This is a genomic window from Bacillus sp. FSL W8-0223 (assembly GCF_038006805.1).
Classification (GTDB): domain Bacteria; phylum Bacillota; class Bacilli; order Bacillales; family DSM-4216; genus Bacillus_O; species Bacillus_O smithii.
In genome coordinates, this window is the sequence record NZ_JBBOVX010000001.1 from 543400 (window position 1) to 601070 (window position 57671).

Annotated in this window: 62 protein-coding genes, 1 other RNA gene and 1 pseudogene (2 of these 64 only partly in view); 60 read left to right on the forward strand and 4 right to left on the reverse strand. The window is 39.9% G+C overall.

The features are described 5' to 3' along the window. The 33 genes and pseudogenes from NST81_RS02870 to NST81_RS17595 all read left to right on the forward strand — a co-directional run. Positions 1–999: the 3' portion of a phage terminase large subunit family protein gene (locus NST81_RS02870; RefSeq protein ID WP_341028241.1), read on the forward strand. The gene continues 828 nt to the left of window position 1, outside the view; only the last 999 of its 1827 coding nucleotides appear in the window; its start codon lies off the left edge, out of view; its stop codon occupies positions 997–999. Beyond that, positions 996–1220, forward strand: a complete 225-nt coding sequence (locus NST81_RS02875; RefSeq protein ID WP_341028244.1) for a DUF6148 family protein — start codon at positions 996–998, stop codon at positions 1218–1220. The genes NST81_RS02870 and NST81_RS02875 overlap by 4 nt, the downstream gene beginning before the upstream one ends. Positions 1221–1231: 11 nt before the next feature. Beyond that, complete coding sequence (locus tag NST81_RS02880; protein WP_341028248.1) at positions 1232–2827, forward strand: phage portal protein; 1596 nt, start codon at positions 1232–1234, stop codon at positions 2825–2827. Beyond that, positions 2814–3407: pseudogene (locus tag NST81_RS17590) on the forward strand (head maturation protease, ClpP-related); the annotation flags it as partial. The gene NST81_RS02880 and the pseudogene NST81_RS17590, both read left to right, overlap by 14 nt. A 473-nt stretch (positions 3408–3880) precedes the next feature. Further along, on the forward strand, positions 3881–4252 hold the full coding sequence (locus NST81_RS02890; RefSeq protein ID WP_341028253.1) for a head decoration protein: 372 nt from the start codon (positions 3881–3883) through the stop codon (positions 4250–4252). 16 nt (positions 4253–4268) lie between these two features. Then, the gene (locus NST81_RS02895) at positions 4269–5303 is read left to right on the forward strand and encodes a major capsid protein (protein WP_341028256.1); all 1035 of its coding nucleotides are present in this window, start codon (positions 4269–4271) and stop codon (positions 5301–5303) included. Between the two features lie 19 nt (positions 5304–5322). Next, entirely contained in the window at positions 5323–5667 is a 345-nt protein-coding gene (locus NST81_RS02900) for a DUF7210 family protein (protein ID WP_341028259.1), read from the forward strand. Between the two features lies 1 nt (position 5668). Beyond that, entirely contained in the window at positions 5669–5989 is a 321-nt protein-coding gene (locus tag NST81_RS02905) for a hypothetical protein (RefSeq protein ID WP_341028262.1), read from the forward strand. After that, entirely contained in the window at positions 5986–6564 is a 579-nt protein-coding gene (locus tag NST81_RS02910; protein ID WP_341028264.1) for a phage tail protein, read from the forward strand. The genes NST81_RS02905 and NST81_RS02910 overlap by 4 nt, the downstream gene beginning before the upstream one ends. Then, entirely contained in the window at positions 6561–7037 is a 477-nt protein-coding gene (locus tag NST81_RS02915; RefSeq protein ID WP_341028266.1) for a hypothetical protein, read from the forward strand. The genes NST81_RS02910 and NST81_RS02915 overlap by 4 nt, the downstream gene beginning before the upstream one ends. Next, the gene (locus tag NST81_RS02920) at positions 7034–7375 is read left to right on the forward strand and encodes a hypothetical protein (RefSeq protein ID WP_341028269.1); all 342 of its coding nucleotides are present in this window, start codon (positions 7034–7036) and stop codon (positions 7373–7375) included. Before NST81_RS02915 ends, NST81_RS02920 begins: the two co-directional genes overlap by 4 nt. Further along, positions 7375–8826: a phage tail sheath family protein gene (locus NST81_RS02925; protein ID WP_341028270.1), complete on the forward strand. Its 1452-nt coding sequence runs from the start codon at positions 7375–7377 to the stop codon at positions 8824–8826. Before NST81_RS02920 ends, NST81_RS02925 begins: the two co-directional genes overlap by 1 nt. Before the next feature lie 4 nt (positions 8827–8830). After that, positions 8831–9343: a phage major tail tube protein gene (locus NST81_RS02930; RefSeq protein ID WP_341028272.1), complete on the forward strand. Its 513-nt coding sequence runs from the start codon at positions 8831–8833 to the stop codon at positions 9341–9343. 14 nt (positions 9344–9357) lie between these two features. Further along, positions 9358–9741: a hypothetical protein gene (locus NST81_RS02935; protein ID WP_341028274.1), complete on the forward strand. Its 384-nt coding sequence runs from the start codon at positions 9358–9360 to the stop codon at positions 9739–9741. A gap of 162 nt (positions 9742–9903) precedes the next feature. Further along, the gene (locus NST81_RS02940; RefSeq protein WP_341028275.1) at positions 9904–13149 is read left to right on the forward strand and encodes a transglycosylase SLT domain-containing protein; all 3246 of its coding nucleotides are present in this window, start codon (positions 9904–9906) and stop codon (positions 13147–13149) included. A gap of 11 nt (positions 13150–13160) precedes the next feature. Beyond that, a complete protein-coding gene (locus tag NST81_RS02945) occupies positions 13161–13427 on the forward strand; it encodes a phage tail protein (RefSeq protein ID WP_341028277.1) in 267 nt (88 codons plus the stop codon). Next, entirely contained in the window at positions 13424–14452 is a 1029-nt protein-coding gene (locus tag NST81_RS02950) for a phage late control D family protein (RefSeq protein ID WP_341028279.1), read from the forward strand. Before NST81_RS02945 ends, NST81_RS02950 begins: the two co-directional genes overlap by 4 nt. After that, on the forward strand, positions 14452–14910 hold the full coding sequence (locus NST81_RS02955) for a phage baseplate assembly protein V (protein ID WP_341028280.1): 459 nt from the start codon (positions 14452–14454) through the stop codon (positions 14908–14910). Before NST81_RS02950 ends, NST81_RS02955 begins: the two co-directional genes overlap by 1 nt. Positions 14911–14921: 11 nt before the next feature. Then, positions 14922–15581, forward strand: a complete 660-nt coding sequence (locus NST81_RS02960) for a phage tail protein (RefSeq protein WP_341028283.1) — start codon at positions 14922–14924, stop codon at positions 15579–15581. A gap of 18 nt (positions 15582–15599) precedes the next feature. After that, on the forward strand, positions 15600–15905 hold the full coding sequence (locus tag NST81_RS02965; RefSeq protein ID WP_341028285.1) for a hypothetical protein: 306 nt from the start codon (positions 15600–15602) through the stop codon (positions 15903–15905). Then, positions 15898–17007, forward strand: a complete 1110-nt coding sequence (locus tag NST81_RS02970) for a baseplate assembly protein (protein ID WP_341028287.1) — start codon at positions 15898–15900, stop codon at positions 17005–17007. The genes NST81_RS02965 and NST81_RS02970 overlap by 8 nt, the downstream gene beginning before the upstream one ends. Next, entirely contained in the window at positions 17000–17554 is a 555-nt protein-coding gene (locus tag NST81_RS02975; RefSeq protein WP_341028289.1) for a phage tail protein I, read from the forward strand. Before NST81_RS02970 ends, NST81_RS02975 begins: the two co-directional genes overlap by 8 nt. Continuing rightward, positions 17555–18448 (forward strand): phage tail-collar fiber domain-containing protein, encoded by an 894-nt coding sequence (locus NST81_RS02980; RefSeq protein ID WP_341028291.1) that lies wholly within the window; start codon positions 17555–17557, stop codon positions 18446–18448. It abuts the gene before it with no gap. Next, positions 18448–19689: a hypothetical protein gene (locus NST81_RS02985; RefSeq protein WP_341028292.1), complete on the forward strand. Its 1242-nt coding sequence runs from the start codon at positions 18448–18450 to the stop codon at positions 19687–19689. The genes NST81_RS02980 and NST81_RS02985 overlap by 1 nt, the downstream gene beginning before the upstream one ends. Before the next feature lie 12 nt (positions 19690–19701). Continuing rightward, on the forward strand, positions 19702–19998 hold the full coding sequence (locus NST81_RS02990; RefSeq protein ID WP_341028293.1) for a hypothetical protein: 297 nt from the start codon (positions 19702–19704) through the stop codon (positions 19996–19998). 1 nt (position 19999) lies between these two features. Beyond that, a complete protein-coding gene (locus NST81_RS02995) occupies positions 20000–20137 on the forward strand; it encodes an XkdX family protein (protein WP_341028295.1) in 138 nt (45 codons plus the stop codon). Positions 20138–20386: 249 nt separating this feature from the next. Continuing rightward, positions 20387–21094, forward strand: coding sequence for a hypothetical protein (locus NST81_RS03000; RefSeq protein WP_341028296.1), 708 nt, complete (start codon positions 20387–20389; stop codon positions 21092–21094). A gap of 128 nt (positions 21095–21222) precedes the next feature. Then, entirely contained in the window at positions 21223–21441 is a 219-nt protein-coding gene (locus NST81_RS03005) for a BhlA/UviB family holin-like peptide (protein ID WP_341028298.1), read from the forward strand. Positions 21442–21484: 43 nt separating this feature from the next. Beyond that, on the forward strand, positions 21485–21718 hold the full coding sequence (locus NST81_RS03010) for a phage holin (RefSeq protein WP_445662367.1): 234 nt from the start codon (positions 21485–21487) through the stop codon (positions 21716–21718). Positions 21719–21770: 52 nt separating this feature from the next. Next, the gene (locus NST81_RS03015) at positions 21771–22619 is read left to right on the forward strand and encodes a GH25 family lysozyme (RefSeq protein WP_341028301.1); all 849 of its coding nucleotides are present in this window, start codon (positions 21771–21773) and stop codon (positions 22617–22619) included. Positions 22620–22837: 218 nt separating this feature from the next. After that, positions 22838–23362, forward strand: a complete 525-nt coding sequence (locus tag NST81_RS03020) for a Panacea domain-containing protein (RefSeq protein WP_341028305.1) — start codon at positions 22838–22840, stop codon at positions 23360–23362. Next, positions 23347–24279 (forward strand): hypothetical protein, encoded by a 933-nt coding sequence (locus NST81_RS03025; protein WP_341028308.1) that lies wholly within the window; start codon positions 23347–23349, stop codon positions 24277–24279. Before NST81_RS03020 ends, NST81_RS03025 begins: the two co-directional genes overlap by 16 nt. Positions 24280–24488: 209 nt before the next feature. Continuing rightward, the gene (locus NST81_RS17595) at positions 24489–24827 is read left to right on the forward strand and encodes a YolD-like family protein (protein ID WP_445662368.1); all 339 of its coding nucleotides are present in this window, start codon (positions 24489–24491) and stop codon (positions 24825–24827) included. Between the two features lie 555 nt (positions 24828–25382). Here NST81_RS17595 and NST81_RS03035 read toward each other — a convergent pair. Next, a complete protein-coding gene (locus NST81_RS03035) occupies positions 25383–25592 on the reverse strand; it encodes a helix-turn-helix transcriptional regulator (protein WP_341028313.1) in 210 nt (69 codons plus the stop codon). Between the two features lie 159 nt (positions 25593–25751). Between NST81_RS03035 and NST81_RS03040 the strand changes: the two genes are divergently transcribed. The 4 genes from NST81_RS03040 (at position 25752) to NST81_RS03055 (ending at position 29424) form a co-directional block, all read left to right on the forward strand. Then, a complete protein-coding gene (locus NST81_RS03040) occupies positions 25752–25931 on the forward strand; it encodes a hypothetical protein (RefSeq protein WP_341028314.1) in 180 nt (59 codons plus the stop codon). 127 nt (positions 25932–26058) lie between these two features. Next, positions 26059–27186 carry an FtsK/SpoIIIE domain-containing protein gene (locus tag NST81_RS03045; protein WP_341028316.1) on the forward strand — a complete coding sequence of 376 codons (1128 nt, stop codon included), beginning with the start codon at positions 26059–26061 and terminating at the stop codon, positions 27184–27186. Further along, positions 27131–27751 (forward strand): replication-relaxation family protein, encoded by a 621-nt coding sequence (locus NST81_RS03050; RefSeq protein ID WP_341028319.1) that lies wholly within the window; start codon positions 27131–27133, stop codon positions 27749–27751. The genes NST81_RS03045 and NST81_RS03050 overlap by 56 nt, the downstream gene beginning before the upstream one ends. A gap of 605 nt (positions 27752–28356) precedes the next feature. After that, on the forward strand, positions 28357–29424 hold the full coding sequence (locus NST81_RS03055; RefSeq protein ID WP_341028322.1) for a hypothetical protein: 1068 nt from the start codon (positions 28357–28359) through the stop codon (positions 29422–29424). Positions 29425–30422: 998 nt separating this feature from the next. Here the strand turns inward: NST81_RS03055 and NST81_RS03060 are convergent. Beyond that, on the reverse strand, positions 30423–31586 hold the full coding sequence (locus tag NST81_RS03060) for an IS256 family transposase (RefSeq protein ID WP_048623008.1): 1164 nt from the start codon (positions 31584–31586) through the stop codon (positions 30423–30425). 346 nt (positions 31587–31932) lie between these two features. Here NST81_RS03060 and NST81_RS03065 point away from each other — a divergent pair, with 346 nt between their 5' ends. Further along, entirely contained in the window at positions 31933–32313 is a 381-nt protein-coding gene (locus NST81_RS03065) for a PBECR3 domain-containing polyvalent protein (protein ID WP_003353526.1), read from the forward strand. A gap of 465 nt (positions 32314–32778) precedes the next feature. Here NST81_RS03065 and NST81_RS03070 read toward each other — a convergent pair whose 3' ends face one another. After that, positions 32779–33444, reverse strand: coding sequence for an MOSC domain-containing protein (locus NST81_RS03070; protein WP_327797440.1), 666 nt, complete (start codon positions 33442–33444; stop codon positions 32779–32781). A 419-nt stretch (positions 33445–33863) separates the two neighbouring features. On the opposite strand from NST81_RS03070, the gene NST81_RS03075 reads away from it, so the two are divergent. The 15 genes from NST81_RS03075 to ssrA all read left to right on the forward strand — a co-directional run bounded on the left by NST81_RS03075 (position 33864) and on the right by ssrA (position 49843). Then, entirely contained in the window at positions 33864–35360 is a 1497-nt protein-coding gene (locus NST81_RS03075) for an S-layer homology domain-containing protein (RefSeq protein ID WP_341028326.1), read from the forward strand. 36 nt (positions 35361–35396) lie between these two features. Continuing rightward, positions 35397–35588, forward strand: coding sequence for a hypothetical protein (locus tag NST81_RS03080; protein ID WP_048622610.1), 192 nt, complete (start codon positions 35397–35399; stop codon positions 35586–35588). Positions 35589–35743: 155 nt separating this feature from the next. Beyond that, entirely contained in the window at positions 35744–37078 is a 1335-nt protein-coding gene (rpoN, locus tag NST81_RS03085) for an RNA polymerase factor sigma-54 (RefSeq protein WP_082142229.1), read from the forward strand. Positions 37079–37158: 80 nt separating this feature from the next. Then, entirely contained in the window at positions 37159–37566 is a 408-nt protein-coding gene (locus tag NST81_RS03090) for a glutaredoxin family protein (RefSeq protein WP_307190432.1), read from the forward strand. A 187-nt stretch (positions 37567–37753) separates the two neighbouring features. Further along, positions 37754–38779 (forward strand): sugar-binding transcriptional regulator, encoded by a 1026-nt coding sequence (locus NST81_RS03095; protein ID WP_003353520.1) that lies wholly within the window; start codon positions 37754–37756, stop codon positions 38777–38779. 58 nt (positions 38780–38837) lie between these two features. Beyond that, entirely contained in the window at positions 38838–39845 is a 1008-nt protein-coding gene (gene gap, locus NST81_RS03100; protein WP_003353519.1) for a type I glyceraldehyde-3-phosphate dehydrogenase, read from the forward strand. Between the two features lie 146 nt (positions 39846–39991). Beyond that, positions 39992–41176, forward strand: a complete 1185-nt coding sequence (locus NST81_RS03105) for a phosphoglycerate kinase (RefSeq protein ID WP_048622611.1) — start codon at positions 39992–39994, stop codon at positions 41174–41176. Positions 41177–41209: 33 nt separating this feature from the next. Next, positions 41210–41971, forward strand: a complete 762-nt coding sequence (gene tpiA, locus NST81_RS03110; protein WP_048622612.1) for a triose-phosphate isomerase — start codon at positions 41210–41212, stop codon at positions 41969–41971. Next, positions 41964–43499, forward strand: a complete 1536-nt coding sequence (gpmI, locus tag NST81_RS03115) for a 2,3-bisphosphoglycerate-independent phosphoglycerate mutase (RefSeq protein ID WP_003353514.1) — start codon at positions 41964–41966, stop codon at positions 43497–43499. The genes tpiA and gpmI overlap by 8 nt, the downstream gene beginning before the upstream one ends. A 33-nt stretch (positions 43500–43532) precedes the next feature. Further along, on the forward strand, positions 43533–44825 hold the full coding sequence (gene eno / locus NST81_RS03120; RefSeq protein WP_048622613.1) for a phosphopyruvate hydratase: 1293 nt from the start codon (positions 43533–43535) through the stop codon (positions 44823–44825). 143 nt (positions 44826–44968) lie between these two features. Next, positions 44969–45202 carry a preprotein translocase subunit SecG gene (gene secG, locus NST81_RS03125; protein WP_003353512.1) on the forward strand — a complete coding sequence of 78 codons (234 nt, stop codon included), beginning with the start codon at positions 44969–44971 and terminating at the stop codon, positions 45200–45202. Positions 45203–45504: 302 nt separating this feature from the next. Next, positions 45505–46251, forward strand: coding sequence for an alpha/beta hydrolase (locus NST81_RS03130; RefSeq protein ID WP_048622614.1), 747 nt, complete (start codon positions 45505–45507; stop codon positions 46249–46251). 37 nt (positions 46252–46288) lie between these two features. After that, positions 46289–48613, forward strand: a complete 2325-nt coding sequence (rnr, locus tag NST81_RS03135; protein ID WP_341028345.1) for a ribonuclease R — start codon at positions 46289–46291, stop codon at positions 48611–48613. A gap of 118 nt (positions 48614–48731) precedes the next feature. Beyond that, positions 48732–49199, forward strand: coding sequence for an SsrA-binding protein SmpB (gene smpB / locus NST81_RS03140; protein WP_048622616.1), 468 nt, complete (start codon positions 48732–48734; stop codon positions 49197–49199). A gap of 288 nt (positions 49200–49487) precedes the next feature. Beyond that, positions 49488–49843: a transfer-messenger RNA gene (gene ssrA / locus NST81_RS03145) on the forward strand. A 371-nt stretch (positions 49844–50214) separates the two neighbouring features. On the opposite strand, the gene NST81_RS03150 is transcribed toward ssrA, so the two are convergent. Beyond that, positions 50215–50805, reverse strand: coding sequence for a TetR/AcrR family transcriptional regulator (locus tag NST81_RS03150; RefSeq protein WP_003353505.1), 591 nt, complete (start codon positions 50803–50805; stop codon positions 50215–50217). Positions 50806–51212: 407 nt separating this feature from the next. On the opposite strand from NST81_RS03150, the gene yhfZ reads away from it, so the two are divergent. The 7 genes from yhfZ to NST81_RS03185 all read left to right on the forward strand — a co-directional run. Further along, positions 51213–52139 carry a GntR family transcriptional regulator YhfZ gene (gene yhfZ / locus NST81_RS03155; protein WP_327825120.1) on the forward strand — a complete coding sequence of 309 codons (927 nt, stop codon included), beginning with the start codon at positions 51213–51215 and terminating at the stop codon, positions 52137–52139. 135 nt (positions 52140–52274) lie between these two features. Further along, on the forward strand, positions 52275–52640 hold the full coding sequence (locus NST81_RS03160) for a PRD domain-containing protein (RefSeq protein WP_341028347.1): 366 nt from the start codon (positions 52275–52277) through the stop codon (positions 52638–52640). Between the two features lie 12 nt (positions 52641–52652). Continuing rightward, on the forward strand, positions 52653–53012 hold the full coding sequence (locus tag NST81_RS03165) for a DUF2620 domain-containing protein (RefSeq protein WP_063388786.1): 360 nt from the start codon (positions 52653–52655) through the stop codon (positions 53010–53012). Positions 53013–53822: 810 nt separating this feature from the next. Continuing rightward, entirely contained in the window at positions 53823–55124 is a 1302-nt protein-coding gene (locus tag NST81_RS03170) for a YhfT family protein (protein ID WP_327825118.1), read from the forward strand. An 83-nt stretch (positions 55125–55207) separates the two neighbouring features. After that, positions 55208–56083: a phosphotriesterase family protein gene (locus NST81_RS03175; protein WP_327825117.1), complete on the forward strand. Its 876-nt coding sequence runs from the start codon at positions 55208–55210 to the stop codon at positions 56081–56083. A gap of 5 nt (positions 56084–56088) precedes the next feature. After that, positions 56089–57210 carry an aminotransferase class V-fold PLP-dependent enzyme gene (locus tag NST81_RS03180; protein WP_341028351.1) on the forward strand — a complete coding sequence of 374 codons (1122 nt, stop codon included), beginning with the start codon at positions 56089–56091 and terminating at the stop codon, positions 57208–57210. A gap of 15 nt (positions 57211–57225) precedes the next feature. Then, positions 57226–57671, forward strand: the 5' portion of a protein-coding gene (locus NST81_RS03185) for a phosphopentomutase (RefSeq protein ID WP_327825115.1). 790 nt of this gene lie beyond the right edge of the window; only the first 446 of its 1236 coding nucleotides appear in the window; it begins with the start codon at positions 57226–57228; the stop codon falls past the right edge of the window.

The following is a 57671-nucleotide window of genomic DNA, read 5'->3' on the forward strand; positions in this document are numbered from 1 at the left end:
GGAGCCTTGCACAATGAGTACGAGTGGAAAAGCGGGAAGGGGAAATGGATTGCTTCCAACCCAGGTGCTGCTACTCGTGGATTCCATCTAAATGAGCTCCTAAGCCCATGGAGAAAGTGGAAGGAAATCATTAATGATTTTTTAGAAGCTAAAAGAAAAGGTCCTCAAGCTATGAAAGTGTGGGTGAATACGGCACTCGGGGAAACATGGGAAGAAGAAGGCGAACAACTTGATGAAAGTGAACTGTATAAACGATGCGAGGGATATCCTGCTGATCTTCCAGATGAAGTGAAAATCCTGACTGCAGCCGTTGACGTTCAGGACGATCGTTTTGAAATAGAAGTGGTTGGATGGGGTGAAGGAAAAGAGTCCTGGGGAATTGAATACCATGTGATTCACGGCGATCTAAAACAGCCACAAATATGGAATGAGTTAGACGAATACTTATCTCGAACCTGGGAAAAAGCAGATGGAAAGAAATTCGGAATTGCTTGTACGTGTATGGACTCCGGCGGTCACTACACTCAAGAGGTTTATCGATTTACAAGAGACCGTGAAGCAAGAAGGATTTACGCAATTAAGGGTAAAGGGAAACAGAACGGTGAATATGTGCCTCTTATTGCAGGTTACACACGTACGAAACCGGATAAAGCCCTTTTGGTGCACCTGGGTGTAAATGATGGAAAAGCACGAGTAATGTCTAATTTAAAAATATCAAAACCAGGTCCGAGTTATTGCCATTTTCCGATTGGAAGAGGGTATAACGAAAAATACTTTGAGGGCCTTACGGCGGAAAAACTCGAGACTAGATACAAGCAAGGTATCCCCTATCAGGTATGGAAGAAAGTGAGAGAACGAAACGAGCCACTTGATCTTAGAGTTTACAATACGGCTGCACTTGAAATCCTCAATCCAAACTTGGAAAAAGAATATACCTCGCCTGTTCAAAAAAGAAGGAGAAGACGCCGCAAAATTGTGTCAAAGGGGGTTAGCTTATGAGTGGAATTACCTTAGAAGTAGCACAATCACATTTAGAAGCGTGGCTTCAAGCGGAATTGGCCGTTTCTACCGGGCAAAGCTATAGTATTGGTTCCAGGCAATTGACGAGGGCTAATTTGACGGAAATCAGAAGGCAAATTAACTTCTGGAGAAATGAAATTGCCGCATTAAGCGGAAGAGGAAGAATAAAAGCTCAACGATTTGTTCCACGCGATTTGTGAGGATGATGAAGATGAATGTTTTTGACAAAACAATCGAAGTTTTTGCTCCGAATTGGGCATTAAAACGAGCGGCTGCCAGGAAAAAATTGAACGTATTGAACCAAGGCTATGGGAATCACGGAGCCAGTACGAAGAAAAAAAGCCTTCTTGGGTGGATTAGCAGCCCCGGTTCAGCGCTTGAGGATATTGAATTTAACATTGAAAAGCTTCGGGAACGGTCGCGGGATCTTTATATGGGTGCCCCTCTAGCAACTGGTGCCTTAAAAACGCTACGAACGAATGTAATCGGAGCAGGTCTTAAGCTAAATGCTCAAATCGACTATGAATATTTAGGGATGACATTAGATGAGGCGGATCAATGGGAATCCATGGTAGAACGGGAATTCGCATTATGGGCAGAATCCATTAATTGCGATGCGCAGCGCATGAATAACTTTTACGAGCTGCAGCAATTAGCTTTTTTATCCTGGATAATGAGCGGAGATTGTTTTGTTTTATTGCCGATCATTCCGAGACCAGGGATGCCATATGATCTTCGCGTTCAGATTATCGAAGCGGACCGTGTCTGCAATCCGGATCGATACGTGAATGATTTAGATTACAAGATTGTAAATGGGGTCGAAATCAACGATATTGGAGAGATTGTTGCTTATCATATTGCTAAAAATCACCCCAATTCCGTTTATATGACTCAAAATTCATGGACACGAGTAGAAAAATTCGGGGCGAAAACGGGACGTCCAAATGTTCTGCATTTAATGGAATCAGAACGGCCTGAACAACGTCGCGGGGTTCCAATTCTTGCTCCGGTAATTGAAAGTTTAAAACAATTATCGCGGTATACAGAAGCTGAGCTCATGGCAGCAGTCATCTCAGGTATGTATACCGTTTTTATTACGACAGAAACCAAACAAGGAGAGCAATTTAATACAGGTATTGCAGAAGAAGATCTCGTTGACGAAGAAGATGACGGATCAATCGAGCTGGGAAATGGAACGATTGTGTATTTGGGAGAAAATGAAAAAGTCCAAGAGTCGAATCCTGGTCGGCCTAACACGGCGTTTGATGGATTCGTCTCTGCAATCTGCCGGCAAATTGGAGCGGCTTTGGAAATTCCGTATGAATTATTAATGAAAAACTTTACTGCCAGTTATTCCGCAAGCCGTGGTGCTCTGTTGGAAGCTTGGAAAATGTTCAGGATGCGGAGAGAATGGATGGCTAATGACTTTTGCCAGCCTATTTACGAAGAATTTTTAGCGGAAGCCATTGCGAAAGGCCGCATTTACGCCCCGGGATTTTTCACGGATCCACTCGCTAGAAAGGCTTATTCCATGGCGGAATGGCATGGACCATCCCAAGGACAATTGGATCCGTTGAAGGAGGTGACAGCGGCCGAGAAGCGCGTAGAAAACGGATTTAGCACGAGAACACGTGAAACGGTTGAATTAACAGGGGGCAACTTCTTTAAAAACAATAATTTGCGTGTACTGGAAGAGAAGGTGCGTAGGGATGGAGGTCTAATACCAACTCAAAATGGTTCAACTTCGAACGTTGATCCAAGCCAAAATCCTGATGATGAGGGGGTGAATACTGATGAGAACAATTAACATAAAGGGTCCAATCATACCTAACAGCGATCAATGGATCTATGATTGGTTTGGTGTTGAAGCTGTATCTCCTAAAAAAATATCAGATCAACTAAAAGAAGCCAATAATGAAGATTTAGTCGTTGAGATTAATAGCGGCGGGGGATCTGTGTTTGATGCTTCGGAAATTTATACAACCCTAAAAGATTATCAGGGAAAGGTTACTGTTAAAATAGTCGGCATTGCCGCAAGTGCGGCAAGTGTCGTTGCAATGGCAGGAGATAAAGTGATGATGTCGCCTACGGCCCAAATGATGATTCATAATGCCTCCGTTCGGGCCGAAGGCGATTACAGGGATATGGATCATGCATCGGCATTTCTAAAGAATGTAAATCAGACCATTGCAAATGCCTACAGCCTGAAAAGTGGTAAACCATATGAAGAGCTATTGTCCATGATGGATGCTGAAACATGGTTAACTCCACAGCAGGCATTAGAACACAATTTGGTTGATGAAATTATGTTTAACCAAACTGTCCAAGCAGTTGCAAGTGCTGATTCTGGCATGATACCAAAACAAGTCATTGAAAAGATAAGAAATGAGTTGAGTGCTAATAAGACTGAACCTACCAATTCTTTACCGAAAGCAAATGTGATGAATGCCAGCCATGAAAAGGAGGAAGAGGACAATATGGATATTGAAAAATTGAAAAATGAGTATCCTGAACTCTATGAACAAATTAAAAATGAAGGTTATGAGGAGGGAGTGAAAGCTGAAAATCAACGCATTAAAGCTATTGAAGAACTGGAACTACCAGGCAATGAAGAGCTGGTGAATAAGGCTAAATTCGAAACTAAAATCAGCGCACAAGAACTGGCGGTTGAAATCATAAAAGCCGAAAAACAAAGAGGCAAAAACTATTTAGAAAATCGTTTAGAAGATGCGCAAAAATTAAACGAAGTTCCAGGTGATGTTGCTCCGCAAGCCAGCGGAAAGGACGAAAAAGTAGAAGCAGCCGAAAAAGGGAAAATCATTGCAGGCGTGATCAATAGAATGAGAGGAGCGGTGAAATAATGGAACAATTAGCGAATACCATTGGGTCATTTGAGTATGACAATTTATTTGCTGGTGGCGCGAATGTTGTCACGGATACCGTCACTGTTAAAAGTGGACAATCGTATGTAAGAGGAACTGTGATCGCTTTGGATTCTGAGAAAAAGGCGGTTATCGTGGATTCGGCATCTGCAGATGAAAGTGCAAAGGTACCATATGGCATTTTGGCCGATAATGTGGATGCTACGACGGAAGATGTTCCTGCAGTCGTATATTTAACGGGTGAATTTAACCAAAATGCATTGATTTTTGGTGGCCAGGACACATACGAAACGCACAAAGAAGCACTTCGTAAGATTGGCATTTTTCTTAAAGAAAATGTGAAGGCTTAAAGGGGGATAAAACATAATGGCAATCAGCATTTACGACACTAGAACATTATTAGCGGCGATGGAATCTTTAATGCCGGTCAATACTTTCTTGAAACAAACCTTTTTTCCTAATGTAGATACTTTCCAAACTGAACATGTAGACGTTGATTATTACAAGGGGCGTAGAAAAATGGCGCCGTTTGTTTCTCCGCGATTGCCGGGACAGGTAATGGACCGTCAAGGGTTCACAACAAAATCGTTTAAACCAGCAACAATTAAACCTCTTCGAGTTTTAACAGGAGATGATATCAGTAAACGATCGATGGGCGAAACCATCTACACAACCAAAACTCCTGAGGAACGTGCGATTGAAATGATTGCACGAGACTTAGCGGAAATGGATGAAGCTATTACTCGTCGAGAAGAATGGATGGCCGCCCAAATTTTATTTACAGGAAAAGTGGATATTATCGGTGAAGGGATTGATCAACAGTTAGATTTTGACTTCACGAATAAAATGACGTTAAGCGGTTCTGATTTATGGACCGATCCAAACAGTAATCCAATCGCTGATTTGAAGAATTGGCGGCTAACGCTTATCCAAAAATCAGGGATTACACCGGACATTGTTGTAATGGCTTCGGACGTTGTGGATGCTTTTGTCAATCATACTGCTGTGCAAAAAGTAATGGACAATACAAGGATTATTCTTGGGAAAATCGAGCCGCAGACTTTACCGAATGGAGTAACATATATTGGTTCTCTTTCTTCTCTCGGGCTTGATATATACAGCTATGATGAATGGTACTTTGACGAGGAGTCGCAAACGGAAAAATCTATGGTTCCAGCCGGAACAATCTTGGTAGGTTCTACAAGATCAAGGTCTTCTATGCTGTATGGAGCCGTGACATTGATGGATGCTGCCACTAATAGTTTCCGAACTTACGAGGGTGCCCGCATTCCAGACACGTGGGTTCAAAAGAATCCGGCAGCACGCTTTTTGCAAATCAATAGTCGTCCGTTGCCTGTACCACACGAAGTAGACAGCTGGTACGTAGCGAAAGTAATTTAATGGAGGAGGGTGAGATCTCTTGGGTGTAAAGGTGATTAATACCGTTCGACATGACGGGAAAATTTATGAAGCCGGTCAAATCATTACAAAAATTTCAGATGATCAGGCCAAGCGACTCACTGATATGGGAGTCGCATTTTTTGTGGATCAAAAAGAAGATCCGGAAGCTTCAAGCGTTCAACTTACGGATGAGCAGCAGCAAATTTATGCTGATCTGGATAATGCATACGGTTATGATGAATTGAAACAAGTGGCTGCAAGTGTAGGAATGACGTTTAAAGGCAACATTTCCAAGAAAGATTTGATACTTCAAATCATTTCTGAGAACAAAGTTGGCGAATTCTTGGAAGAAGAAGAGGAATGATATGCCGAACTTTAAGGATTTTTTAGCCGAAGACGTGAATAATGTGTTTTTTAATGCAAACGAATTTGCGAGTGAAATGCAGATTGACGGCGAAACTGTATTAGTAGTTATAGATGACTTTTTATTGGGAAAATACAACCTTAAAGCGGATGCGGAGGGGCTTGCCAGAGGCGAGCTCCTTTTTCATGTGCCGATTTCTTCATTGAAAGAAGAGCCATTTGTTGGTAAACGGATAAAAATCGATAAAACTTCGTATGAAGTAATCCATTTTACTGAAAATTTAGGGGTCTATACCATCACGTTAGCGGGGTATCGATCATGAAGAAAGGCGTAAACGTAGAAGTAGAAATTGACAAGGTCATGCTAAAAATGGTGCAAAAACGGCTTAGAGATGTGCCAAACAAAGCTCCTCAAGCTATTTCATCAGCCCTGAATAGGGCTTTGACCAACGTTGCATCTAACATTAGCAGAGAAGTGAGGCAGGAATACAACATTAAAGCAGCGGATATTAGGGCGACTCTTTCCAAAACAAGGGCAAGTAGAGCCAATTTAACCGCAATTGTCAAAAGCCGCGGAAACCTCATACCGTTAGATCGTTTTAAAATATCGCCAAAAACCGTGAATCCAAAGCGGAAATCTCCTATTAGAGCGGGAGTTAAGAAGGATGGAATGAAGTCGTTAGGGAGCGCCTTTGTAGCGGATATCAACGGAATTAAGGTATTTCGTCGGACAACCAGTAAACGGCTTCCGATTCAGCGTTTGTTTGGCCCATCTGTTCCACAAATGCTACAAAATGAAGAAATTAGAGAAAAAATCAATGCAGAAGGCGAAAAAACCTTCTATAAACGACTGGATCATGAAATCAATCGTATTTTGGATCGAGGTGTTAGCTCGTGATTCCTACTGATTTGCAAGCTGGCTTGAAAGAAAGATTGGAAAATGCCTTTTCTGACACATTGTTTAATTCGCCAAGCGGAGATCGTGTTCATGTGAACATTTTTGAACAAAATCTGCCGCAAAAATCGGATAAAGATCAAGATTTATTCCCGTTTGTCATCGTGAAATTGCTAGAGGGTGAGCAAAAAGGCGAACAAGACGAACAAAACGAGAATATAACGACTGTAGGCTTCGTTATAGGGACGTTCGACGACGATAATCAGAACCAAGGCTATCGAGATGTAACACAAATCATCAACAAAATCGTGGAAGTTTTGAAAAAAGAACCGGTCATTAACAGGCGATTTACACTTAAATATCCGTTAAAATGGCGGATTCTCGAAGAAGAAACGGACCCTTATTACTATGGGGCGGTCGAAACAAGTTGGTCCATGCCTGCATATGATCGTCAAGATTTGGAGGGCTTGATATGACTGAAGAAAAAGCAGCTGTTACAAGTGAAAATACCACTGCAAAACCAGTGAAAAAGGTTGTTACTTCTGAAAAAACGGTAAAAGAGCAGAAAAACAGCAACGAAACAGTCGTGTATGTAGGAAGCAGTATTCCAAAAGCGGGGCTTCAACAGTTTTCGATATTCAAAAATGGTCTTCCTGCTTCATTGGAGCCTCATATAAAAAAATGCCCAGCAATTAAAGCGCTGATGGTTCCAGTCTCAAAATTGTCAGAGGCAAGACGTAACTTGGCGACACAAGGGACTGGCGAATATGTGCTGAATCAGCAAATTCAAACCTATGCAAGAGGTGAAAAATAATGGCCTATCAACACGGTGTTCAAATTATTGAACAGCAGACACCAGCAGAACCGTCTCGTTCTCTGTCGGCTGTTCAAGTTGTGTTTGGGACTGCGCCAGTTAATCTAATTGAGGATCCCAAATCAGCTGTAAACGTACCAATTTTAGTGGAAACATTAGAAGACGTGAAAGAAAAGATTGGATATGGCTATGATTTCGATGATTATACACTTAATCAGTCGGTTTATGCGAGCTTTGAATTGTTCAACGTTGCCCCAATTGTACTTGTAAATGTTTTAGATCCTGATATTCATAAGACAACGGTATCGAATAAGACAGTTACGATCTCGAAAAAGATGGCAACGATCGATGACGATGGGGTTTTACTGGATTCAGTCGAGGTTAAAGACGCTTCCGGAACGACCACTTTCCAAAAAGATACGGATTACACCCTGTCTTTTGATGAAAATGGAAAAGCTGTCATCGGTGTTTTATCAACTGGAGCTATCGGATCCGCCACGACTCTTTCTGTTACTTTCGATAAGCTTGATCCAAGTGCAGTTACAAAAGAGGACATTATCGGAGGATATGATGTGGAAACGGGAAAATATAGCGGAATTGAGTTGATCCGTAAGGTTTTCCCACAACTGAATGTGCTTCCGGCGCAGCTCCTTGCACCAGGATGGAGTCATTATCCAGAGGTTGCTGCGGTTTTAGCCGCAAAATCAACCAATATAAACGGAAATTTCAGCGTTATGAATATCCTAGATATTGATAGCTCGACCGTGAAAAAGTATGAAGATGTACAAGCTTGGAAGGAAACAAATGGATATAACAAAAAAGAAAGTATTCCACTGTGGCCAAAGGTAAAAGCAAACGGGAAAAAACTTTGGTACAGTGCTGTTTATGCTGCGAGAGTGGCCCAGACGGATGCAGAAAACGACGGCGTTCCATTTGTGTCACCTTCTAATAAATCTTTACCTATTGATGCTACCGTATTAGCAGATGGGACAGAGGTTTTCTTAGACCAACCAGATGCCAATGTTTTGAATAGCATTGGTGTTGTCACAGCCATTAATTTCAACGGATGGCGAACATGGGGGAACAATACGGCAGCGTATCCAGAATTAACAGAACCACAGGACCGTTTCATCGCTGTTCGCCGGGTCTTCCAATGGTGGGGCAATTCATTTATCCTTGCCTTTTTCGATAAAGTAGATGATCCGACCAATAAACGATTGATTGAGAGTGTGGTAGATGCAGAAAATATACGGGCCAACGGGTTTAGTGGCCGAGGACAAATCCCGGGAGCCACCATTGAGTTCCGTGAAAGTATGAATCCGACTGATGCAATTTTGAACGGTAAAATTGTATTTATTCAAAAAATCGGGGCTTATACGCCAGCTGAAAGTATCACAAACATTCTTGAGTTCGACCCAACAATTACAGCAAAAGCGGCACTAGGAGGCTGAGTTTATGATTATTCCGGAAAAAGTCGCGAACTATAACGTGTATGATGATACGGAAAAGCTACTTGGGGTTACAGGGGAGGTAAAACTTCCTAATCTTGAACCGACATCTGAAAAGATCTCAGGCGCCGGGATTCTAGGTGAATACGAAAGTGTGAATCCTGGTCATTTTGGAAGCATGACGATCGAAATAAAGTTTAAAACTCTGTACGATCAATCTTTTTCGCTTTTGAATAACAGTGGTAGACCAATTGTTCTTCGTGCTGCGCAACAGAGTTACGATACTACGGCGGGACAAATCCAGTTTCGTCCACTGAAAATCACTATAAAAGGCCAACCGAAAGGGTTAGATCTCGGTAGTTTAAACGTTGGAGCGGCTACGGAGAGCACCAATACGTTAGAAGTTTTATACATCAAAATCGAGGAAAACGGAACTACATTGTTGGAACTGGATAAGCTCAACTATAAATACATCTTGAATGGTCAGGACATGTTGAAAGATTTCATTAACATGATTTAAAGGAGAGATGAACAATGGAAGAACAAAATCAAACTTTAAACGAAGTACAAGCTAATGAATCTAGTGAACAATCAACCGTTAATACTCAAACTTCGGCAGAAAATAAAGAAGGAGTAGTAGAATTCAAAAAACCATACACCTTTGAAGGAAAAGAGTACACAAGCATCGATCTTTCTGGAATCGATGACTTGAGCGGAAATGATTTACTGGAAGCAGATAAGATTTATAGCGCAAGCGGGCAATTTTCACCAGTGCCGGAATTAACCTTGGCATACACGTTTGCAATTGCTTCGAGAGCAACTAAACTGCCACTTGAATTCTTTAATAATCTCCCGGCACGTGAAGCACTGAAAGTAAAAAATGAGGTAATACGTTTTTTAAACGATTCGGAGTTGTAGAAAAAACAAATCAAATAATGGAAATCAAGCTAAAAGGGCGGGACATACGAAAAGTATGTATCCGCCTTTCTTTTTATCTAAATACCGACTACCACCAGTTTTTAGACATGCCTTTAGTTGATTTAAGCGAGTTCATTGACGACGTTCAAGAGGTGACAAAAAATGAGCAGCAACCAAAAAACCTATGAAATTGCCTTTCGATTGAGCGCTTTTGTTAACTCCTCTGTCAGGGCAGCTTTTGCTAAAGCTAACCAAGAAATCGAGAAGTTTAAGCGAACAGCGGAACAGGCAGGAAAAGCATCTGTGAAAATGTCACTTGTCGCCAATGGATTCGCTGCCATAACGGCTGCGGCTGCTCCAGCAACGGCAGCTGTGATGGGGTTAGGAGCTTCTTTTGCTGCAGCAGGAGCGGGAGCGACTGCGTATGGCGTCGTTGCGAGCTCTGCAATCTCAAAAGTAGTTGAAGCTTCGGATCAAGTCTCGAAAATCCAAGAAAAGATAGATCAGGCTGATACAGCTAAAGAAAGAATTGCCGCACAGAAGGAATTGGCAGCCGTTTACGCGGACATGAGCGCTGAACAAAGAAAAGCTCTGCAAAATTTGCAGAGCTTTAAAACATTTTGGGATAACTATACTCAAAGTTTTGAAAAACCCATATTTCAAGCGTTCGGGAATTCTCTACAAATCGCCCAAAACGGTTTAAATCTTCTAAAACCCACCATTACAAACGTGGCGGATGTAGTAGTGGAATTGACGGAGAAATTCAACCAAGCCTTACAAGGACCAGCTTTGAAAGGCTTTTTTGATTGGTTATCTACCAATGCTTCTGAAGCTATTTATAATTTTGCGGTTATTTCGGGTAACTCATTTATGGGTGTGATGAATTTACTGCAGGCATTTGCACCGGTTGGCGCAGGCGTAGAAGAAGGGTTAGTCAGGATGACTCGAAGTTTCGCCGAGTGGACAGCCGGTTTAAGTCAATCTAAAGCTTTTCAAAGCTTTATAGAATACGCCAAACAGAATGGTCCTGTTTTAGTGGGCATTATAGGGAACATTTTTTCTATTTTGAAAAACTTATTTTCTCAACTTGCTCCTGTGCTTGCTCCTATGGGCTCGGCCATTTTAAAAGCCATCAAAGGAGTGACGGGTTTTGTCGCTAACCTATTATCTGCCGAACACCCTATTTCTGGATTCGGAAATACGGTAAAAAGTGTTTTTGAAAATATAGCACCTACCATTTCATCTTTAGTGGCCAAGGCAGGCCCATTGCTTAAAAATATTGGATCAACTGCCAGACAAGCATTCGCCCAAATTTTTGCATTTTGGCAGCAAAACGGACCGGCCATCGTGTCTGCCGTATCCAATGTGTTTAAAGTAGCCGGCAGTATTGCTGGGGGCTTAATTCGTGTATTTCTGACCATTTTTACGATCATACGCCCCGTTTTATCGCAAATTGTTGCATTTATGCGTAATATAGCAGCTCAATTGATCCAATTTTGGAGCACAGACGGAGCCCAAATCGCCCAAGCGGTTCGTAATGTTTTTAGCGTCATTGTTTCTATTTTACGGGCTATCGGACCCGTTATTTTATTGATAGCCAACACGATTTGGACCAACGTGAGAGGAATTATCCAGGGCGGTCTAAACATCATTTTAGGCATCATCCGAATTTTTACAGGATTGTTTACGGGCGATTTTTCTAAAATGTGGCAAGGGGTCAAACAATTATTTATAGGAGCTATCCAGTTCATCTGGAACTTTGTCAATCTCTTATTCGTCGGTCGCATCATCGGTGGCATAAAGGCACTAGCAACAGGTGCGATTACACGATTCAGCAGTATGTGGACAACAATAAAGTCCTTTTTTTCCGGAGGAGTAGGCAATGTATGGACTCTTGTCTTGGATCTTGGAAGTAAGATAAGACAAGGTTTTACAATTGCTAAAAATGCAGCGGTTTCTTTAGCCAAAGAAATGTGGACCGGCGTGAAACGCCATTTCGGCGATATAGTTTCCGGCGCGCGCTCTCTCCCTGAAAAAATCGGTAGCGGTATTGCTTCGATGGCGGGAAAAGCTTTGTCCGGCATTACAACAATGACCAACAAAATGCTAAGAGGCATCGGAAAAATGGTCAATGGCGTTATAAAGGGATTGAACTGGATACTTAGAAACATCGGAGTTAGTTCATCAATCAACGAGTGGAAAGTTCCTCAGTACGCGTATGGTACGTCAGGGCACCCAGGCGGATTGGCTGTGGTGGGAGATGGTAAAGGATCCAATGCAGGACCTGAGTTATATCGATTACCAAATGGTCAAGTCGGATTAACCCCGGCTACTCCAACACTAATGAATTTTCCAAAAGGAACTCAAGTGATAAATGCGAAAACCACAAGCAAAATTTTGAGTGACTACAATATTCCGGCTTATGCTGAGGGGAACATCATAACCAATGCCTACAATGCGGGTAAAGAATGGATAGCAGACAAAGTTTCCGACGCTAAAGATATGGCCATAGACGTGTTTAGTTACGTTACAAAACCAGCAGAATTGTTAAAAAAAGTACTTGATAAAGCAGGCGTGACTGTACCCAATCTTCCGGCCGTTTTGGGGGAAATAGCATCCGGATCCTATAAATTAATCAAAAGCAAGGCTTTGGATTTTGTGAAGAAAAAACTCGCCGATTTTGGCGATTTTAGCAATTTCAAAGGCAGTGGCGCCGAGTTAGCGCGTAAAGCGATCACCATGGCCTTGAGAATGTTAGGAAAGCCAATGTCTTTGTTGGGCCCATTGATGTCAATTGCTCAACATGAGTCGGGATTTAATCCTAATGCCGTTAACAACTGGGATATCAACGCTAAACGCGGTGATCCATCTGTTGGTTTATTCCAGATCATCGGATCCACTTTCCGACGTTATATGTATCCCGGACACGGCAATAGACGGAATCCTTTGGATTCTGCTTTGGCAGCCATTCGGTATATGGATGCTCGTTACGGCGGGGTGATGAATCATCCTGGTATTCGATCTATGATGAGAGGCGGCGGATATAAGCCGTACAAGAATGGCGGAAGGGTTGGATATGAGCAATGGGCTCTTGTTGGGGAAGAAGGGCCGGAACTGCTTAGACTCTCTGGTGGTACACAAGTGATTAACAACGGCAAAACAACTTCGTTGTTGTCTGGTTTGTTATCTTTCATCAGTGAAATGATTAACGGATCAGCTCCGACAGTTTCGAAAAATAGTAACACTCCAGATCAACCACCGATTCAAATCATTTATAGTCCTAATAATTATTTTCAGGGGGAAGTTGATGAAACAAAGGTGGAAAAAGTAAATAAATTGTCATTCGACCAGTTTGAGCGATTAATGGACGAATATTTAAATAAGAGAAAGCGGCTTTCCTATGAATAGGAGGGGATTACATGCGTACCTATACAACAGTATTAGGCGATACGTTTGACAAAATCGCCCTGGAACAGTTGGGGAATGAGTATTTATTCCCCTTGCTCTTGCGTGCAAATCCTAAGTACCGAAACGTGATCATCTTTTCTGCCGGTGTTACTCTTGTGATTCCAGATTTGCCCGACAATCTAATAGATCAAAATCTTCCGGACTGGCTTGAAACAACAGACGAAGAAGAGGAGACAAGCACTGATGAAATAACCGTACTCGATGGGGTGGACGCATGATTGTAGATGGGAGAAGGATCACGGCGGATGTTGCGTATAACAATAACAACATCACACGGGACATCGAAGATTTTGTGGACAGTATCTCCTTTACGGATAACCTATCCGGGCAAGCAGATGATATCTCTATTTCCTTAGCGGATCGTGAACGCCGATGGGTTACAAGCGCTTGGATTCCAAAAAAAGGCGCATCTCTCAACGTATCCCTTTTAATCTCAGCAGGGTGGGGGCAAGACAAACAAACGACAAGAAGTTTAGGATATTTTGAGATCGATGAGCTTTCCACGAACGGTCCACCAAACAAAATATCTGTAAAAGCCACGTCTATTCCGCAATCTTCTTCCTTGAAGGGCGAAAAAAAGACAAAGGCTTGGGAAAAGACCAATCTCAAAAAAATTGCAGGGGATATTGCGAAAAACAATAAATTATCCCTGTATTATTCGGCCGATGATAACCCGACATATGATCGAATCGATCAAGAAAATCAGAGCGATGTTGCCTTTTTAAATAAATTGTGCTCAGACGCTGGTCTAGCTTTAAAGATCGCGAACAAGAAAATCATCATTTTAGACGAAGCTGATCTTGAGAGAGAGCCTGCTGTTGAAACAATTTCAAGAACGGATTACCGATTGAAAGAGTATTCCGGAAAGGATTCGTTAACAACCGTTTATAAGTCTTGCCGAGTGAAATATACGGATGCCAAGAAGAAAAAAACGTTCACCTATACGTTTACACCAAAGGCCCCCCCACCTGGTGCAACTAGAATTTTAGAAGTGAGTGAAGAAGTTTCTTCCCAAGCGGCTGCAATTACATTGGCCAAAAAGAATTTACGGAATGCTAATAAGGAAGCGACCACTTTTTCGATTAGAATGGCGGGATTTTTACAGCTGTATGCTGGGCAGTGTATTAATCTAAAAGATTTTGGAGCATTTGATGGAAAATATATCATTACGAGTTTAAGCGGTTCTGTCGGATCCGGGTCGGAAACCTCATTAGAATTGAGGAAATGCTTGGAGGGATATTAATGAAATCCATTGATGTTGGGAGAGTGTCTGCTATCTACCCAAATAGGGGGACGGCAAAGGTATTATTCGAAAACGTAGTATCGCGAGAACTTCCCGTTTTAATGAGAGGATCGCAGGATTCTAAAGACTATTGGATGCCGTCGATTGGGGAGCAAGTAGTTTGTTTATTCCTTCCGAATACATCGAAAATGGGGTTTATTGTGGGTTCGTTTTACAATGAAGTGGATACACCACCTGTAAATTCAGAAAATAAGCGTCATCTACAGTTTCCCGACGGAACATACATTGAATATGACCAGGATACGCACACCCTTACGCTAGACGTACAGGGAGAAATCACGATTAAAACAAATGCAACCGTTCATGTGGTTGGGGATGTCATTGCGGATGGAATTTCGTTAAAAAACCACACACATTCGTTTAATGGATCATCCGGAACGACATCTTCTCCTCAATGAGGTGATTGAATATGCAAATTGGAAGTTTTGCGGGTGTTGTTTTTGAGGTATCCGATAAAAAAATATTAACACCTAATGAGTATTCCAGAAGCGGTAGCGCTCGATGGACACTCCACGATATCAATTTAAAAAAACCTATACCTGAATTCATCGGACCCGGCCAGGAATCGCTGTCCGTCAAGATCGTTTTAAAAGCGTCTCACGGTGTTTCTCCAGAAGATACACTGGCTACGCTGAGGTCTTTTAGAGACGCAGGGAAAGTATCATCTTTTATTCTCGGAAGCAAACCTGTTACGTCTGGGTATTGGTATATAGATGACATCCAAGAAGGGTACAAAACAATCGATAATTTAGGAAGAGCCTCATCGGTAGAAGTTACTTTGAGCTTGAAAGAATATCCTAAACCTGATGAGGCACGAACAAAACCGGCTTCTACTTCGAAGTCGTCACCTGTTAAATCGGCTTCTCCGACAGGCATCATTACCATAAAGGTCAACATGCTTAATTGCCGCACATCTCCTTCGCTTAAAGGGACAATCAAAAAAGTTCTTCGGAAAAACGATAGATATCGGGTTTACGGAACGGTAAAAACCGATATCACATGGTATAAACTGGGCGGCGGTTTATATTGTTCGGCTGGTTCAAAATACGTTTCTTTTAAAAAAGCATAAAAAGGTGGTGATGGGACCTTGTATGAGATTACTTCGGAATTTAACGGCTCTATCGATTATGCTGCTACAGGAGTTAAGGCCATTTTACAAAATGCTTCTTTTCTTCTATCTACCTATATAGGCACTTGTCCGTTGGATAGAACTGCCGGGTGGGAACCGCCGATTGATGACCCGACGCCCATTGCCCAAGTAAAAAGCACTGCACAAATCATCGAAATGTTAGAACGATCCATTCCAGAATTGAAAGTTCAAAGCGTCAACTTTGAACAAAACAGTGAAGGGAAGCTTGTTGCACGAGTGAAGGTGGAGATAAACGATGACTAGATTTGGTCTTCCAGATATTAATTTTGTGGATGTGGATGCCACTGAATTTGAGAATGCAGCGGTGGCAAAATTTGAGGAACTGCAAGGAGTGACGCTGGAAGAAACCGATCCTCGCCGTAAATTTATGCAGGCGTTTGCTTTTGTTGCCACTATATTGGCGAACAACATTGATTATTCTGCAAAGCAATCGAGGCTTGCTTATGCAGAGGATAATTTCTTGGATCATTTGGGGGAGGATAAAAATGTCCCACGTTTAGAACCCACTCCGGCAAAAACAACCATTCGCTTTCAGGTGAACAACCCTGAGAAGTTTACTATTCCACAGGGAACCAGAATGAGCGTAGGGGATCTGTTTTTCGAATCAACTGCAGCAACGGTTGTAGATGTTGGAGTCCCGTATGTCGATGTTCCGTTCCAATGTACAGAGACAGGAACCATCGGAAATGGATATTTGCCAGGACAAATTACAGAATTAGTGGATCCTTTACCGTGGGTGTCATCTGCTGCTAATATCACGACATCAGATGGCGGGACCGACTGGGAATCAAACGATGCGTATGCCGAGCGTATTAGAACATCTCCGGAAAGTTATTCGACAGCAGGACCGGAGCTGGCCTATATTTTCTACGCCATGTCCGCCAACCAGGAAATTGTGGATGCTCAGGTCTTATCCCCAGGGCCATGTCAAATACAAATTGTTGTATTGATGCAGAACGGTGAGCTGCCATCGGAGGAAGTGAAACAGCAAGTTCTGGATAAGTGTTCAGATCGATCAGTTCGCCCATTAACAGACTTGGTGACTGTGGTGGATCCCGTCCAGCGGGAATACAGCTTAACTGTCACCTATTATTTACCTGAATCTGTGATGAGCGAACAGGATACCTATACAGAAGCTGTTAATAAAGCTGTGGAAGATTATATTCTATGGCAAAAATCCAAACTCGGACGAGGGATAGATCCAAGCGAATTGTATGCTCGGATGAGGGAAGCAGGAGCTAAGCGCGTCTCGGTCGAGCCCAACGAATATATCGAATTAGCAAAAAATGAAGTTGCCAAAGAAAATACAATCAATGTTCAGTTTGGAGGGTTTATCAGTGATTGATTTATCCTCTTTTTCTTTATCTGATATTTTGCCGCCATCTTTGATGAAAAGCGACGAAAATAAGGCCATGGCCGAAGCTCTCACGGTCATGCTGAAAAAAGTTTACGAAGAATCAAGCATATTAGACCCAACTTTGCCCATACCGGAAAAGCTTTTGGATATCATCGCGAAAGAGGAACACGTCGATTTTTACGATAATTCCTTAAGTGTCGAACAAAAACGACAGCTGATTGAGAATTCCTATTTCTTACACCGTAAAAAAGGAACTCCAGCTGCTGTTGAACAACTCATTCAAATCGTATTTGGCGAAGGAAAAGTGGTGGAGTGGTTCGAATACGGGGCAGAACCAGGCTACTTTAAAGTGGTGACAAGCAATCCTGCTGTGACAAATGAATTAGCACAACAATTCATCCGTGCACTGGATTCCGTGAAACGGAAAAGTGCTTGGTTGGATAAAGTAGAAATCACACAAGAAGACCAAATGAATTTGTATGTTGGCCATGTCTTGCATACAGGCGACAAAATCACACTTAGGCAGGTGAAATAGATGGGAGCATTTGGAGGTCTCATTTTAACCAATAGGGGCCGTAATCTACAGGTGAAGGCACAGACAGGAGTGGAACTTCATTTTACACGCATTGCCATTGGTGATGGAGATTTAGGTGGATCGTCTATTCTTGAATTGAACGCTCTGAAAAATGAAAGAAAATCACTCGAAATTACAAAGTTAAAGGTTTTAACAGGAGGACAAGCGGTTGTCGGGTCTGTTTTAAATAATCAAGATATTACAGCCGGCTTTTATTTTAGAGAAATCGGTGTTTTTGCCACTGACCCTGATGTTGGGGAAATTTTATATTGTTATGCGAATGCTGGATCCACAGCTGATTACATACCTGCTGGATCAGATGGCAGTACTGATTTAATCGAAAAGACAATTGATATTGTGACGCTTGTTGGAAATGCTGCGAACGTAACGGCGACCATTAATGAATCACTTATATATGAGACACCGGCAGGCGCGCAGGAAAAAGCAGATCAAGCTGAACAAAATGCAAAGGAGTATGCAGATCAACAGCTTGCTGCTCATTCTGCTAATACAACTATACACATTACATCAGCGGAAAGAACGGCTTGGAATCAGGCGGAAGCCAACGCCAAAGCCTACACTGATTCCGCGCCGGAAACTATGCAAAGAAACATAGGGAATTTCAACGTTTATAAAAGTGGAAAAGACAGCAACGGAATCTTTACAACAGTTGAATATAAACGACCTAACGGAACATTATATGCTCGCTCCGTTTTAAGCAGCGGAACAAGCCCGCAATATACAACCCGCACCGTTACTTATTACGCTGCCGATGGAACAACAGTTATTCGGACCGACACATATACGCTTACTTATGATACAGACGGTGATTTAATAAGCGAGGTGAAACAATGATGCCTTTGCTTGATATTAGGGCGCACGGCGGAACGTTTGGCGGAGGAGATAAAAAATTAGAGAATCTTTTTAAGAATATACCAAACAAAAATACTTTTGAAGCCGTACAGTTAGGTACTATTGCTAATGCTATTGCAAATTCAGGGAGTTTTAACGGTGTAGCAAAAAAGATTGAACAAAATGTGTCGGTTCGTGCAACACAACCGTTTTCTACGTCCGCTTCTCCGGCATTAATAATTACTATTCACGACAATCATATAGATACAGCGCCGACAACGTTTTCGAGAACGTTCAACGAACTATATGGAAACTGCCCTGTTGACAATAGCTTGTTTTTCGCTTATCCACTAGATATAAGTAAAAGACTATATTTCATTTATGCCAACGTAACATGGACAACACCATATAAGACAACAAGAGGAATATGGAATTTGACTACGGGGCAGTATACTGCATGGACATCTGATGAATATCTTCTTGCTAGTGAAGTAGCTGGATATTATTACAAATATAACAACGCAAGCAAAACTCTGACAAAATATCGTTCGTCCGACAACCAAGTCATCTACACTATAAATAACGTCAATTTATCCATCATGTATGGTGGTTTTATATACGTCGAAAATACTAACTATATATACATTGCACCTGCTTTGCATTATTCATGGACAAACTTTAATATTTCTACAAACCAAACTATTACCATTTATAGATTAGAAAAAGCAACAGGAAACATTACATCGTTTTTGACCGTAAACCCTGTATGTTATAATTTCCGCATGTTTGCAACAGACACACAATTAATTGTATATAAAGGAAACTTCCAGACTACAACTTCACTAGAATATTTGTATATTTACGACGCTAATACGGGAACGTTGCTTACAACTACGAATAATTTGGGTTATAGTGTGCCTATTATGTACTACCCTGATAAAAGCTATATGCTATGTCGCGAATTGTATGTATCGAATAACCAAGCTATTTGTAGGTATAAAATATTCGATATACAAGCGAATATCTTTAAATACACAACTACGATGTTCGAGTTATATACAGCCTATGACGGACCAGGCGGAAGTAACTATTTAAGCCAAGTTCACGCAAATGAGCCGTTTACATGTATGTGGGAATACTCAAAGCGATATTTATTGAATAAGAAAGAGTATTTTTCCTTTGTTGGTGCATCACAAGCGAGTAGATATGTGCCTTACACCATATTCGACTTCATTATTAATTAGGAGGGATTAACCGTGAAAATTGCGATTGGAAATTTTGAAAAGATAAGTGACGATAAATGGCATCCATTACACGTTCAATATGATTATGAAAATTATCCATTACCTAATTATGATGATATTGTATTCGTCGATAGAGTAGATCCCGAACAAATTGAGGGTAAGTATGCTGTTATGTACTATAATCCCCAAACAAACTCAGTGTTTTATGAATATATAGACAAACCATTAACTCCCGAAAAACAAATTCAACAACTCCTTGATGCAAATGCAGAATTGACCTATCAGCTAATGATGAAGGGGGTACTATAAGATGGATTGGATGAAACTAATCACGCTTTTCTATAAAACTTCCAGTTGGACAAAGGAACAAGTTGGGGATGCTGTTCGTTTAGGGAAAATTACAGCAGATCAATTTAAAGAGATCACAGGTGAACCATACGTAGCGTAGGTTCTTTTTTATTTTGTTTGTTCTTGTTTTGGGACAACACTACACCAAAAAAGAACATCTTTTCAAGGAATTCAGACCTCAAAGAAGAGATTGACGCTTATTAAATAGAAAAGGGCAAACAGGATTTAATTAGACAATAATATCAAGAAAACAAATTAATAATTGGACTTTTATACCTTTTTGTGGAATATTAGAAAAAAAGGGGGATTTGTAATATTTAAGAAAAACAATGCAAAGGTTAATGGGAAGATGGGGAAAAAAAGAATGAAAATATATAATATTTTTCTTTTTGGGACAGTGATTTTAATTCTGGCTCCAATTTTTTATCTTTCCTTTACTGTTAACACACTTTGTTATTATATTTTCATATTGATATGGGCATTAGGGAATCTTTTTTATGGGTGGTATAAGAGTAGAAGTAAGGGTGATTTTAGATTATTAAGTGAAGAAGAATGGCAGGAGTTTAAGAATAAAAATGTAATACATTACAGTAATATTTTGGATGCTAAAGAAGGGATAAACGACATAGTGATTCCTGCTCACAGTAGTTTTAAAGTAAACCATCTACTACCGAAAGAATACAGACATAAAGGGTTTGTATGGTTTCATTTATGTGATGATAATGTTAGAAATGAACCCAATTTAAAGTCGTATTTGCATGCACACTTTGGAGAAGGTAATCCAAGAAAGCAGAAACTTATTGTGCAATTTGAACAGTTGCCTAAAGAGAATATCTATATCCATACAAAAACTGGTTACATTGTAGTAGAAGGTGATTTAAAAGTTACAGCATTAGTTCTTAACAAATTTAAATGGTATAATGATAAAATTTATCTTTTTCACATTTTAAGTAATGTTTGTTTTGATATTCTGTTAATTTTTTATTACTGTTTTATTCAGTTAAACGTAAGAATTAAAGACCGGCAAAAAGAAAAGAAAGTAGTTTCAGATATTTAATTTAAGGCGAAAATCAACATATTAAAATTTATGTTGATTTTTTTTTCGACGCTTTTAGACTTTAATGCGGAACTAACCAACCACCTTAGATGGTGTATCTTTTATGCTTTAAATCAGGAGGTCGGGCTATGGATGCAACGTTAACTCAATATTTCATCACACAGGGACCATTCGCGGTCCTTTTTGTGTGGCTTCTTTATTCGAGTCGCAAGGAAGCCAAAGAAAGAGAGGAACAACTTTATCAAACTATAGATGATCAGAACGAAGTATTGAAGGGATTCAGCGAAAAATATGACATCATCATTTCTAAGTTGGGAGACATTGAGGACCGTTTACCGCCAAAGTAACGGTCTTTTTTAGTTCACTGAAGGGAGGTGATTTGACATGAAAATGGACAAAGGGACTGCGATCAGAACCATTGTATTGGCCATAGCATTGTTGAATCAGTTTTTAGTCAGCTTGGGGCTGTACAAGATTCCTGGAACGGAGGAAGAACAAACGGCTTTTCTTTCCACTGTTTTTACTTTTATTTCAGCGACTGTAGCATGGTTTAAAAATAACTATGTAACTCAAAAAGGCAGAGCACAAAAAGAGGCATTGCAACGACATGGATTAACGAAATAGGGCAGCGGCTTAAAGGTCGGTGCTCTTTTTTAATAAGGAGGGATAAAAGAGAGTGGGAAAAATCGTTGATCTTTCTTATTGTCAAACCAATGTGGATTACGCAAAGTTCGCCAAAGAGGTGGACTTTGCAATTCTCCGCGTTCAGTATGGCAGCAATAAAATGGACAAGGAATACAAAAATCACGTCGCTGGCTGCAAAAAATATGGTGTTCCATTTGGGACTTATGCCTATGCTCAATTTGTCAGCGTAAACGACGCTAGAGTGGAGGCAGATGACGCTTTTGAGAGAATGGACAAGGATTCAAAGTTTTTTGTCATTGATGTTGAAGAAGTCACAACAAAAAAGGCATCCGACCTTGTACCGGCCACCCAAGCTTTCATTGATCGGATGAAGGCTCATGGAGTGGAAAAAGTCGGGCTATATACTGGTCACTCTTTCTATTTCGATCACAAAATGGACCAAGTGAGGGCCGATTTTTTATGGATTCCTCGCTATCCGAAGGAAGATAAAGGACAATCTACTGGTTTGAAACCATCTATGCAAGCTGATCTCTGGCAATACACTCAAAACGGAAGAATAGCAGGTATCAACGGACCTGTTGACTTAAATCAGCTTGTTGGGAAAAAGACATTGGACTGGTTCATCGGAGGACAAGCACAAACAGCAGCCACTACACAGAACAATACAAAGAATGGAGGAATTAGAATGTATCAACCATCTAATACTGAATTAATGAATGCCACTTTACGAGTGCTTGGGAGACTATCTCAGAAAGACCCAAACGGAATCAGTAAAGATTGGTATACAAAGGCTCAAAAAGGGGAAATTCCTTTGGATGATGTTGTTGGATTGCTTTATGTAGCTTTAGATCGCGAATTGATTCAGGGTAGCGGTAAGTAAGAAGAAGTAAGAAAAAGGCCCTTCTCGTTCGAGAGGGGCTTTTTCGTTTAAGTCCGTTATTTTCGTTACTTTAGTTTATTTTCGTATTAATTAGGTTATATTTTATGTTATTATAAAGGAAATCAGCTAATATCTATACATAAACATTCAATTTTTAGCCTAATAAACCATACATAAATCATATGTCGTGAGTATTTTGTAAAAAGGGAGGTGTCAATATGAATACTTATAACGCATTAGAAGTTGCAAACTATATTGTTTGGCGGGCTGAAAATTCTGGAAAAGAAATAACTAATTTAAAGTTACAAAAAATACTATATTACCTGCAAAGTTATAACTTGTTAAAACATAATAAACCATTATTTAAGGATGTCATCGAAAAATGGAAATTGGGTCCTGTTGTTCCAAATGTTTATCAAGAATATAAACATTTTGGTGCAAAAAGAATTGACAAGGTTCCTGATATGGTTAGCTTTGATTTCGAGAAAGGCATTACTATTCAACAATACAATGTTGAAGAATCAAGTATTACAAAAGATGATAAAAAAGAATTAGAACCTATAATCGATCGACTATTGGAATTTGATGGATTTGAATTAGTTGAACTAACTCACAAGCATCCTATGTGGTTTAACGACAGAGAGAGAATTGAAAGTGGTTATAGAAATATTGCTTATGATAACAAAGAGATAAGAGAATTCTTCATGAAACATAAGGAAGAAAGAATATGGGAGAAGAAATAAGGAGTTCGGAACAAGTTTTTGAAGAAATAATTAAGTTATTATATGGCAAAGTTTTAAACTCGGCATCAAATACAGCTATTAAAACATTTTTTCAAACCTTTTTAGTTGATGAAAACAGAAGGATTCCTTATACACTAATAACTAAATGTGTATTTGAGGATCCTAACTTTTATCCTAAAGAAGATAATGATGTTACAGATAAACATGATAATATTGAAAAAATTATTGATGAAAAAATTGAATTCGTGGATAATAACATAGAATTATTGTTGAGTAGTGCGGGGAATAAAGAGCTTAAAAAAGTTATTAATAAAATTGGTGATCACATAAAGCTTGCAATTATCCAAAGAGATTATATAAGAAAAAACGTTTCAGTGTTGGATCAAGAAGTGGATGAGGCAAGAAGACATGTGCAAAAAATTGGCGAAAGTAAGGCAAAAATATATGCTGAATTCGTATCTATTCTTGGGATTTTTACAGGAATTGTAATTGGTATTATGGGGAGTTTGCAAACAATTAGTTCAGTATTTAGTCATATTGGTACCGTCTCTACAGGAAAACTTTTAGTTTTCACAAGTTTAACAGGAATTGGTGTTATAACGATTATCGTTTTATTAATGAAGTCGGTATCAAATATTGTCATAAGAACTTTTAACATAAATCGTAATACTACAAACTTAGTAGAGTTGTTAGTTAGAAACTATGTGTATTTTTTCTCCGTATTAATATTATTATATTTCTTTATTTTGGGAGGATTGCTTTATTTTAAAGGATTGAGAAAATCCTTTGAATATTTATTTGGTAAACCTATTATTCCGACAATAGTCGCTATAGTGATGCCTATTTTTATATTAGGTTTTGCATTGTATGTTTTGAATTCAAAAAAGAAAAAGAGAAATAGTTATTTTGATTTATGACGTACAAATTAAAATGATAAAGAAAAAGCTCTTTTCGTTTTAAAGGGCTTTATTTTTTTGCCTTGAACAAGAACATTTGTTTGGTATATAATAGGAACAAACGTTCTTATAGGAGTGGTTCGATGAAGAGGGACCTAGATACAAGATATCTTCATTACGATCGAGAGAACAAGAAATGGACATCTCTTATGATACCGGAGCACGTTGATATGCTACGGCAATTTGCAAACGAAGAGTATTACAAAACGCCCAAGCCAATGCTTGATCCGTATCAGATACAGGAGATTGAAGAGAAGATCCATTATGCGATGGAATTTCACTTTCAAGTCAAGTTTGATGTTTGGATTGAGGGATTTGTAGAAGAAGTTCGGGGAATCGTGTATTATTTGGATCCAATACAGAAAGAGATCAGAGTGAAGGACGATGAAGGGGATGTGGAGAGGATAAAATTTGACAACATTGTAAACGTGGAAGTACAATGGCTAGTTGTCCATCTGAATCTTTTTGCAATAGGTCTGGAGCGTCAAAGTCAATTTCTAATTTTTTAGGTGTTTGATCTTGATTTTCAAATTTAATAAACATAAATCCTTTTTCTTTAACGGGTCCTTCATAAGACGCAGCTACGCCATTAAGACCCGAAGTTACATGATCGAGGTCATCCCCGATTTGTTCAGCGGTATCCGTTATAATTGATACCCTGGTTCCTTGGTAGTCAATTAGCTGTCCACTCTTCGTGTTATCCCCTTCTTCTAAAAACAGCAAACCTAATTTTCCTTCAGGATTTCTGGAAAGTTTAACAGAATAATTAAGCACAAACGATTTTTCCTCGTTGTCTCCAAAATGAATTTGATACATTCCATCTTTGGTTGGTCCGTTCAGATACTCGCCTAAAATTTTATATTCCTCACCAGTGTTTTCATCTTGGAATGTCACATTCTTTTTAGCAGCAGTAAATATATCCGAGGTAACGTTGCTTTCCTGTTGATCTTTAGAAACTGCTGTGGTTTGTTCTTTGGGCGTGCTTGAAGTTGCTTTATCTTCATTTCCGCATGCACTCAAACCTAACGCTAATAATCCCGACAACCCCAGTACAATTGTTTTTCTCATGATTCATCCCCCTCATACTCATATAAATCGTCTACCCTGACTCCGAGCAAACGTGCTAATATGTACGCTTTTTCCATCGGCATGATGGATTCTCCTTTTTCGTACTTTCTTAGCATTCTTGTGCTAATACCAATTTTTGTAGAGATAAAATCTTTCCTTAGACCACTCTCCTTTATTAATTTTTCAATGTTTGGTTTTAACTTCATCCACATCACCAATATTTATATTTCGACATTTAGGTAAAAATTCCTGTATGTCAAATAAAGTTCACTTGGACATGCAATGAAATTTCATATGGACATGCATTAATATTTCATTCGCCCATACAATGTACTATTCAAAGACAAAAAGGGGAGATTGACACCATGGATATTTTTACATTTGGAATAGTCGCAACTGGGCTGTTTGGAGGTTCGCTCGTTTTTATTTCATTGCTGGAAAATGCGGGTTTGGTCATCAACCATTCCATGGTCAAAGTGGTCCTTGAGTTTGCTAAATACGGTTCCATCATCTACCTACTCAAAGAACTGACCAAATTTATATGAAATATCTATATTTGTTCCTCGGAAAGTGACATCGAAATAGCTCATCCAACCAGCAAGAAGATAAGAAAGGAATTATTCAATGTCGGATTCACATAAAGAACTATTCAATGAATAGGAGAGTGACGCAGTGATTGAATGGATTTTACCGGCCGCAGTGATAGGAGCGGCACTTGTTCCCACAAGACGAAAAAACGATAAGAGGATCATTCAAGAAATATTTGAGCGGACAAATACTTCTATTAAAAATGGAGACACCGTCCTCTATCCGAAATTGGTGAGTGGTGGGGAAGGAAGGTATGTTTATTCGCTACCAATAGGGCTTTCCAGTGATACGATTAAAAATATTGAATTGACCATAAGAGAGGCATTGAATAAAGAGATTGAATGGGAATTTAAGAACGGATACCTACACATTCAGGTGTTTGATGATAGGCTGCCTAACAAGTGGAATTATACTGCTGATCTAAAAACGGATACCTGGGAAGTTCCTATCGGAAAAAATCATCATGGCGTGCTTTACCATGACTTTGAAAAATATCCGCACATGTTGGTTGGCGGCACTACACGTTTTGGGAAAACGGTCTTTTTAAAAATACTGCTGGCCTCATTGCTGATGAATAAAAAAGAGCATGTCAGCTTTTACATCCTGGATCTCAAAGGCGGTTTAGAGTTCAATCGATACAAACATCTCCATCAAATTAAAACTTTGGCCAGCGACCTGCTGGAAGCGTGTAGGACACTTGATCAAATCGCGAAGGAATTGAAAGAGCGAGAACGATTATTCAAAGAAAAGGGAATTTCCAATATTGTAGACACAAAAATACAAAAACGAACTTTTATTATCGTGGACGAAGCGGCGGAACTTTCCCCTAAATTAGTTTCAAAAGAACATAAAAAATATGCCGAATACTGTATGAATTGTCTTGGGCAGATCGCCAGGATCGGCGGGGCATTAGGGTATAGGCTTATTTATGCCACTCAATACCCGACCCGCGAAGCAGTTCCAGGGCAGGTGAAAATGAATATGGTAGCCAGACTGGCTTTTAAAATGCCTGAAAGCATGGGGAGCCGTGTGATTTTAGATGAGACCGGAGCAGAAGAATTAGAAGCTATACCAGGGCGGGCTCTGTATAAAATTGAGAAGAAAAGAGAAGTCCAGGTCCCATATATCAACGATAAAACATTGGAGGGGATAATAAATGGCCTTGGCACTAAAGAAACAGGAACGGACAGAAATGCTATTAAAAACGATTGATCAGCTTGGGGTTATGACAGTTCGTCAGTTGCAGCGGATCCACGATCTCGGCAGCTACAGAAATGCTTGCCGGATCGTATCCCAATTGGAGCCTTATCTACACGTCACAAGAGGGCGTGAAAAAATTTTCTATCTGAATAAAGATGGCCGTGAATTAATTGGCAGCGATAAAGAGGTCAAAAAATCTATGCAGATTGAACACAAGTTATTGTTGAACGAGGCATACATTTATTTTGGATGCCCGTCCGATTGGATAACAGAGTATAGAATCGAACATGAAGAAGAAATTACGGACATTATTGTGAGGATTGGCAGCGGGAAAAGTGTAATGAAGAAAATAGTGATAGCGGATGCTTATTTTGCAGGTAATGTAATTGAGATCGATAATACAAGGCATATGAAGGATAATTTGAAGAAGATCGCTAATTATAAAGAGATTTTCAAATTAAAGAAGATCAATCCAAGATTACACTTTTTCACGACGACGAATCATCGAAAACAAAAATTAGAAAAATGGCTTTCGGGGATGGATCATCAAGTTCTAACTTTTGATGAAATCAAATAAAAATAAAGAATAATGGGATAAGGCGGGATCCCCCGCCTTTTGCCCAAAAATTGCCCAAAAAACTTTTAGAAATTATTATCTTTTCTTCGGATGGGCTGTTAAAAAAACGTTGATATTACAATGTTTTTGATTTGTTTTGATTCACTTTGATTCAATACAAAAATGTGGGTTCGATTCCTGCCGAGGGCGTTCCAAGTATCCGACTGGTTCGGATTGAATTTCTTTAATCCCTTGATACGACTGCATTTGCGGTCGCTTTTTCTTTTTCGAGAATCCGAAAGAATCCTATAGATTTTGAAAAAATTTTGCACGAATTTTGCACGGCTATTTTGCATCACGGTAAATCTCCTCCATCGCTAAATCAACTTGTCGGGCGCTTCTATAAGACGGTGTTTCAGCGAAAATGAATTCGTGGGAACACCGTTTTTTGTGCTTAATTTTAGCTGATTTATTAGTTGCCTTAAATGTACAGGAATTTTGAGAGTTATCTGGAAGCGCAGGTTTATTTTAAACTCAAAAATTTCGGTCAAATGAAGTTGACGTTTTTATATAATTAAAATAAGGACAATAATAATTCAGAATATTTGAAAATTAAGGGTGGTTTTATGCGGGTTTGTATTTACTTAAAGGGAACCGAGCCAGAGCTTTCATTTACTTCGGAGGAACATATTTTTCCTGCTGGAATAGGAGGTATTCAAAAGCTCCCTCAAGGTTACGTGAGTCATGAATGTAATAACGCTTTTTCAGCATTAGAATTGGAGTTCATGCGAAACTCATTAATAGCTTTTCCACGACAATTTTATGGACCGGGAAAAAGAGGAAATTTATCACCTAAAAAAGCAACCAAGTCAAACGTAACACTCATGAGTAGTCGAGATGCCCCCGATTTAATAGAATTAGGATATATCAGTTTAGGACGGCCATATGTTATTCCACAATTGAAGATTGATATAAATGGAACCGTTCATTTTATTTCAGATCGCTCATTTGGCGAGTATAAAAAACAGTTCAAAGATTTTGTGAAAAAGTTACCGAAATTTGATTATAAGTATATACTTCATGAGGACGAAAGATTCGGAAAAGGTGATTTTATTATTGGGTACCATGATGGAAAATGGCATGTAGCTTTAAGTAATAAGGCCCTCATTTCAGAAATAGATGGTTTTATTGAAAAGATCCTATCCCAAAAAGTATTTGAAAATGGGACTCCTCAATATGCTACTGTACAACCGAAGGTTCATCAAACTATACAGATGGATGACCGATATTTCAGGACTTGTGCAAAGATTGTTTTCAATTACTTAGCATTTACAAAAGGGCAAGAATTTGTTTTGAATGAACGTTTTGATCCGTTACGTGACTGGATAGTAAATGGAGGAGAAAATGAGTTCGCTACTTTATTAGCAAGAGAAAATAATAGATTCGAAATGTTTTCGCCTATACCATTTCCTGAACTGTCCCATAGATTAATAATAACGAAAATAGGTACTACATTAATTGGGTATATTAGTTTTTACGGAGCCAGTTTTGAAACTGTCATCAAATTGTGTACTAATTTCGAGGATTCATTTGAATTGGAAGGTTATATCTGTGATTGGCAAAAAAGAAAGGAATATTCATTAAATGATTTTTTAAATGCGTTGCATGATAAGAACGAATCTAATTTAATGTGAAAATCGAGTAGGAGGGAGCGATTAACTCCCGTCCTCTCACACCACCGTACGTACGGTTCCGTATACGGCGGTTCAATTAAGATAATTGACGCAAGTCTTTATAACTTCCGTGAATAGCTGTTCTCTTTATGCCAGTGGTCACTCCACCCTCCAAGAGGTCTCCCACGGGATTCACCGCTTCCTCCCTCAAGTGAGGTACTACGTTTTCTGTGTTCATCATGACTCACTGAATACCAAGGGCTATTCTCTCTTAATTGTTCGGTCCTTCTTAGTTGTTCTAGACCAACTAATACTATGACCTCTGCTGACTTCTGACGGTTCAGCTACTTATCACTAAGTAGGTTATGAAGAGTACTTCACATATCCGCCAGACCTCCCCGGGTAAGTACATGCACTTTCACACCATCTATCCGCCTCATTTACTCGATATGACCTTCGACAGAAAGAGCTTTGTTTTGTTATGCAAACTCACTCAATCATACCTAGCCTTATATGAGGTTCGTGTTCCTCGGACCGGTGTTTTGCCTCCAGCTTCCTTCAGATTCCGCGTCACCACGGACACCCTTGCTCTTGGCTAACCTCTACTTCTGTCTTCGGGGTTCGGGACTTACACCCTATAGTTCATGTACATGCCGGGCGCACATAAAAAGCACAGTCACTCTATTTGAGCAGCTGTGCTTTTTTCTATTTCTTGAACGCCTAATTTGATTCGATAAGCCTCTTTCTTACATGCTTTGGATCAATATTTTAATGGCTATTTGCTTCGGTTTTTCACATATTTAAATCGGTTTATTTTGATTTATTCACTGCCAAAAATCATAGTATATGCCCATTGAGGAAGGTACCGTCAAGAATTTTGTGTAAGAGAGTATTCTCAGATACGTTTTTTTAATCTTGGAGGAGGTGTTTAGTTGTCTTATATGAGACTGAATATTCAGTCTCATATAAGACAACTTAGTCTCCCTAGACTCTGTTCTTCATGAACAAAATTTGGTCTTTCAGTATCTTTCTTCAAACATATCTTGAAGTGCCTTGTATGCCGTAGAAAACCCTTTAAGTTTTCTAGTGGACCATTTTTCATTCAAGTCCTGTACCGTTAAGAACGTGATTTTTTCTGCTGCTTCAATACTGGTTAAGCTGTTCATCGTTTTGAGTCGTTTACGTATATCTTTAATCGTTCGTTCAATAGCATTGGTCGTGTAGATGACACTACGAATACTGGTCGGATATTTCATGAATGTTAGGAGGACATCTAAATCTTGTTCCCAAGATTGGACTTCTCTAGGATACTTTTTAGACCACTTGTCTTTAAACTCATGAAAGGCTTGAATGGCTGCGTCTCTTGTCATCGAACGATAGATCAGCTTTAGGTCTTCAGCCACTTCAAATTGGTCTTTTTTCCTTACCTTGTTTAACGTATTTCTTACTTTGTGGACCACACATCGTTGAACATCGGCTTTCGGATAGACGGCTTTAAAGGCTTCTTCAAGACCTGGGAGTCCATCAAAAACACCAAGTAAGACTTCATGAGCACCGCGTGTATAAAGGTCTTGGAGAATCTCTTGCCAGCCATGCGCGCTTTCTTGACCTCCAACGTAAAAGCCAAGAATTTCACGATAACCTTCTTCATTGACACCAAGAACAACGTAAATGACTTCTTTGGCATACGTATCACGACGAACTTTTATATAAAACCCATCAAGATACAACACAGAATACCGTTTGTTTAATGGACGTTGTTGCCATTTTTGAATATCCTCCAACGCGGCATCTGTAATATGACTAATCGTGGTAGGAGAGTAGGTTGAACCAAGAATTCTTTCGATAAACTTCCCAATTTCTCGAGTGCTCATCCCACTTTGATACATTTTAATAATCGCCTGTTCCAGCCAGCCGTCTTGACGTTGATAAGGCTCAAACAGTTGAGTCTGGAAATCCCCGTTGCGATCTCTTGGAACCGTAAGAGCTTCTATTTTCCCGTACTTTGTATCAAGAGTACGGTGATAATAACCATTTCTTGAGTTTTGAACGTGTTCCTGTTCCACTTGGAGGAAATTTTTGATTTCTTCTCTCATGATGAATTCAAGCTTTTCTTGAACAAAATCTTTTATCATATTTTCCAGTTGATTTGCGAAATCTGAGTTGAGTATACTATTACTCATAAGGTAGGGTATCTCCTTTCAGTTTTGTTTGGTCGCAAATCTGAGAATACCCTGCCTTTTTCTTTTTTTCTAGTAGAAAAATTTGCTTACACAAAATAATTTACATCATCATTGAGGAATAACTCTATCTTCAACTAAATGAATTCCCTAGTGATTCATATGTATTAAACGATATTTTTTATTTATATGTTTTTTGAAACCATTCTAATACGGAAAAAAGCCTGCTACTATGATAGTGTCAAATAAAAACAACTTGGCTTTTTCTTTTTTGTACAATTACAGACATAACTAAAGAAACTGAAGAGGAAATTTGGAAGGAGAAGAAAAATGAGTAGGAGAGAGTTCGATGAAGCCGGAAAAGGTTGGCGAAATAAACGAAATCGTCATAAATATATTGAATTTATCTGTGAGTCCCAATACGCCAATTTTCGTAGGTGAGACAAACCTGAAACATATGAGAAATGAACATCCGGAGGACTTTAAGAAGTACGGAGACAAATTAACTGAAATACTGAACTCGCCTGATTATGTTGCTAAACATCCCAAAAAAGATTCAATTGAATATATAAAAGTATTTTATGATGAGGATAAAGATGATCATGTTTTAGTCGCTGTCAGGGCAAGCAATAGAGGGATGTATTATGCTCGTACGCTGTTTATTATGGGAGATGAAAAAATCCAAAAGTATAAGAAAAAGGGAGCATTAAAACAAATAAGAAAGCCATAGCTTTGTCGGCTATGGCTCCGCAGGCAAGGATTTTAGGCGGGGTGGCACTCCCGCATCTCCACCAAGGGCGATGGCTGCCTGTTCCATCCTCAGAAAATCCTTGCATTATTAACATATGTCATTCTTTACAGTTAGTATACCGTATGATCATTTTTTTGGCAACTTGTCCCCCTTTTTTAGTGTGAGTCAAGTTTTTTGTGGAATTTTTCTTTTCGAAAGAAGAAAGAAGAACTCTTTTTTGTAAATCGTTACAATTGTTTTTATGATTCTTCAACATAGAAAAGTCGCCTCTTTCTACAAAAATGGTGGTTTATTAAAGTAAGAAAGGGAACCGCTTTCTTGATTTTGTTTTTTCCAACCCCGAAACATTTTACTTTTCGAAAAGAGCACTGCCGCGTGGTTATTTCATCTAAAGATGTGTTTTATGGTGATTTTTAATACCAAACCCGTTCTGTAATCGGAATGCTAAACAGACGCCGTTAATTTATTTAAGCGCTCTTTTAACGATTCACGCCATGATTTGGCTAATTCTTGAACCTCTAATACTTTTTTTATCCCTTCTGCGTCTCTCTGTCTGTGGAAATAAACTTCGTTGGCAAAAAGAATAGAAACTTGTTGCGGATGGCGTTGAATCAATTCGATCTTTGAATGGTGTCTGACAGTGCCTTCTTTTAGAACCCGACAGAGATAACCGGTATAGCCCGTTTCTACCATTCTCTTAAGTAGACCTTGTATGTTCGTTCTTCTGGTTATAGTGCTGCATGGAATTCTCCCTTGCGTGATTTGTATGACCGCTTCTCCCAACTGATAAATATCCCCTATACAAACATCTTGCTCTAACATGTTGGCCACGGTCAGATTTTCTCCGAACGCAGAAGGAGGCAATGGAGTATCAAATTCTTTCTCCCACAACTGATAATGTTCATACGGATAGATACAGACGGCACGGTCGGGGCCTCCGTGGTATTTTAAGTTGGCCACTCCATCTCCGCGAAAACCTTCTTTGGTAAGAAAAGCTTCTTCCGTTCCATTCTTGCATATCCCGGTTTTCATTTCCTTCTGATTGCCGTATTGCATCGTTTTAGGAAGTCCTATAGCAAAGTGGATGATTTCAATGTTACGATCCTTCATATGACGTATATCCCTGCTTTCTGTAGATTTTTCTTTAAAATGATCTTAACATTTGAAATATTAAAAAATCCAGAGGGTGATTTGTTTTGATGCCGGGATATCCCTTTCATTCATTTTATAACGCAATTCCCGACATGGAATGATGAATTCGGCAAGATCAGTTTTAAGTTAAGTCTTTTCAAGATTCTTTTTCGCCAAAAGAATATGAAAGAAAGATGTATACGATAAAACAAAACCAATTCTCATAGAAAAACTGAAAAAAAGGTGCTTGCTGAAATTTTATCTATAGATGAACTTAAACAGATAGCGGCAATGGCCCGATTGAAAAAAGGATTAAATGGAATTTATCACCATGAAAGAAAGATAATTTTGTATAATAAAAGTAGTGAGATTTTTCTGGATTTAAGGAGGCATATAGATTGAAGAAAAAGAATTTTGCAGGTGCTTTGGCATTTGCGGCTTTTTTAACGGGTGCTATCCCTGCTGTTGGGGCGAGTGCAGCTAATACAGACTTTCGAGATGTTCCGAAAAGTTCATACGCTTATTCGGATATTGAGAAATTAGTAGAACGTGGTGTTGTCACTGGCTATTCTGATGGCAAATTTCATCCAGATGAAAAGGTAACAAGAGGACAATTTGCTGGCATGGTTGCTAGAGCGTTGAAATTGCCAAAAGGGAACAGCCATTTTAAGGATGTTCCAGAATCGAAGGCACTTTATGATGAAATTAGTCGTGCTGCAAGCGCGGGAATTGTAAAGGGAACAGGTGGTAAATTTAATCCTGATCTTCCTGTAACACGGGCTGATATGGCCGTTATGCTGGACCGGGCCATGAATCTCAAAGGGGATTTCAAAGAAGAAGGAAATTTGAAGTTTAAGGACAAGATTCCACCATACGCTTTAGAATCCGTCAAAAGAATGGTTCATTACGGTGTGATAAAAGGAAAAACAAATGGCACTTTTGCTCCTGGTGAAGACGCTGACCGTGCTTCATCCAGTGTTTTAGTGAGCCGAGTGCTGCAGGTTATAGAAAGGAATGAAACGAACCCAAGTAATCCAACAGGTCCATCAACACCAACGAATCCGACTGAACCAAGCAATCCTACAAATCCGTCTACACCGTCGAATCCTTCGGATACAGTGCCTGATTATGTCAATATGTCATTGGCACAACTTCATGCAAAATATGGAGACTGGACATTAGTTCGGAGAATTGATGGTATGGTACCTGGAGGGGGCATTGTAGCAGACGTTGATTTGTTAAAAGATTTTTACAACGAACTACATCAATCAAAAGATGCCTATAAAAATCTTCCAGATCCTGAAACCTATTTAAAAAATGAAACACAGTCTTTACTATCTCAAAAAACGTTGATAAGCGCTCATTATCCGGATTATGAAATTATTTCATTCAACGGTAAGGCTTATAAGGATTCGGAAATTTATAATGCTCCTTTCTCAGAAGATGATCCGGTTACGGTTACTATGCCTTCTCAACCGACAGAACCTAATCAATATTGGATCGACTTGCATATTCCATACACTCAATTTGGCGTGTACGGTCATGACAAAGTGACGGTGGGTCAAGTTCAACCAACCTATACAAAATCCGGTGTGGTGATGGTCGATGTCAAGGGGTTGTTTGCCCAAGTGCCAACTGTCACGGTGTCCAATGATGGCAAAACTGTTCAATATAATGGAACCACGATTCAACTCACACCGGGAAGCAATGAAATTCAAGTAAACGGTGAATCCAAAACATTGTCCGTTGATGTGGAAACAAAAAATGGAACCGTTTATGTTCCGGGAAGAGAGTTTGCTAAGGAATTAGGATGGTATACTCGTTCGATTCCTCGCTATAAACGATTGGATTTTTCCACTTACCCGTTGCCTCAATATGAAGGATTAACGGAATAAAATGTAATCAAAAAACTTCCGTGAAGTGAAACAAAAATGAAGGAAAAAATTTTTGGGGGTTTTGTTACATATGGCGATGTTCGTATTTTATTTTCCCGATCGATTGGAATTACATTCGGTCTGCAGGTGTTATTTAGTTTGGTGATAGGACGGGGTGGGGCAAAAGGCTTTTTTGCGATTTGGGCAGCTGGATGGATAGGCTTTTTTGGTCCACCCGTTTTCCGTTGACAGGGAAGGTTGAATATTGTCGAAAAAATGGATTTTTTGAAAAAATAGTTCATTTTCGATGGATATCTTTATAAAATAATAAATGAAAGCGCTTTTAAAACGTGAATCGTGAATGATCATATATTGTAAAACAACAATAAGGAGGAGGGGGAAACATGAGTATGCAATTGAAAAGCGGGCTTTGGCTCCAGCAAACGCAGAAGCTGGCGATGACTCAAGAACTGTCGCAAGCGATTGAACTGCTTCAATACTCCTCGCAAGAATTGGCGGAATATTTAGAAGAAAAAACGATGGAAAATCCGTTTATTCAGATAGAGACTCCGCCGATGGAATATTTCGATAGGTGGAGAAGCCGCAAGCAGACGAAAAGGATTCATGACGATAAAAATTGGATTGAACAAATTGCCGATCATTCTTATCAGCTTGCGGATTATTTGCGTTTGCAGCTGTCCGGAATCAAAGTGACGAAAACGATTCAGAGAGTGCTCGATTTTTTGCTGCTGAACTTAGATGACAACGGCTATTTAACCATCCGTCCGGAAGAAGCGGCTGCTTTGCTGAAAACATCGGTGGACGAAGTACAAACAGCTGTTTCGATTATTCAAGAACTGGAGCCGGCCGGTGTCGGTGCATACCATCTCCAGCATTGCCTGCTTCTGCAAATGGATAGAGATACAAATGCGCCTCCGTTAGCAAAACAAATAATCCGCTTCCACTTTCATGAATTTGCAGAGAAAAAGTGGAAAGGGTTATCCAAAACATTAAAAGTGGAATTGTCCGACATTCAAAAAGCCTCAGATTATATTCAAACGTTAAATCCTCGTCCTGGAGCGGCTTTTCAATCGAGCCGGTCAAATGAATATATTATCCCTGATATGTCCGTGTCGATACACGGGGAGAAAATAGAATTGAAATTTTTGGATGAGACAATGCCTAAAATTGTCTTTCAAAAAGAATACTTTCAAGAAGTCTCCAACAATCATGACCAAGAGTTGAAAATGTTTTTAAAAGAAAAATTCCAAGATTATCAATGGCTGCTGAAAAGTTTGGAGCAGCGGAGAGACACCATTCAAAAAGTTGGATTGAAAATAGTGGAAAAACAGCGGGATTTCTTTTTGAAAGGACCGCAAAATTTAACTTCCTTGACAATGAAGGAAATTGCGGAAGAACTCGGAATTCATGAATCAACCGTCAGCAGGGCTGTGAGGGGAAAGTATATGCAAACTCCTTATGGTACGTTGGAACTTCGCTATTTTTTCACTAACGCCGTACCTGCCCGAGACAACGCCGAGGCAATATCCAGCCGACGGGTGAAAGGGTTGATCGAAAACATGATAGCGCAGGAAGATAAAAAACACCCGCTTTCCGACCAAGAAATATGTGATCGACTTAAAATGGAAGGAATTATGATTTCAAGAAGAACAGTCGCTAAATATCGAGATCAACTGCATATCCCTTCGTCATCCAAAAGAAAGCGATATGAGTCATGACGATCGTCCGTCCGGATGACTGAATCGAAAAAACAAATACGGATTGGTTCGCAGCTTTAATATTGAAAAGGAAAATCATGATGTTTCAATGTATGCTTCTCGATGACAAGGGATTGTCGGAACGGAATGTCTCGCAAAACAGGTTGAACGAAAGATTGATCGATGATAAAAGCGGATTAAATGACGTTTCCACAAAAGGGAGGTTGCCTATGATGATTGGTGGAACCAATTGGGATGAAACAGGAGGAACGACCGTGAAACATATAGTGCTTTATACAAAGAAAGATTGCCCGTTATGTTTGGAAGCAAAAATGAATTTGATGCTTGTCGGCGAATTAGTACCATTGAAAATAGAAGAACGGGATATTGAAGAGAAGGATGAATGGATGGAAAAGTACGGCATGATGATACCCGTTGTCGAATACGACGGCGAAATGATCCAGTACGGACGTGTTGATTACCCCACGTTGTTGGGACGGCTTAAATAAAAAATATTTCAATATTGTTAACGAAATAGGAAGGGTTTGTAAAATCGTGTTCTTCAGCGTTGATTTCTTCCAATATCCTTGCTACAATAAAATCGCAAGCAGGGATCATTTTTTTTACAGCAGGTGGGACATAATAAGTCTATGCGGGACTAAAAATGTCCAACTGAATAAAGGAGTCAAAGCATGAATGAGTACATTTCTTGAAGTTCAAAAAAAGCTAGTACCGGACCTGCTGCAAATCATGCAAAAACGTTATGAAATTTTAAGATCCATTTGGTTGTCCGGCCCTGTAGGAAGGCGTACTTTGGCCCAAGCAGTCGGCTTGACGGAGAGGGTGCTTCGCAGCGAAGTTGAATTTTTGAAAAATCAGCATCTGATTGAGATTCGCTCCACCGGAATGGTGATTACCGACGAAGGGAAAACCATTTTGCGTGAAATTGAAGACATGATGCGGGAAATTTCGGGAATTAACCAAATGGAGAACAGGATTAAGGAATATTTTCAAATCCAAGCTGTGTTTATTGTGCCCGGCAACAGCGATACTTCTCCTTGGGTAAAACAAGAAATGGGGCGTGCATGTGCCCGAAGTATCAAAAAACGATTATTGGGAGAAAATATCATTGCCGTAACAGGTGGAACTACGATGGCGGCTGTTGCTGAAACACTGACACCCGATTTTTCCAATAAAAAAATCATGTTTGTCCCTGCTCGCGGTGGCATTGGCGAAGATGTATCCAATCAAGCCAATTATATTTGCGCCAAAATGGCAAAGAATACGGGCCAAAAATACCGGGTTTTCTATGCACCGGACCAAGTCAGCCAACAAGTGTATGCTTCATTGATGAAGGAAAAACCGATTAAGGAAATTTTGACGTTGATATCATCCGCCAATATGGTTCTCCATGGCATCGGTGATGCTATGGTTATGGCAAAACGCAGAAATACGAGCCCGGCGGAGATGGAAAAACTCGTCAAAGCAAAGGCAGTCGCAGAAGCTTTTGGCTACTACTTTGATGAAGAAGGAAAAGTAGTACATAAAGTTTCCACTATCGGTTTGCAGCTGTCAGACTTATCAAAGGCCAAAGATGTCATTGCGGTAGCTGGCGGCGCTTCTAAAGGTAAAGCGATTTTCGCTTATTTGAAAAGCGCGCCTAAATCAACGGTGCTCATTACAGATGAAGCAGCAGCAAAAATGCTTTTAAAAGGGATTTAACCCTTTTTAAAGGATAAATTTTACCATCATCCTGAAACTATGAAGGAGGAATTTCAAAATGGCAGTAAAAGTTGGAATTAATGGTTTTGGTCGTATTGGACGCAATGTTTTTCGTGCAGCATTAAATAACCCAAATGTGGATATTGTTGCAATCAACGATTTAACAGATGCCAATATGTTGGCGCATCTTTTAAAATATGACTCTGTTCATGGCACTCTTGATGCTGAAGTAGGCGTTGACGGAGATTCTTTAGTAGTAAACGGAAAACGCATTAAAGTTGTGGCAGAACGCGAACCTGCTAATCTTCCTTGGGGAGAACTTGGTGTAGAAGTAGTAGTAGAATCTACTGGCCGTTTCACAAAACGTGCAGATGCAGCAAAACATTTAGAAGCAGGCGCTAAAAAAGTGGTTATTTCCGCACCTGCAAAAGAAGAAGATATTACGATCGTTATGGGTGTTAACCAAGATAAATATGATCCTGCAAAACACCATGTTATTTCGAACGCTTCTTGTACAACAAACTGCTTAGCTCCATTTGCAAAAGTGTTAAATGACAAATTCGGCATTCGCCGCGGTATGATGACAACCGTTCACTCTTACACTAATGACCAACAAATTTTAGACTTGCCGCATAAAGACTATCGTCGTGCTCGTGCAGCTGCTCAATCTATCATTCCGACTACGACTGGAGCTGCAAAAGCTGTTGCGCTTGTATTGCCTGAATTAAAAGGAAAATTAAACGGTATGGCTATGCGCGTGCCTACTCCAAACGTTTCCGTTGTAGACTTAGTTGCGGAACTTGACAAAGAAGTAACAGTAGAAGAAGTGAACGCTGTATTAAAAGAAGCAGCAGAAGGAGAATTAAAAGGCATCCTTGCTTACACAGAAGAACCGCTTGTTTCCCGCGACTTTAACGGAACAACTGAATCTTCTACTATCGATGCCCTTTCCACAATGGTTATCGAAGGAAACCTTGTGAAAGTTGTTTCTTGGTATGACAACGAATTCGGTTATTCTAACCGCGTAGTAGACCTTGTGGACTACATCGCTCAAAAAGGTCTTTAATATAAACTGAAGAATATTGGAAATTGAAATCCTAACATCTATAATAAGAGTGGGATGAAAGGGGGAGCGGGGGATTCATCCCCCCTCCCCGTTTTCATGAAAAATCTTGGCTGGAAAATCTTCGAAAACCAAGGAGGCCTTTTGCTATGAATAAAAAAACGATTAAAGACGTGGATGTAAAAGGAAAACGAGTTTTTTGCCGCGTTGATTTCAACGTTCCGATGAAAGACGGAAACGTAACGGATGATACGAGAATTCGTGCTGCACTCCCGACGATCCAATATTTGTCCGAAAACGGGGCAAAAGTGATCCTTGCTAGCCATCTTGGACGCCCGAAAGGACAAGTGGTGGAAGAAATGCGCCTGACGCCGGTGGCAAAACGCCTTTCCGAGCTTCTTCATAAAGATGTTCGTAAAACGAATGAATCTTATGGCGATGAAGTGAAAGCAGAAATCGCGAAAATGGAAGACGGCGACATTCTCCTCCTTGAAAATGTTCGTTTCCATCCCGGCGAAGAAAAAAATGATCCTGAACTGGCAAAAGCGTTTGCTGAATTAGCAGATATTTATGTGAATGACGCTTTTGGAGCTGCCCATCGCGCTCATGCTTCAACTGAAGGGATCGCAAAATATTTGCCGGCCGTGGCAGGATTTTTGATGGAAAAAGAATTAGAAGCTCTCGGCAATGCGCTTTCTAATCCGGATCGTCCATTTACGGCCATTATCGGCGGAGCAAAGGTAAAAGATAAAATCGGCGTCATCGACAACCTTTTGGATAAAGTCGATAACTTAATCATCGGAGGCGGTCTTGCTTACACGTTCGTTAAAGCAAAAGGCTATGAAGTGGGCAAGTCGTTGCTTGAAGAAGATAAAATTGAACTGGCAAAAGACTTTATGAAAAAAGCCGAAGAAAAAGGCGTTAACTTCTATATGCCAATCGATGTTGTCGTGGCAGACGACTTTTCTGAAACTGCCAATACAAAAGTAGTCAGCATTGAGGAAATTCCTTCTGATTGGGAAGCTTTAGACATTGGACCAGAAACAAGCAAAAAATATCGTGAAGTCGTTTTAAATTCCAAATTGGTGATTTGGAACGGACCAATGGGTGTATTCGAAATGGATAAGTTTGCGGAAGGAACAAAAGCTGTTGCGCAAGCTCTTGCTGATGCCGAAAATACTTTTACCATTATCGGCGGCGGTGATTCAGCGGCAGCAGTGGAAAAATTCCATTTAGCTGATAAAATGGATCACGTCTCGACAGGCGGAGGCGCCTCTCTGGAATTTATGGAAGGAAAACAACTTCCTGGCGTTGTCGCTCTTAACGATAAGTAATGGAAGTCGCAAAAGAAAGGAGAGGCAAAAACCATGCGAAAACCCATTATTGCGGGAAACTGGAAAATGAATAAAACGCTCACGGAAGCTCTTCAATTTGCCAACGAAGTAAAAGGTTCCGTACCTGGCGAAGAGAAAGTGGACAGCGTCATTTGTTCACCGGCGCTTTTTCTGGATCAATTGATTAAAACGGTCCAAGGAACACCGGTCAAAATCGGCGCTCAAAACATGCATTTCGAAGAATCCGGCGCTTTTACCGGTGAAATCAGTCCGAAAGCGTTGGAAGAATTGGGTGTACAATATGTCATTATTGGTCACTCAGAACGCCGGGAAATGTTTAATGAAACAGATGAATCGGTCAATAAAAAAGCGTTGGCAGCATTCCGTCACCATTTAATCCCGATCATTTGTGTAGGGGAAACGTTGGAACAAAGAGAAAGCGGACAAACAAAAGAATTGGTCGGCGATCAAGTCCGCAAAGCGTTGCAAGGTTTAACAGAAGAGCAAGTGAAACAAACCGTTATTGCGTATGAACCTATTTGGGCGATTGGAACGGGCAAATCTTCCACGGCAGAAGATGCCAACGAAGTTTGCGCTCACATTCGCCAAGTAGTCGCTGAACAATTTTCAAAAGAAGCGGCGGAAGCAATCCGCATCCAATACGGCGGAAGCGTAAAACCAGGAAACATTGCAGAGTTTATGAAACAACCGGACATTGACGGTGCATTAGTCGGAGGCGCAAGCCTTGATCCAAAATCTTTCTTACAATTACTGGAGGCAGGCAGTCATGAGTAAAGCACCAGTTGCATTAATCATCTTGGATGGTTTTGGTCTAAGGGATGAAGTGAAAGGAAATGCCGTAGCACAAGCAAAAAAACCGAATTTTGACCGCTACTGGAACAAATATCCGCATGCGACATTGAGAGCAAGCGGAGAAGCGGTTGGTTTGCCTGACGGGCAAATGGGAAATTCGGAAGTAGGTCATTTGAATATCGGAGCTGGTCGGATTGTCTATCAAAGCTTAACGAGAGTGAATATTGCGATTCGCGAAGGGGAATTTGACCGTAATGAAACATTCCTTGGAGCGATGAACCATGTGAAAAAACATGGAACAAGCCTTCACTTATTCGGCCTTTTATCCGACGGCGGGGTCCACAGCCATATTGACCATATGTTTGCTTTGCTGAGACTCGCTGCGAAAGAAGGCGTGAAAAAAGTATATATACATGCTTTCTTAGATGGTCGTGATGTTGGCCAAAAAACAGCGAAAAAGTATATTGAACAAACGCTCGAAAAAATCAAAGAATATGGAGTCGGCGAAATCGCAACGATTTCCGGACGCTATTATTCCATGGACCGCGATAAACGCTGGGACCGTGTGAAAAAATCGTATGATGCGATGGTTTACGGCGAAGGTCCAAAATATAAAGATCCGTTTGAATTAGTGGATGATTCCTATGCAAACGGCATTTATGACGAATTTGTCATTCCGTCTGTGATGGTGAAAGAAAACGGAGAACCGGTTGCGACGATCCAAGACAACGATGCCGTTATTTTCTACAACTTCAGACCGGATAGAGCGATTCAAATTTCCAATGCTTTCACAAACGAAGATTTCCGTGAATTCGATCGCGGTCCGAAAGCACCGAAAAATCTCTATTTCGTATGTTTAACTCACTTCAGCGAAACGGTAAAAGGATATGTGGCCTTCCAACCGACGAACTTGGATAACACGATCGGGGAAGTTCTATCGCAAAACGGTTTAAAACAACTGCGTATTGCTGAAACGGAAAAATATCCGCACGTTACTTTCTTTATGAGCGGCGGAAGAGAAGAAAAATTCCCAGGAGAAGAACGGATTTTAATCAATTCTCCAAAAGTGGCCACTTACGATCTTAAGCCGGAAATGAGCGCTTATGAAGTGGCTGATGCGCTTGTGAAAGAAATCGAGGCAGACAAATTTGATGCTATTATCCTAAACTTTGCCAACCCTGATATGGTTGGACACTCCGGTAAACTAGAGCCGACCATTAAAGCGGTGGAAGCAGTTGACGAATGTTTAGGACGCGTAGTTGACCTTATTTTAGAAAAAGGCGGCGTCGCTATTATTACGGCTGACCACGGAAATGCGGACGAAGTCGTAACGCTTGACGGCAAGCCGATGACGACCCATACAACGAATCCTGTACCGGTTATCGTGACAAAAGAAGGATTGGAATTGCGCGATGGCGGTATTTTAGGCGATTTGGCGCCAACCATGCTCGATCTTTTAGGAATAAAACAGCCTAAAGAAATGACAGGTCAATCGATTATTAAACATTAATATTTAGAAATTAAATAAAAAGGAGAGATTCAAATGCCATTCATTACAGAAGTTTATGCTCGTGAAGTATTAGATTCCCGCGGTAATCCAACAGTAGAAGTAGAAGTTTATACGGAATCTGGTGCATTTGGACGTGCGCTTGTTCCATCCGGCGCTTCCACTGGTGAATACGAAGCTGTGGAGTTGCGTGACGGTGATAAATCACGCTATTTAGGAAAAGGGGTATTGACTGCGGTTAAAAATGTAAATGAAATCATTGCCCCTGAATTGATCGGTCATGATGTAACAGACCAAGTCGGAATTGACAAATTGTTAATTGAACTGGACGGAACAGAAAATAAAGGAAAATTAGGCGCTAATGCCATCCTTGGTGTTTCTATGGCAGTCGCTCGTGCTGCAGCTGATTTTCTAGGCGTTGAACTTTATCAATATCTTGGCGGCTTCAACGCAAAACAATTGCCAGTTCCTATGATGAACATTTTAAATGGCGGTGCCCATGCGGACAACAACGTGGACATTCAAGAATTCATGATCATGCCGGTTGGTGCATCCAACTTCCGTGAAGCACTGCGCATGGGAGCAGAAATTTTCCACAATCTGAAATCCGTGTTGAAAGAAAAAGGCTACAATACAGCAGTTGGTGACGAAGGCGGTTTTGCACCAAACTTAAAATCCAATGAAGAAGCTCTGCAAACCATTATTGAAGCAATCGAAAGAGCGGGTTACAAACCAGGCGAAGAAGTGAAATTGGCAATGGACGTTGCTTCTTCTGAACTTTACAGCGATGAAGACGGAAAATACCATCTGGATGGCGAAGGCGTAGCGAAAACATCCGAAGAAATGGTAGACTGGTATGAAGAATTGATTTCTAAATACCCAATCATTTCGATCGAAGACGGCTTGGATGAAAACGACTGGGAAGGCCATAAAATGCTGACAGAACGCCTTGGCAAAAAAGTACAATTAGTAGGTGACGACTTGTTCGTTACAAACACGAAAAAATTAGCTCAAGGTATCGAAAAAGGTGTTGGCAACGCCATCTTAATTAAAGTAAACCAAATCGGTACTTTAACGGAAACATTTGATGCAATCGAAATGGCAAAACGCGCAGGATACACGGCTGTTGTTTCTCACCGCTCTGGTGAAACAGAAGACAGCACAATCGCGGATATTGCCGTGGCTACAAATGCCGGCCAAATTAAAACGGGAGCACCGTCCCGCACTGACCGCGTAGCGAAATACAACCAATTGCTTCGCATCGAAGACAAATTGGGAGATACTGCTCAATACCTTGGCTTGAAGGCATTCTATAATCTGAAACACTAATCCTTCATCCATTTTCAAAATGCTGACTCATCACGGTTGACCCGTTCAATGAGTCAGCCTTTTTCATGATTCTTATTTGTCTTCTTCCCGACCCTTGTGGTAAAATAAAACTAATCGTTTGTTCGTTGTTATGGAGGGGAATCATGCACACATTTTTAACCATCGCACTAGTAGTCGTTTCCATCGCGCTCATCGTGGTCGTTTTACTGCAATCGGGAAAAAGCGCCGGCCTTTCCGGAGCCATTACCGGCGGGGCAGAACAGCTTTTTGGAAAGCAGAAAATGCGCGGTGTTGATTTGGTTTTGCATCGCATTACGGTTGTATTGTCCATTTTGTTTTTCGCGATTACCATTGCGATCGCTTATCTTGGATGGTAACGGTAGCGAGACGCTGTGGAAATGAACGGTTGTCTGCAGCTAACTGATCTTAAGAACGATATAACATTGCGAATTTTCCGGCCTGACCATTCGTGGTTAGGCTTTTCTCTTGAAAAGCTCATCCATTCGCTTCTCATGATGATCGCCAACATCGCCATTTTGTGGACTAGGGTGTCAACATGAGGATCATGAGAGAGAGTTTGAACTAGAGAGGACTCTTGAGAAGGCGGATTGATGAGAGGAAAAGAACTTTTTTCAGCGGCAGTAAAACATTTGGATTCATGAAGAAAGGAGAAGTCATCATGAAAATTAAATGGCCGGAGCCGTTTTTCTTTGAAGCGGGGCCGAGAGCGGTATTATTGCTGCATGGTTTTACCGGAAATTCATCGGATGTGCGTATGCTGGGGAGATTTTTGGAGAAAAAGGGGTATACCAGTCATGCCCCCCATTATAAAGGCCATGGAGTGCCTCCGGAAGAGCTGGTGAAAACAGGGCCGAGAGACTGGTGGAAGGATGTTGTAAAAGCTTATGATTTTTTGAAAAGCAAAGGCTATGAGGAAATTGCCGTTGCCGGCCTGTCGCTCGGCGGTGTATTTTCTTTGAAATTAGGTTACACTGTACCTGTGAAGGGAATCATTCCCATGTGTGCACCTATGTATATTAAAAGCGAAGAAGTTATGTACAAGGGAGTTGTGGAATACGCCCGCAACTATAAAAAATTGGAAGGAAAATCGGAGGAGCAAATTGAAAAAGAAATAGAAGCCTTTAAGGAAACTCCTATGAACACATTAAAAGAGCTTCAAAATCTTATTGCCGATGTCCGTGAAAATGTGGATAACGTATATGCCCCAACGTTTGTTGTTCAAGCAAGACATGATGAAATGATCAACACGGATTCGGCCAATATTATTTATAATGAAATCCAATCTCCGGTGAAACACATAAAATGGTATGAACAATCCACCCATGTCATTACACTTGGTAAAGAAAAAGAGCAGCTTCACGAAGATATTTATCAATTTTTAGAAAGTCTTGATTGGCAAGTATAAATTCCGTCGGGGCTTTAAGTCCTAAGGAGGGATGAAAATGGATCCAACCATTCAAGAGCATGTGGACAGGCTGTTGACCTATATGAAAGAAGACGCCTACAAGCCGCTCACTGTCCAAGAACTTGAAAAAGCATTTGAAATTGAGGATTCATCAGAGTTTAAAGATTTTGTCAAAGCGCTTGTCTACATGGAAGAGCAAGGGCTTGTCGTTCGAACAAGAAGCAACCGCTATGGAGTTCCGGAAAAAATGAATTTAATCCGTGGAAAGCTGTCCGGTCATCCGAAGGGATTCGCCTTTTTGATCCCGGAAGAACCGGGAATGGATGATATTTTTATCCCTCCCGGCGACACAAACGGAGCGGTGAACGGAGACAAAGTGCTTGTCCGTGTTTCCAATCAAAAATCAGGAACGCGCAGAGAAGGATCCGTTGTCCGAATTTTGGAGAGAGGCGTCAAGGATCTGGTCGGTACGTACTCGGACAGCAAATATTTTGGGTTTGTAATTCCGGATGACCGCAAGTTTTCCAGTGATATTTTTATTCCGAAAACAGCCAATATGGGGGCAGTGGACGGTCATAAAGTGGTGGTCCGGATCACTTCTTATCCGGAAGGAAGAAAAAGCGCCGAAGGAGAAATTATTCAGATTATCGGCCATAAAAACGATCCGGGAGTGGATATTTTATCGGTTATTCATCAGTTTGGACTTCCGGAAGGCTTTCCGGATGAAGTATTGGCTCAGGCCAATGAAACGCCCGACACCATTGACGAATCGGAAATTCGAAACAGAAGGGACCTGCGGAACGAACTGATCGTGACGATTGATGGACCGGATGCCAAAGACTTGGATGATGCCGTCACTGTCACAAAATTGGACAATGGACACTACAAATTAGGCGTTCATATAGCGGATGTCAGCTACTACGTGAAAGAAGGCTCTCCTATTGACCGGGAAGCGTTTGAGCGGGGGACAAGCGTGTATTTGGTTGACCGAGTGATTCCGATGATCCCGCACCGGCTGTCCAACGGAATCTGTTCTTTAAATCCGAAAGTGGACCGCCTTACTCTCTCATGTGAAATGGAAATCAATGAACAAGGAGAAGTGGTCAGCCACGAAATTTTCGAAAGCGTCATCCGCACAACGGAACGAATGACTTATGAGGATGTCAATGCCATTCTCGTTGACAAAGATGAAGAATTGCGGAAACGGTATGAACCTCTTGTTCCTATGTTTGAACGAATGGCCGAATTGGCCGAAATTCTCCGTAATAAACGAATGAAGCGAGGAGCCATTGACTTTGATTTTAAAGAGTCGAAAGTGATTGTCGATGAAAACGGCAAACCGGTAGATGTCGTGCTGCGCGAACGTTCCGTGGCGGAGCGGCTGATCGAAGAATTTATGTTGGCAGCCAATGAAACAGTGGCGGAACATTTTCATTGGCTTGATGTTCCGTTTATTTACCGGATTCATGAAGATCCGAAAGAAGACAAACTGCAGCGATTCTTCGAATTTATTACGAATTTCGGTCTGGTCGTCAAAGGAACGGCCAATTCCGTTCATCCGCGGGCGTTGCAGGAAATCATTGAAGCCGTGCAAGGAAAGCCGGAAGAAATGGTCGTATCGACTGTGATGCTTCGCTCCATGCAGCAGGCAAAATATTATCCGGAAAGTCTGGGACACTTTGGTTTGTCTACCGATTTTTACACCCATTTTACTTCTCCGATACGTCGGTATCCGGATTTAATTGTTCACCGGCTTATCCGCACTTATTTAATCGAAGGGAAAATGGACGAAGCGACACGTGCAAAATGGGGAGCGCGGCTTCCGGAAATCGCTGAGCATTCTTCCGAGAGAGAAAGACGGGCAGTAGATGCCGAAAGAGCGACTGACGAAATTAAAAAAGCGGAATTTATGGAAGATAAAATCGGCCAAGAATTTGACGGCATTATTAGTTCCGTTACGAACTTTGGCATATTTGTTGAACTGCCGAATACCATTGAAGGTCTTGTCCATGTTTCGTATATGACCGATGATTATTATCACTACGATGAACGCCATTATGCGATGATCGGCGAGCGGACTGGAAATGTGTATCGGATCGGCGATGAAATCACGGTCCGCGTCATCAATGTCAATAAAGAGGAACATTCGGTCGATTTTGAAATCGTCGGCATGAAAAACGTTAAGAAGAGAAAAATGACGGAAGCGCCGAAAGTGGTGAAAGTGCGTTCCAAAAAAGGAAAACAAAAAGGTCCTCAGCTGAATTCGGAGGAAGAATGGTCAACGCGGCCGCCCAAAAAAAAGAAAAAGAAATTTTACGAGAATGTCGCAAAGTCAAAAAGCAAAAGGCGAAAACGAAAATAAAGGTGGACTGACAAGAATTTAGTCAGTGAATGAAATAGGTTTTTTGAGATAGAGAGGCCGGATCTTTCCTGATAGCCTTTTGGACAAAAGATCAAGAAACCAGCAAGGGGGGAATCATATGCCAAAAGGGGAAGGAAAAGTTGTCGCACAAAATAAGAAAGCAAGGCACGATTACTTTATTGAAGAAACGTATGAAGCGGGCATCGTGCTGCAAGGAACGGAAATTAAATCGATCCGCGCTGGCCGTGTCAATTTAAAAGATTCATTTGCCCGCGTCCAAAAGGGCGAGGTTTTTCTTCACAATATGCATATCAGCCCATATGAACATGGAAACCGCTATAATCATGACCCGCTTCGTACTCGAAAGCTTTTGCTGCATAAAAAAGAAATTTTGAAATTAATCGGGAAAACAAAAGAACAAGGCTATTCGCTTGTTCCGTTAAAATTATATATAAAAAACGGCTATGCCAAAATTCTTCTCGGTCTGGCCAAAGGGAAGAAAAAATGGGATAAACGCGAAGACTTGAAAAAGAAAGAAGCAAAACGAGAAATTGAGCGTGCGTTTAAAGCTCGTCAGCAGTTTTAATATTCTTTTGAACTTCCAGACGGTGAAACTCGTTTCGTCATCCAACATACAGGCTGCCCAGAATCGATACTTTTCAAGCGATCTTTGGATGCAGTCCATCACTCGGGAAAAAGCCTCCACTTCGATAAGTAAAGAAGTGGAGGGTCGTACCGCAAGTTGGAAAATTGGAAGTTCATCCCGGTTGAATTATACGCCTATTATGATATAATAACTCTTGCAAGAGCCAGTTGAAACAAGCATTAAGCTCTCGATATTCCCAGAGCTTCCGAAACATTCTCTTTATTATAAGGGGACGTTACGGATTCGACAGGGGTAATCAGAGCTTAAGCTGCGAGTCGGAGGGATCGTCTCCGTCATCAACGTCAACTTAAATATAACTGGCAAACAAAACAATTACGCTTTAGCTGCTTAATTGCGCTAAAGGCTCCTCCTTCCATCGCCCATGTGGAAGTCGAGGGGTTCATCTGAAGTGGGCTACGCCGGATTCCGCCGCCTGAGGATGAAGGAAGAGACCAATCAGGCTAGCTCGTCCGAAGCCCGTCGACAGGCCGACGATAGAGCGAAACACAATATGTCGACTACACTCGTAGACGCTTAAGTGGTGATACCTTTGGACGTGGGTTCGACTCCCACCGTCTCCATTTTAAGTATCCGATAACATGCGAATAAAACTTGCGAAATCCTGATACGACCGCATTTGCGGTCGTTTTTCATTTTTCCGAGATTCCGAAAGAATCCTGTAGAATTCGAAAAAATTTTGCATTGATTTTGCACTGCTATTTTTATTTGAAATCGTAGGGCTCTTTCATCGTTCGGTCAACTTGTCGAGACTTTTTCTGCTTATTTTTACCTAACTTGCTTCATAAGCAGGCTGGCTTTTGTCGACAAACTAAATAACCGCAACACTATCAGTTGCGGTTGTTCGCGGAAGATTCCGATGGCTGATTTGAAGTTACACAGGTTTTTATAAAAAACCTGAAATCAAAATATTTAGCGGTAAATACTCTCTGTTTTCTCATCTACAAAGAGATCTCAAGTGGTGATCCACAATCGATTCAACCATTTCCGGCGTTAAATGATTTGGTTGCATAATGATGTGTATCGCTAAACCGTCAATAAGCGCATAAAGACGCTCCACTTCTAAATCTACATTTAAGTTTGGCCGTGCAAGTTCAAGTTTTAACAACGTTTCAATGATTAGTTTAATTGCGGAACGAAACTCGTGGTATACTTGATTGCTTAATGGCTGAAGTTCAGGCTCCCATAATGCCTTTTGGGTAAAAGTAAACCACACCTCCATTTCTTTTTTTGTTTCTTCTTCCAGCGGCAAAACTTCATGTATTAGACGTTTTATCCCTTCAAGAGGGGGACAAGAAAAATCGATTCCTTCAATTCGTTTTTTCACTCGCTCGGAAACGAGCCTCATCGAAAAAGCCAACAGTTCTGACTGGGTAGAAAAATAATGGCGTAAGGAACCAACAGAAATTCCAGCCTCTTTCGCAATATTGCGGACGGTTGCTTTTTCAATTCCCTCCCTCGTAATGATTCTCCATGTCGCTTCCGCAATTTTTTTCCTTTGTTTATCATGATCAACTATTTTTGGCATGAATATATTATATCTCAGCTTTCGCAGTCCAAAATCTTGTTTAAATGCTTGATGTAAATGGTTTTGGGAAGTACAAAATTATCATTTGACATTTTTTAAAACATAAAGAAAGACACCTATTCTTTTGGTAAAATATTGGTGACGAAACCAAATCCAAAAGAAAGGTGTCACCACTATGATAACGAATAAAGACTACTTTGCGCAATTACCAAAAGAAAATTAATTAAAAATTAATTAAGAAGAAAATTTGCGTGATAATGTCAAAGAAATACTATAAGTATGTGTCTTAATCTATAAAATCATTTTTAATGTCTTGTTATTTATAAATACCTATTGCAAATCTAATAGGAATTGCTTATAATTTACTGTACAGAATATAGTATACTGTTTTTTAAGGAAGATAGAGTATGTGGGAAAAATTTTATTCTAAAAATGGTTTAGCAGCAAAAAATATTGCCAAAGAATTGATAAAATTAAAAGTTGGAGATAAAATTCCTCGTATCTCTGACTACTGCGCCCAACTATCCATTGGCAGGGGAACTGTACAAAGCGCATTAAATTTATTGGTGGAAATGAAAGCGATTAAATTGGAGGCCAGAGGCCATTTAGGCACGTATCTAATTGGCAAGGATAACAATTTATTGCTTGAGATTGCCGGTATCGCCCCATTAATCGGCTCTATGCCGCTTCCATATTCAAGGAAATATGAAGGATTAGCGACAGGAATAGTGGAAGCATTTGAATCAACCGGAAAAACAATAAACTTAATTTATATGCGCGGCGGGTTGAATCGAATTGAGGCGGTTCGGACAAAGAGAAGTGATTTTGCAATTGTTTCTAAGATGACAGCAGATAATATCATTTCAGAATATCCAAATTTAAAAATTTTCAAGAAATTTGGAGCCAACAGTTATGTATCCGCGCATAAGATTTTCTTAGCTGATTCAGATAATAATGTAACTAATGATAAATTAAAAGTTGGCGTGGATATGGAGTCTCCAGATCAAATGCAGCTGACATTTGCTGAATTTGAAAACAGGAATGTCGAATATGTCAATGTCAATTATATGCAGTTATTCGATATGCTTAATTCAAAACAAATTGATGTAGCTGTTTGGAATGTCGATGACAAAAGAATGAATCAAACATTTCAAGCAATCGATTTTCAATCAGCGAAAGCGAAGAAAATTTCCCGAGACACAACAGAAGCTGTTATTGTGATTGATGGTGATAGGGAACAAGAAATAGCAGAAAAGTGGGATTCAGTTGATATTCAAAAAATACTGGACATACAAAATAGTGTTGAAAAGGGGGAAAAAATACCACGCTATTAAAACATTAATTTATCATTTACGGGATCCGAAAGTCATAAAGTATAAGACACTATTAAAACGTTTTCACGCATGAAATGAAAAATAAAATTTTTTAAAACAAAATACTAAATACAGTATATTGGAGGTTGAGTAATAGTGAATAGCATTCAAGTGAAAGAAAAGTTAACTATTTTATTAACAAGCAGTGTTATTACACAAAAAGCTTTTCATCTAACTTTAAATACATTTGATTACTTATCAAAAAAATTCAAAAAGAAGGCAATTGAAAACTCGGAAATGTTATGGACACATATGTCAATGGCTTTAACTAGAATGGAAAGGGGTGAATGCGAAGATGGTCCTTCCAATACAATCATGAATGAAGTGAATGAGACGCCTTATAAAGAGGATATAGAAGAAATTATAAACCATGTAAATTCACTGGTTGGCCAAGAACTCCCTGAAGGAGAGCGTATCTATTTTTATCTGCATCTTCATCGAGTTATTGAATCAAATAAATAGGAGGGGTTTCCTATGGTGAGAATTGTAATAGGTGGACAGTTGAATAAACAAGCAATTGAAAAGCAAGTTAAAGAAATCGGAGGAAATAATGTAGAAGTATCCGTTAAAAGTGATTTGGAAGCAGTTATGGCTGTAAAAAACAAAAAAGCTGACTATTATATTGGTGCCTGTGAAACCGGATCAGGTGGAGCGCTTGCAATGGCAATTGCATTATTAGGCAAAGATAAATGCGTTACTTTGGCATCTCCAAGTACCATAAAAACCAAGGAAGAAATTGAAAAGGAAGTGAATGATGGCAAAATTGCATTTGGATTTACGGCATCATCTTCAAAAAATATATTGAATATACTAATTCCTGCTTTATTAAAATAATCAGCTTTCGCAGTTTTATTTTTTCTAAACATTTGATGGAATTCACTTCAATCTCTGTAAAAATGCAAATTGTTTTTTTGGAACATGTGATTAATAAAAAGAAAAACACCTTTTTCTTTTTAGAAAATATGGGTGACGAAACTTTTAACAAAAGAAAAAAGGTGTCATTTAAATGGTAATGAAAGAAACCTACTTTACGCAATTACCAAAAGAAATTTCATAGTTAAATATATCATCTAAGAGAGGCTAATATCAAGAAATATATAGGCTATTCCCGTTTGTAAACCGATTTTTCCAGTGTTTCAAAATAAAAATCAGCGAATCTGCGTAAAAAAGATACTATTTATCGTTTTTTACGTTCACTAACATTCTTTTTGTCCGCAGTTCTGTAAACGAAGTGAATGGCTTGCACTTTTAAGTGCTGATACAGCCTTGCCCAAATGATCTGATATGAAGTATTTTTTAAATCCGTATCCCTTAAAACTTAGGCAAGCAGTTTCAAGGCCGCTTGACAAGTTGATGATTGATACAATCACTGTTTTTACATGATTTTGATGGATGATATCGGAAGAAGATCCATTGGCAAACCTTTTGATAGTTTTGCGAAGATGTGCAAGACAAGGATTACATCACTGTCATACATACACTGACTGATCCTTTTCGAGCACTTGCCAACAAGAAGTTTTTTGGATTGGGGCATTTTGAAAAATCAATGAAGAAAAGGTTGGCATTTTCCACCTAATTATATCGGGCAATGTCTAACTATGTGCGAAAGTTGAGTATAAAAATGAATAACCAGAGGTGAGTAGAATGGATTTTAATTTCATTCAATGTATAGTCATAGTCGCTGTCGGTGCGTTAGGTTCTATTCTTGTAAATCGCGGAGTAGCGGTGTTTAATGACGGGTTGCGTCCTATCATGCCTGAATACCTTGAAAATCGAATGACAAGAGGAGAACTGGCTGCAACTAGTTTTGCATTGAGTTTTGGATTAATAGTCGGCTTCGGCATCCCTCTTTCTATAGGAGCTACTATTATTATTGGCCATAGTATTTTATTAGCGTGCGACATAATTGGCATTTGGACTCCGGATAATAAAATAGGAATGGTTACAGCCGGAGTTCTCGGTGCTGTTTATAGTATAGGAATAGTGTTAGGTTTGCAATTTGTAGTAGATTTATTTAACATGCTTCCAGTAAATTTCATAGATTCTTTAAGTCTTATTGGTAATCCGATTATTATTGCATTTACAGTATTTCCTGCTATTGCCATTGGGTATCAGCACGGTTTAAAAAAAGCTGCTGTCACGGCGATTGTCACTTTAGCCTCCTTTTTGTTATTCGAAAAGTTTGGAACATTTAAAGTCGCAGGATACGATATTTCCCTTAGCCCGGAAGGAATGGCGTTATTAATAGGAATGTTAATGATGGTTTATTATGCCTCTAGAGTTAAAGGAGGAGAGGATACTACAAATGCCGATTTAGTTAATATTTTTAATGAACGTGTAAATCGAATTAAGAAGAATCGTTGGTTATTAGCTTTAATGGGTGGACTTGTTTCTTTAACATCTTCCATGTTGATTTTAGCAGTTGATGCAATGCCTCAAGCATTGATTAATAAAGGTCTTTATACAGAGGCAGCCATTGCTACATTTGCACGTGCGATCGGATTTATTCCTTTAGTTTTTTCAACTGCTATTGTAACGGGGGTTTATGGTTTAGCTGGTACGACATTAGTATTTGCAGTCGGTCTTATTTTCAGAGATATACCGATTTTAGCATTTGTGTTGGGTGCTTTAGTCATGTACTTGGAGGTCATATCATTATCAGCAGTCTCAAAAAGTATGGATAAATTACCTGGCATACGAGAGATGGGAGAGCATATTCGAACTTCATTGGCAGATGTTCTCGGAATTGCTATATTAATCGGCAGTGCAATGGCAGCGGAAAAAATTGCTCCAGGAATCGGGTTCTTTTGGGTCATTGGATTTTATTTAATCAACCGAATGGCATCAAAACCGTTGGTTGAATTGGCTGTTGGGCCAATAGCGGTCATATTATTAGGGATCATCGTTAATCTACTTTACGCAGTTGGTTTATGGCAGGTTAGTTAAATACAATGGCATCTCTCCAATCTCTTTTTTGATGGATTGGAGGGATGTTCACTTGAAATCATTAAAAAAGGGGAAAGTATCAAATGTTGAAAAACGGAATTACCTATATGCATGAGCATACAACCATTGACCTTTCTGAAGTAAAAAATAATGAGGATTGCAGGTTGGATGTATTTCCTGAAACCGTTAGAGAATTTAAAAAATTATACGAAAAAGGTGTACGTAATATTATTGATGTAACCAATATCGGAATGGGAAGAAGCATTGCATACGTCCAAAAGGTTGCGGAAGAAAGCGGAATTAATATTATTTACTCAACTGGTTTCTATCAAGATTCTTTTTACCCGATTCAGGTTTTTCAGGAAATAAAAGAAAAGCTGGCAGAAAGAATGATAAAGGAAATTGTTGAAGGAATAAAAGGAACAGATGCGAAAGCTGAAATAATTGGCGAAATTGGAACAAGTTATAACAAATGGACAGAAGCAGAGAAAAAAGTGTTTGAAGCAGTTGTCATCGCGCATAAGGAAACGAAAAAACCAATTTCTACACATACTTCTATCGGAACGTTAGGACATGAACAAGTGGAATTCTTTAAAAAGCATGGAGTAGATTTAAATCGAGTGGTAATAGGACATGTTGATTTAACAGGAGACGCCGATTATGTATTAAAAATGCTAAGAGAAGGAGTATATGTAGAATTTGACACAATAGGAAAAGAAAGTTACATGCCGGATCGCGTTCGAGCAGAAATGTTGAAAAAAATACAGGATAAAGGGTATATCGACAAAGTTCTATTATCTATGGATATTACGAGAAAATCACATCTCGAATATAAAGGTGGATTAGGGTATTCCTATTTACTGGACACATTTGTTCCCCTTTTGCAATCTTATGGGATTACAAGTGAATCAATCGATAAAATGTTGATTCATAACCCACGTGCTTTTATGGAAGGGTAAGGTGAATGATTATGGAAACTTATCCGCTAAAGAGTATTTCTATTGAAGAAGCTAAGCGCAGACAGTTTAAGCTCGTTGATGTCATTACAAGGCATTTTCGCGGAGATGAAATGATTTCGCTTGGTGATCTAGGTGTTGTAAGAGGCATTAATAAACCAAAATTTACAAAAAAAGTAGAAGAAACATTAGCTGACTTCTTTCGTGTAGAGAAGGCATTATTGGTGCGCGGCGCTGGAACAGGTGCATTGAGGTTTGGTTTTATGAGTTTTTTGCAGCCGGGTGATCAGCTCCTTGTACATGATGCACCTATATATCCAACAAGCAAAACAACTTTAGAATCAATGGGGATACTGCCTATATATGCGGATTTTCACAATCATGAAGAAATCAAAAATGCAATTAGGCAAAATCCTAAACTAAAAGGCGCATTGATTCAGCATACTAGGCAAAAAATTGATGATCATTATGATTTGGCTGAAACAATAAAAATAATACGTTCCGCTGATCCTGCTCTAATTATAATAACTGATGATAATTATGCTGCAATGAAAGTCGAAAATATTGGGGTGCAAGTCGGGGCGGATTTGTCCACCTTCTCAATGTTCAAATTATTAGGTCCAGAAGGTGTTGGAATCGTTTTAGGCAATAAAGATTTAATCAAGAAAATAGAAAAAATGAATTATTCCGGGGGATGCCAAGTTCAAGGTTACGAAGCTTTGGAAGCATTAAGAGGCCTTATATATGCTCCCGTTATGTTGGCTATACAAGCAAGTGTGAATGATCAATTAGTTCATGCCCTTAATAATGGAGCAGTTAAGGGTGTAAGAAGGGCTTATTTGGCCAATGCGCAATCAAAAGTCTTGCTTGTCGAATTTACTGAACCAATTGCAGAAGAAGTACTTTTTCATGCCAATGAATTAGGGGCGGCACCCAATCCGGTGGGCGCCGAATCAAAATACGAAGTTGTGCCAATGTTTTATAGAGTTTCCGGCACTTTTTTATCGTCAGATCCAACATTAGCCAAAAAAATGATACGTATTAATCCGTTAAGAAGCGGCGTGGACACAATTTTAAGAATACTAGAGGAATCCATTCATCGGGCAACCGAAAATCAAAAGCAAATATAGTAAAGGGGGATCAAAATGAATAAAAGAGTCATTATTATCATATTGGACAGCTTAGGTGTCGGTTATATGGAAGATGCCAAAGACTATCATCCTTTAGATGTCGGAGCCAATACTTTTTATCATATTATTGATGCAGTGCCGTCATTGAAAATTCCAAACTTTGAAAGATTGGGCATCAATAAAATTTTACATCATCCGAAATTAAAAAATGTTGATAATATTGCCAGTTACGGTGTTTTGAACCTTATGCATCAAGGAGCAGACAGTTTTGAAGGGCATAATGAAATTATGGGAACAAAACCAAAAAAAGCGTATTTAGCTCCTTTTATTGAAAATATGGATCAAGTAAAACGTGCTTTAGAAAAAGAAGGATATAAAGTAACGATCCCAAATCCTGAATTGCCGTATCTATTAGTCAATGATTTAGTCATCGTCGCTGATAATATCGAAACTGATTACGG

Coding starts and splice junctions, on each gene's coding strand:
- NST81_RS02875 (WP_341028244.1), top strand. CDS start 996: ATGAGTGGAATTACCTTAGAAGTAGCACAATCACATTTAGAAGCGTGG.
- NST81_RS02880 (WP_341028248.1), top strand. CDS start 1,232: ATGAATGTTTTTGACAAAACAATCGAAGTTTTTGCTCCGAATTGGGCA.
- NST81_RS02890 (WP_341028253.1), top strand. CDS start 3,881: ATGGAACAATTAGCGAATACCATTGGGTCATTTGAGTATGACAATTTA.
- NST81_RS02895 (WP_341028256.1), top strand. CDS start 4,269: ATGGCAATCAGCATTTACGACACTAGAACATTATTAGCGGCGATGGAA.
- NST81_RS02905 (WP_341028262.1), top strand. CDS start 5,669: ATGCCGAACTTTAAGGATTTTTTAGCCGAAGACGTGAATAATGTGTTT.
- NST81_RS02910 (WP_341028264.1), top strand. CDS start 5,986: ATGAAGAAAGGCGTAAACGTAGAAGTAGAAATTGACAAGGTCATGCTA.
- NST81_RS02920 (WP_341028269.1), top strand. CDS start 7,034: ATGACTGAAGAAAAAGCAGCTGTTACAAGTGAAAATACCACTGCAAAA.
- NST81_RS02925 (WP_341028270.1), top strand. CDS start 7,375: ATGGCCTATCAACACGGTGTTCAAATTATTGAACAGCAGACACCAGCA.
- NST81_RS02930 (WP_341028272.1), top strand. CDS start 8,831: ATGATTATTCCGGAAAAAGTCGCGAACTATAACGTGTATGATGATACG.
- NST81_RS02935 (WP_341028274.1), top strand. CDS start 9,358: ATGGAAGAACAAAATCAAACTTTAAACGAAGTACAAGCTAATGAATCT.
- NST81_RS02940 (WP_341028275.1), top strand. CDS start 9,904: ATGAGCAGCAACCAAAAAACCTATGAAATTGCCTTTCGATTGAGCGCT.
- NST81_RS02945 (WP_341028277.1), top strand. CDS start 13,161: ATGCGTACCTATACAACAGTATTAGGCGATACGTTTGACAAAATCGCC.
- NST81_RS02950 (WP_341028279.1), top strand. CDS start 13,424: ATGATTGTAGATGGGAGAAGGATCACGGCGGATGTTGCGTATAACAAT.
- NST81_RS02955 (WP_341028280.1), top strand. CDS start 14,452: ATGAAATCCATTGATGTTGGGAGAGTGTCTGCTATCTACCCAAATAGG.
- NST81_RS02960 (WP_341028283.1), top strand. CDS start 14,922: ATGCAAATTGGAAGTTTTGCGGGTGTTGTTTTTGAGGTATCCGATAAA.
- NST81_RS02970 (WP_341028287.1), top strand. CDS start 15,898: ATGACTAGATTTGGTCTTCCAGATATTAATTTTGTGGATGTGGATGCC.
- NST81_RS02980 (WP_341028291.1), top strand. CDS start 17,555: ATGGGAGCATTTGGAGGTCTCATTTTAACCAATAGGGGCCGTAATCTA.
- NST81_RS02985 (WP_341028292.1), top strand. CDS start 18,448: ATGCCTTTGCTTGATATTAGGGCGCACGGCGGAACGTTTGGCGGAGGA.
- NST81_RS02995 (WP_341028295.1), top strand. CDS start 20,000: ATGGATTGGATGAAACTAATCACGCTTTTCTATAAAACTTCCAGTTGG.
- NST81_RS03000 (WP_341028296.1), top strand. CDS start 20,387: ATGGGGAAAAAAAGAATGAAAATATATAATATTTTTCTTTTTGGGACA.
- NST81_RS03005 (WP_341028298.1), top strand. CDS start 21,223: ATGGATGCAACGTTAACTCAATATTTCATCACACAGGGACCATTCGCG.
- NST81_RS03010 (WP_445662367.1), top strand. CDS start 21,485: ATGGACAAAGGGACTGCGATCAGAACCATTGTATTGGCCATAGCATTG.
- NST81_RS03020 (WP_341028305.1), top strand. CDS start 22,838: ATGAATACTTATAACGCATTAGAAGTTGCAAACTATATTGTTTGGCGG.
- NST81_RS03025 (WP_341028308.1), top strand. CDS start 23,347: ATGGGAGAAGAAATAAGGAGTTCGGAACAAGTTTTTGAAGAAATAATT.
- NST81_RS17595 (WP_445662368.1), top strand. CDS start 24,489: ATGCTACGGCAATTTGCAAACGAAGAGTATTACAAAACGCCCAAGCCA.
- NST81_RS03035 (WP_341028313.1), bottom strand. CDS start 25,592: ATGAAGTTAAAACCAAACATTGAAAAATTAATAAAGGAGAGTGGTCTA.
- NST81_RS03040 (WP_341028314.1), top strand. CDS start 25,752: ATGGATATTTTTACATTTGGAATAGTCGCAACTGGGCTGTTTGGAGGT.
- NST81_RS03050 (WP_341028319.1), top strand. CDS start 27,131: ATGGCCTTGGCACTAAAGAAACAGGAACGGACAGAAATGCTATTAAAA.
- NST81_RS03055 (WP_341028322.1), top strand. CDS start 28,357: ATGCGGGTTTGTATTTACTTAAAGGGAACCGAGCCAGAGCTTTCATTT.
- NST81_RS03060 (WP_048623008.1), bottom strand. CDS start 31,586: ATGAGTAATAGTATACTCAACTCAGATTTCGCAAATCAACTGGAAAAT.
- NST81_RS03065 (WP_003353526.1), top strand. CDS start 31,933: ATGAAGCCGGAAAAGGTTGGCGAAATAAACGAAATCGTCATAAATATA.
- NST81_RS03070 (WP_327797440.1), bottom strand. CDS start 33,444: ATGAAGGATCGTAACATTGAAATCATCCACTTTGCTATAGGACTTCCT.
- NST81_RS03080 (WP_048622610.1), top strand. CDS start 35,397: ATGAAGGAAAAAATTTTTGGGGGTTTTGTTACATATGGCGATGTTCGT.
- rpoN (WP_082142229.1), top strand. CDS start 35,744: ATGAGTATGCAATTGAAAAGCGGGCTTTGGCTCCAGCAAACGCAGAAG.
- NST81_RS03090 (WP_307190432.1), top strand. CDS start 37,159: ATGTTTCAATGTATGCTTCTCGATGACAAGGGATTGTCGGAACGGAAT.
- NST81_RS03095 (WP_003353520.1), top strand. CDS start 37,754: ATGAGTACATTTCTTGAAGTTCAAAAAAAGCTAGTACCGGACCTGCTG.
- gap (WP_003353519.1), top strand. CDS start 38,838: ATGGCAGTAAAAGTTGGAATTAATGGTTTTGGTCGTATTGGACGCAAT.
- NST81_RS03105 (WP_048622611.1), top strand. CDS start 39,992: ATGAATAAAAAAACGATTAAAGACGTGGATGTAAAAGGAAAACGAGTT.
- tpiA (WP_048622612.1), top strand. CDS start 41,210: ATGCGAAAACCCATTATTGCGGGAAACTGGAAAATGAATAAAACGCTC.
- gpmI (WP_003353514.1), top strand. CDS start 41,964: ATGAGTAAAGCACCAGTTGCATTAATCATCTTGGATGGTTTTGGTCTA.
- eno (WP_048622613.1), top strand. CDS start 43,533: ATGCCATTCATTACAGAAGTTTATGCTCGTGAAGTATTAGATTCCCGC.
- secG (WP_003353512.1), top strand. CDS start 44,969: ATGCACACATTTTTAACCATCGCACTAGTAGTCGTTTCCATCGCGCTC.
- NST81_RS03130 (WP_048622614.1), top strand. CDS start 45,505: ATGAAAATTAAATGGCCGGAGCCGTTTTTCTTTGAAGCGGGGCCGAGA.
- rnr (WP_341028345.1), top strand. CDS start 46,289: ATGGATCCAACCATTCAAGAGCATGTGGACAGGCTGTTGACCTATATG.
- smpB (WP_048622616.1), top strand. CDS start 48,732: ATGCCAAAAGGGGAAGGAAAAGTTGTCGCACAAAATAAGAAAGCAAGG.
- NST81_RS03150 (WP_003353505.1), bottom strand. CDS start 50,805: ATGCCAAAAATAGTTGATCATGATAAACAAAGGAAAAAAATTGCGGAA.
- yhfZ (WP_327825120.1), top strand. CDS start 51,213: ATGTGGGAAAAATTTTATTCTAAAAATGGTTTAGCAGCAAAAAATATT.
- NST81_RS03165 (WP_063388786.1), top strand. CDS start 52,653: ATGGTGAGAATTGTAATAGGTGGACAGTTGAATAAACAAGCAATTGAA.
- NST81_RS03170 (WP_327825118.1), top strand. CDS start 53,823: ATGGATTTTAATTTCATTCAATGTATAGTCATAGTCGCTGTCGGTGCG.
- NST81_RS03175 (WP_327825117.1), top strand. CDS start 55,208: ATGTTGAAAAACGGAATTACCTATATGCATGAGCATACAACCATTGAC.
- NST81_RS03180 (WP_341028351.1), top strand. CDS start 56,089: ATGATTATGGAAACTTATCCGCTAAAGAGTATTTCTATTGAAGAAGCT.